The following is a 56809-nucleotide window of genomic DNA, read 5'->3' on the forward strand; positions in this document are numbered from 1 at the left end:
CATTCCTTCCGGCATCCACGGGACTTCCGGCAGGGTCTTGGGGTGCGCGGTGCGGGCGACCGTCACCGTCACCTTTGCCGCCGCAAAACTGGGGCACGTCCTGTATCCGGGTGCCGACCACACCGGCCGCCTGGTGGTAGCCGACATCGGCATCCCGGCCGAACTCGTGGAGAACGCCTCCGGTTGCGAATTCCTCACCGCCGAAAGCATCGCCCTCCTGCTGCGCCGCCGCGACCGTCAGGCCCACAAGGGACATTTCGGCCACAGCCTGATCGTCGCCGGGTCCCGCGGCAAGACCGGCGCCGCCGCGCTCTCCGCCAACAGCGCCGTGCGGGCCGGGTCCGGTCTGGTGACCCTGGCGGTCCCGGAAAGCCTCAACCCTATTCTGGAGGTAAAGACCACCGAGGCCATGACCGTCCCCTTGGCTGATTCCGGTAGCGGCTACCTGACCGACAGCGCATTTCCCGCCATCGAAGGACTGCTCCCCGGCAAGGATGCCCTGGCCATCGGCCCCGGCCTGGGCCTGCACCCCGCCACCGTTGCCCTGGTACGCGCCCTGTTGAAAACAGCCGACCTCCCCCTGGTGATCGACGCCGACGGCCTGAATGCCGTGGCCCAGGACGCGAACTGCCTGCTGGATAAGAAAAGCACTCATGTCGTGTTGACCCCCCACCCGGGAGAGATGGCCCGCCTGATGGGGGCCACCATCGCAGATGTGGAAAACGACCGCATCGCCACGGCCCGAAAGTTTGCCGCCGCCTTCGGCGTTCACCTGATCCTCAAGGGTTCCCGCACCATCATCGTCGCACCGGACGGTAGCACGGCCATCAACGGCAGCGGCAATCCGGGCATGGCCAGCGGCGGCATGGGGGACGTGCTGACCGGCATCATCGTCTCACTCTTGGGCCAAGGGTACAACTGCCATGATGCCTGCCGCCTGGGGGTCTTCATCCACGGCTACGCCGCCGATCTGGTGGCCCAGGACAAAGGGGAGATCGGCATGAACGCCGGCGACGTGCTGGAAAAGCTCCCCTACGCCTACCACAATCTACTACCGTTACCCAAGGAGAACAGCGTATGCAGACCGTAGCCGACATCATGACCAAAGACGTCGTCACCGTGAAAAAAGAGACCAACCTGCGAGAATTGTCGGGGATATTCGAGACCCGTCGCTTCGGCAGCCTGCCGGTGGTGGACGAAGCCGGCAACCTGACCGGTATCGTGACCTCCTCCGATCTGATCGAACAGGGGCGCAACCTGCATATCCCCACGGTCATCTCCATCTTCGATTGGGTGATCCCCCTGCAGGGGGAACGGACCCTAGAGCGCGAGGTGCAGAAGATGACCGCCCAGACCGTGGGGGAGATCTGCTCCGGCGACGTGGTGACGATCGCCCCCACTGACCCGGTCAGCACGGCCGCCGACATCATGAGCGACCGCAAACTGCATGCGCTGCCGGTGGTTGAGGGGCACAAGCTGGTGGGGATCGTCTCCCGCATCGACATCATCCGCAATCTGGTCCCGAAGTGATCGAAGAGACCTTCCACACCAACTCGCCCGGCGAAACCGAGGAGTTGGGACGGCAGGTGGGGGCGCTGCTGGAACAGGGCGCTTTCCTGGCGCTGCGGGGGGAACTGGGAGGGGGCAAGACCTGCTTCACCCGCGGCGTGGTCCAGGCGGCGGCCCCGGAGAGTGCCCACCTGGTGGCCAGCCCCACCTTTGCCATCATGAATCAGTACCCCGGCCGCGTACCGATCTATCACTTCGACTTCTACCGCATGGCAGGAGAGGCAGATATCGACGACCTGGGCTTCACGGAGTACCTCCAGGGCGAAGGTGTCTGTATTGTGGAATGGTCCGAACGCCTGAAAGACCTGCTCCCCGCCGATCACCTGTGTATTACGTTCCGCTATGACGGCGATGACCGGCGCAGAATCACCCTGGAAGCGAGGGGAGCATCCTCGGAGATTCTGCTGTCACGCTTGCTAAAGCGTATACAAGGCGATAAAATTTCTTTGACCTGAGAGTTGATAATCTGTTATAGAGCTTTACCTTCGGGCAGTCTGTCCCACCACCTATTTGTGAAGGAGCGATGTATGGCACTGGTAGTCCAGAAATACGGCGGCACGTCGGTTGGCACCGCCGACCGCATCAAAAACGTCGCCAAGCGGATCATCAAGACCTATGAAGCGGGTAATGACGTGATCGTCGTCGTGTCCGCCATGTCAGGAGAGACCAATAAACTGGTCGCCCTTGCCAACGAGATGAGCGAAATTCCCGACGGGCGTGAATATGACGTGGTGGTCGCCACCGGCGAGCAGGTCACCATCGGCCTCCTGGCCATGCACCTCAAGTCCCTGGGGTACAAGGCCAAGTCCTACCAGGGGTGGCAGGTGCCAATCATTACCGACAGCGTCGCCAGCAAGGCTCGCATAGAAAGCATCGACGACAAGAACATCCGTGCCGACCTCAAAGATGGCGCCATCGTGATCGTGGCCGGTTTCCAGGGGATCGACGCGGCCGGCAACGTCACCACCCTGGGGCGCGGCGGTTCCGACACCTCGGCCGTGGCCATTGCGGCGGCCCTCACGGCAGACGTCTGCGAGATATACACCGACGTGGACGGCGTCTACACCACCGATCCCAACATCTGCAAGGAAGCCCGCAAGGTTGAGAAGATCTCCTACGACGAGATGCTCGAGCTGGCCAGCCTGGGCGCCAAGGTGCTGCAGATTCGTTCGGTGGAATTCGCCAAGAAATACAATGTGGACGTTCACGTCCGTTCGAGTCTTAATGAAAACACCGGTACCATGGTTACCAGGGAGGATAAGGAAATGGAAGGTATTCTCGTATCAGGGGTGGCGTACGACAAGAATGAAGCCAAGATTGCCGTCATGGGAGTACCGGACAAGCCGGGCATCGCCGCCAAGATTCTCACGCCGCTCTCCGACGCGGCCATCTCGGTGGACATGATCGTCCAGAACGTCAGCCAAGCCGGCATGACCGACTTCACCTTCACCGTGACCAAGGCCGACCTGAAGCAGGCCCTTTTAATCACCAATGAGGTTGCCAAAGCTACCCAGGCCAAAGAGGTCCTTTCCGACGAAAACATCAGCAAGGTATCCATCGTCGGCCTCGGCATGCGCAGTCACGCCGGCGTCGCCACCCAGATGTTTGTCGCCCTTGCCGCCAACGGGATCAATATCCAGATGATTTCCACCTCGGAGATCAAAATCTCGGTCGTGGTCGACGAGAAATACACCGAACTGGCCGTACGCGTACTGCACGATACCTTTGGGCTGAAGGACTGACCTCCCTTCCCGCGTCCCAACGAAAACGCCCCGCCGGATTTCCCGGCGGGGCGTTTTCGTTGACGATCCGGCTCTTCTGCCTATTTCGACAGTTTGAACAGATCTCTGAACTGTTACCGTTACGTATGGCTCCCGACCGGGCGCCTAGTAGCCGCTGCCTCAACAGTTGGCGATTGTGTTGATTTGATAACCGTTGGCCTGAAAAGCAAGCTTGAGCGCACTGCGCTGCTCCGGCGTCATGTCTTCAAGAGTGGCCAACAGTCGTTCCTTAACCTTGTTAGACGAACATATTCCCTCATAAAGGTCCTTCTGCGTCGCCTCCGGAAGGCGAGAGTCAGTCAGAATCCGGTTTATATCGCCGGATTCGCAAAGCACTTTTTTCAGGGTCGCGCCATTACTGGTGACGTAAAAATGCTTGGCGTCCTTGTAAACCAGGAAATTGGAGCTTCCGCATCCCGCCGTAAGAGTAGTCAGAACCGCAAAGATACCAATCAGGATGTGCTTGTTCATCATGGCTACCTTCCCTTCAAGAGTTTTTGCACCTTGCCCTTGATCTGGGCCGAATTCCAATCCAGTTGCCCGATAAGTTTGTCCCGGACTATGCCGGAACGATCGATCAGTATGCTGACAGGCTGCCCGAAAAGCCCAAATGTATCGAAATAGACATTTTTTTCACTATCCAGCAGAACGGGATACTCTATCTTCAACCGGTTTGCCTGTTCACGAACAGGCTTTTCCGAAGAATCAATGGCAATGCCGAGCACAATCAGGCCCTTTGCCCTCATGTCGCGGTAAAGCGTATTCAAGCCGGGTATCTCGGCTATGCACGGGGGGCATGTGGTAGACCAAAAGTTCAAAATGACAGCGTTGCCTTTTAGCTCATCCAGGGTTACTTTGTGGCCATTCAGGTCCTTCAGGTTGAAATTGGGAGCCTTGTCATTAACCCTTGCAGCCTGCGCAGCAGTACCTGCAAATAGGCAAAAACTTACAACAAGCCCCAGGCTGAATGTTTTCAAAGGCAAGCCGATATTCATTTGCACCCCTCACAACAAATAATATAGCAAAATATAAATACACATATACTTCAATTTAACATCGAACGCCAGAAATTTATGAGCGGGGGAATCAGGAAACAGGGAGGCTGCGCCGGCGGCGGCGCAGTTCGGCAAAAAAGGTGCTCAGCAGCGATGAGCATTCCTGTTCCAGAATACGGGGGACAAGATCCACCCGGTGATTGAGGCGGGGATCGTTGGAGAGGTCGTACAGGGTGCCGGCTGCGCCCCCCTTGGGGTCGTGGCAGCCAAAGACCACGGTAGGTATGCGGGCCAGGATGATGGCCCCCATGCACATGATGCACGGTTCGAGGGTGACGTAAAGTGTCGTATCCAGGAGCCGCCAGGAGTTAAGCTTCCGCGCGGCCTTTCTGATGGCGATCAGCTCGGCATGGGCTGCGGGGTCTTGGGCTGTTTCGCGCAGATTGTGGCCGCGTGCGATGATCTTGCCATCCCGGACAATGACGCAGCCGATGGGAACTTCGTCCTTGGCCCGGGCCTTGGCCGCTTCGGCGATGGCCTTGGCCATCCAGTAGTCGTGGTCGTTCTTCAAAACGGTCTCACATCCTGTCCGGGGTTTCATATGATCGTTCACCAGGGAAACATAGCGAAAAGGAGGCGGGGTTGTCTACCTAATTCCACGAGTATGAACTGGCTGCCCCCACCCCCTCGAAAAAGCCGTTGTCTTTGAAATACTTGCAATTTATAGCTTGACCACGGGGTGTATTCATATTAGCTTTTACCGATGGACCGGATTGTCCCTGTCATGAACGGCGCGAGAATGGGGATATAAGTGAAGCAGCCGGACTCAGTTCTGGACCATTCGCTACAACAGGATAGACCGGGAGTAAGAGGCAGTTGCATTACGCATGACGTTCCCAGAATTTTCCAATCAATAAACACCAGGTGGTGCCATATGTTCATGAAATCAAGCGACAAAGTTGTTAATGAATTGCGCAAGGAACTGCGGGCGGCCATGGGAGACCACGGCAAGTTGAGCAAGCTGCACTCCCTTGTCACGGAAAAGATCAACCATGTGGAAACGTTCGGCGAAGAGAAGGAAAACCTCACCAGATTCAGGAAGGAAGTCAGGGACGCCCTTAACTGCTGTACCTCGCGGCCGGGGTTTTAGCACGCCTTGACGGCGCCACCACGCCTGTTTCAACAATCCCCCTACCCGGTTACCCTTTTCCCATCATACCGCGAACGGCTGCCGGCAGGTCGGCCGGCAGGACCACCATCTTGGCGTTGGGTGAGGCGGCCAGCTTCTGCAGCATGTTGACGTAGCGATCCCCCAGCAGGAACATGGCGGGCAGGTCACGGTCCTTGATGGCCTCACCGATATCGGTAATGGCCTTGGCCGACGCCTCGGCCAGCCTAACCTGGGCCTCTGCCTCGCGCTTGGCGGCTTCCAGTCGTCCCTCAGCCTCTCGAATGGTGGCTTCCCGCTTGCCCTCTGCCTCCAGAATGGTGGCCTGCTTGAAGCGGTCGGCGCTGGCCTGCTGCTCCATGGCCCGCTGCATGGACTCGGACGGCTTGATGTCCTGGATCTCCACCGATTGGACATAGATCCCCCAGGTCGCCACCTCCTTGGAGATGGCATCCTGAAGTCTGGCCTTGATATGTTCCCGCTCCGACAGGGCGCTGTTCAGGTCCATCTGACCGATGATGGCCCGCAGGGAGGTCATGACCAGGTTCTGGATGGCATATTCGTAGTTCTGGATTTCGTACACGGCACGGGTAGGATCGGTAACCTTGATGAAGGCGATGGCATTGGTGATGATGACCGCGTTGTCCCTGGTAATCACCTCCTGTGCGCCCACGGAGAGCACGTCCCCCTTGGTCGAGACCCGGTAGGCCACGGTATCGATGTAGGGGATGATAAAGTTGAGTCCCGGCTTGAGGGTCGAATGATATTTGCCCAGCCGCTCCACGACCCACTCCTGCCCCTGGGGAACGGTTTTGACCCCGGCGAACAGCGTTGCAGCGACCACCACCAGAAGAACGCCAAAAACAACAACTCCAGCCATCTTTCCCCCCCTAGATTTTAGTTACCTTAAGAACCTGCCCTTCAATATCCACGACGCGGACCGAATCTCCCACCTGCAGCACCTCATCGGCATAACAGCCCCACTCGTCGGCGCCCAGCACGGCAATGCGGAATCGTACCGTCCCCCGGCCGTAGCTATCCTCCGTCCCCCGGATGATGATGCCGGCCTCCCCCACAATCCCTTCCTTCGATTGGCCGGAATGGGTTCTACTGACCTTGGGCTTGAGATATTTGAACCACATCACGGTGAAACCGATGGACGACACGGTCCAGAGAAACAACTGCCCGGCCAAGGGAAATCCCGACCAGAGCACCTTCAGCAGGCCGACCACCAGGGCCCCCAGGCCGAACCAGATGATCGTGAACGACGGTACGGCCAGTTCCAGGCCGATCAGGCAAAATCCAGCGATTATCCAGTACCACCATTCGAACTGCATCATGCGACCTCTTTCGTCAATATCATCGTCAAACTCTAGGCAATCATCCCTCAAAAGTATAGCAAAAATATCACGCCAAATTGACCTTTTTCCTTTTTTGTTGCACTTTTGATATGCATATTGCAATAATAACGACCAAGGAGATTTATTATGGATATCAGCACGATTGCCGGGGCCGCACTGTCGGTAAAAGCCGGGCAGACTCAACAGACGCTGTCGATGGCCATGGTGAAACAGGCAGCCAACCAGCAGAGTCAGATGGCCGACCTCCTGGCCCAGAACGTTCAGCAGGCTCCCCAAGCGGACGGTTCCTACAACTTTTCGACCTACGCCTGACGCGTTACCCCAGGGAGGTTTTCCCGCAACGGAAGGCGAAATCCCCCCCCGATAACGTCCCCCCAAGAAAAGGGCCCTTCCCCCGCCTGGGAGCGCAAAATTTCTCGGCTCATAATCATCCGGTTTATTTGCAATCATCCGGCAGTGAAACAACCCTCAAAACAGGAATCAAAGACGGATCCAGCGACGCCATACGCTCTTTGCCTAACTGTATCAGCGCCTCCCGCACCCTGTCGGCAGCTGCGATGAAAGCGGCCACATCCACCCACTGGCAAACCGCCGGCACGCGCCTCAGGTACGCCGCCCCACCCTCCAAGAGAGTGACCGCCCCGCCGAAATTGCCGTTTCTCCAATGGTGCAGGGCCACCGACACCTGGAGAACCCCCTGGTAGAAGTAGCGCGCCTCGCCCTCCTCCCCCACCCAGAGGTCTTCAAGGGTCTCGTGGCATTCATACCAGTCACGGGTATTGAATTGCCGCACGGCCTCAAGCAATTGTCGCGACGGAGAGTCTTTACAACATCGCATAAACAGTACCTCATTCTTGGCCAGCAAAGCTTGACGCCATGCGATTCTAAACGATCCTGCACGGGATGCATTCATCCTCGTCAAACGAATAGACTGCACACAACCGATGGTAACCGTCGACAATGATTACCTTGCCATTGCGTTCGTCACGTAGCAGCAGAATGGGCGAAAGCTGTTTTCCGTCCTCGATTTTCTTCCGGTCTTTTTCCACATGATAATTGCTGACCCCCAACAGCGACAGCCCCGACGCTCTGAATATGTCCTTAGCCTTGAATTGCGTCAATTGGCAGCTTCTTAGCTTGGTTATGATCGTCTTGACCGTCGTCTCCCCATATATCAGGCTCAGGTATGATTCCGCCGCCGGATAATCCTTTTCTTCGGGTTCTGGCAACCATTTGATGCTGACGTTTTTACCCATGGCGATGCCCTCCTCTCATCTTTGCTGGTGACCGTCGTCGTGCCGACTCTAAGAAAGAAAGCGACTGCCCCACCATCTCTGCCGCCCGCTAATGATCAAGTTCCATAATATCCCGGTAGGTCACGACCCCCCTGATGATATCGTCCGGGGTTGTGACCGGCAAGGCATCAAAATGATACCGGGAGAACTTCTCTTTTGCGGCCTCAATGGTATCGGTTTCCTCAAGGCTAATGACCTGGGTAACCATGATATCCTGAAGGTGTGACTCCGGTTTTGCCATGAGCAGTTCGGGGAGGCTTACGACACCCTCGAGTTTTTCGTCGTGATCGACGACATAGATATAATCCACCACATCCGCCTCTTCGGCGAATTTGCGGAATGCGGAGATGACCAGATCGGTTGTCATGCCCGGCAGCATCCTGATGAAGTGCTTGGTGGCCAGGTTGATGATGGTTTCATCCTGGTTTTCAAGGAGCGACTCGATTTTTCCCGTCTCGGTATGCTCCATCAAGGCCAGAATATGATCGGCTTCATCCGTTGGCAGGGCCGACAGGACATCGGCCGCCTGGCCCGGCGTCATCTCGTCGATCAAATCGGCGACCCGTTCCTTGTCCATTGACGATATCAGGCTGCGCTGCACGCGCGGCTCGATCTCTTCCAGGGTGTCGGAAGCCTGTTCAGTGCCCAATTCATTGAAGATGGCCAGCCGTTGTTCCTCAGAGAGTTCTTCCAGAATATCGGCCAAGTCAACGGGATGGATTTCAGGCAGCGCCTCCTTAAGGATGTTCAGCTTCACATTGCCCTTGAAGCTCCCGATCCTCTCGGGCAATGGTTGGACATAGGCCCAGGAGATGGTCTCCTTTTTGAACACCTCGGCCAGGTGATAGACGAACTTGGCAACGTAGCGCAGCCCCAGACGTTTCAGCAGCCCATACTTGCTGAAGTCCACATCGGTGGCATAGAGCTTCCTGTTGCGCAACACCAGCTTGACATCGTAAACGATGTCGATCTCGTTGCCGTCCAGGTCAATGACCTTCTTATCCAGGATATGATCCTTGAGAAGCACCTGGGTCTCTTCCGGCTCTCCTTCGAAGGGTGTGATGTCCGGAATATCGAGAACGACCTTGTCCTGTCCCAGGGTATCAACCTTCTCGAACGGGACCAGGAGCGATTTGTGGCCGAAAGGCCGGGTGACGATGAGGTGGGTCACCTCGGGGATCTTTTCGTGTTCCCTGATGAGCAGGTCATCCAGCTTGCCGACCTTCTTGCCCCGGACCAAGACCTTTGCTCCGATCAGGTCGCTCAGAAAACAACTCGATTCCGTAGCTTTATTGATAAAGGTATTCATGGTGAACCTCGCTTCACAGGAGAGTAATGAACTTGTACAAAAGCAGCCCGACCAGCAGAACCAGGTACAGACGCAGGAACAGCAGGGAACCTTTCACCCAGCCGGACATCTCCACATTCGGCTTGGCATACTTTTTATTGATCTCCCGGATCTTGGCGAAGTTATGTGAAAAAAAATCTCTGAGCATGGTCCATTCCTCCTATTTGAACATGGTCGGGAACAGGGTGCTGATCCCGTAGAGGGTTGAGAGAATGACGATTACCACCACGATGGTGCAGGTGATGATATTCTGCCACAGGGTGTTGGTATACTCGCCCATGGTCTTCTTGTTGTTCAGGAGCAGGACCAGGAAGACCAGCGCCGCCGGCAACAGGGTCACCGCCACCACCTGCACGAAGAGGGTAATCAGCACCAGCGGCGCCTTGGGGATCAGCACGACCGCACCCGCGGTGATGAGCGTCAGGAAATAGTTGGCATAGAACCAGGGGGCCTCGCGAACCTTGTTGTTGAGCGAATGCGCCCAGCCGAACACCTCGCCAAAAGCCCAGGAGCTGGCCAGCGAGATGCAGATCGCCCCCAGCAGGCCGGCGTCGAACAGGCCGATGGCCATGAAGGTGCCGGCGTAGCTCTGGGTTTTCATCAGCATGATTGAAGCCTGGGCGGCGTCGTCGATGTCGACGCCCGGCAGGATGGTTCCCGTGACGATCACGATGAAGATCGCCACCACCACGGTCAGGATCGAGCCGACCAGGGTATCCAGCTTCCCCCAGGGGATGTCTTTTTCCTTTGTCCCCTTGTCCACTACGGCGCTCTGCTGGAAGAAGAGCATCCAGGGGGCAATGGTGGTGCCGATGTTGGCCATCAGAAAAAAGAAGAGCGTGTTGTTGAAGCCTCCCGGCGGCATATGGGGCACGAATCCGGTATGGATGACATCGTGCACCGACGGATGGATCATGAAGGCGCCGGGGATATAAATCAGGTTCACCGCGCAGAAGACGAGGGCGATCTTCTCCCAGGTCCAGTAGCGGCCGTTCAAGACCATAATCCCCATCAGGACGCAGACGCCGAGCACGGTCAGCCAGGGAGGGATGCCGAAGATTCTGAGCGACGATGTCATGCCGATGAACTCGGTGACCAAGGTCAGCCAGTTGACAATCATCAGGTCGAGGAGGGAAAACCAACCCCAGAACGCACCGAAACCGGCAAAGATGGCCTCGCCGTGGCCACGCTTGGTTACGGCCCCCAGACGGACGGTCATCTCCTGGACGTAATAGGCGACCGGCACCAGGATGACCAGGAACCAAATCAGATGATAGCCGTATTTTGCGCCGGTGGCGGCATAGGTCGTGATACCGCCGGCGTCGTTATCGGCCACCATGACGACAATCCCCGGACCGGAGATGATGAAGAAGAGCTTGATCGCCTTCCAGATACGGCGAAATTCGTAATACATATTTGACAAGGTAAACATTCCTGAATCTCCTTCCTTAGATACTACATATTCGAGCTATAGTGCCGATGTGTGCAGGTATTCCCGTATGTCAGGCTCAAGACGCACCAAGCTGAACACGGTTATACCGCAGGTGAACAAGCGCAAGCTTGCTACTGAAATGCAAGGAAGAAAGAAATCCGCAGAGGGATTTCCTGCTTTACTGTTGTCCCCGCTCCACACAAACGGAGCGGTCAAAGCAGGAAGGGAATGGGGAGGGCTTTAACGTAATTTCCGCTGAGGGAACGGGATGGGTAAGGGATATTCGCAACTATGACTGTCCAATGTGTAAAACCACCACCCTTCATCTTCGGATACCACACAACAAAAAAGGCCATGGGGGAACCATGGCCTAATCAAATAGTAGACTCTGATTCCCCACTCGTAGGTTTTCAGCAGTGCACAACGTAGGTTCAAGAACCAGCTACCTTAAGTCAAGCCTTAATCCGGCAAGACCTGGTCTACCCATTGGCGTCTTTCGACGTTTCCGGGCAGTAGCCTGTGTTTGTGCAAACGCCTCATGCTAACGAGGAACGTAAACTTTTCGCTAAATACACCATTCTAACTAATTATGTCAAGGCTTTTGTGGCGCACTTCCGGGATATTCATCATGAACAGGGTAAAATCTTTCTTCGGGGACCCGGAGGCCCCCGAAGTTTGAGAGACCGAGGGTAAAATCCCTACATCATCATACCCATGCCCCCCACAATGACTGTGACGGTCGCGAATTTAGTTGTATCAGCAACACTGGTTGCCCTCACAAGGAACATTCCCTGGAAAGCCGGAGCCGTATAGAGCCCACCAGATGTTATGCTTCCGCCGTTCGAGCTTACGCTCCAGGTAACCGGTATGTTCGCGCGGAGTTGAAGGGTGCCGTTTACCTGCAACGAGGCATTAGCAGGGGTAACGGTTATGCCGCTGGCGTTCTGAGTGGCACTCGGCTGCATGATATTTCCAGACATCATCGTGCCGCCCGCCATGTTCCCCATGAGGCCGGTATATATTGGTGCACCGCTCATGTTCGTCATCATAACGTTGCCGTTCTGATCTATCGTCATGTTCACGTTATCGAACATCCGGTCCAACCCCTGGCCTATCACGTAAGGAGACGTAATCGGATCAACATTGGGAACCCCGTAGGCACTCAGCAGCGGCCCCATCGTTTGCCACATATGAGCCCTTGCGGTACTCATGTTGCTAAACATGGTCTGCAGCGTGGTGCCGTTTGGATTCTTATAGAAAGAGTTCATTGTGGACATATTGTTGAAACCCGCCATATTGGCCACCATGAGGTTCGATAGTGGATTGATATTGGCTGTGCCTGAAGCGCCGCTCATAGTGTAGAGTGACCCCGTCCTGATCATGAATGGCGGTGTCTTGCCGCTGACATTGAACGCAAACGCGCCAGTTTGCGGGTTGATCGTCGTGCTCATCTCAGGGTTGTTGGCGGAGTCCTTCAGGTAAACGGTGCCGCTCATCGGAGCACCTGTTGCTGCGACCCCCGATACGGTGGAGCCCGGGGTTGCGGCTGAGGTGCCGCCTCCGCTGCCGCACCCGGCGATAAGGCCGGCAGTAATCATCGCTGCTGCTAGTATAGTTTTTTTCATCATGATAGTTTCTCCTTCAATCGCATCTGCACGCGAAGTCTAGAATTCGTAAAAGACGGCGAGTCCCATGCCGTACTCGGGACTGGCGGTCGTGATCCCCTTGGCCAGATAGCCATCGATGCCAGTGTGTTTCGCAAACTGGTACTTGACTCTGAGCCGCGCCTCCAACTGGGACGCTGCTCCGTTGACGGTAGGAGTGGTCCCTTTGAGCAACACCATGGGGCGCAGCCGCTCGGTGAGTTGATAACCGGCTCCGGCGTAGTAGTTGAGATAATTTTTGACGGCAATGACCGATGATTTTCCCTGGATGACGTACCCCGCCTCGCCGTCCGCAAACCAACTGCCGAACCACTTGGTTAATTCCACGGCAAAGCCTTCATCAAACTCCCCGGTCCCAAGGAATTTGTTCTTGTCGGCGGTGGGAATTTTCACGTAGACGTTGGGGCGGATGGCCGGCACATACTTTTCCTCGGTGTACAGGACATACCCGGCCTTTAGTTTGATATCGCCGAGCCCGGAATGGGAATTATTGACACTCCCCGCCGACGCGGAAGTCATCGAGCCGGAGGAACCCATGCCATTCATTGCTGCCACAACCGACTGCATGCCGGATTGCCCTTGCATTCCCATGTATTGCCCCGCCACCACCGCACTGCTGCTCTGGTAGACAAAAGGAATTTCCAGCGAGAAATCAAGTCGCTCGGTCGGGTATACCGTCGCCGTGAACGGCATGTATATGGAGTCGGTCCTGATTCCGGTTCCGTATTTACCCGACGCGAACTCAAAGCCAAGGCCGACGGAATATGCGGGTTCGTCGGCACAAGCCCATGCCGGAAGAATGAAGAGGGTCATGACGGCAAGAAGGAAGGAAAACCTTCCCGATCCGATCAAGTGTTGCATTGTTAGCTCCTCCTTTAAGGTAACCGGTTTTGTGGGCAACAAGACGGCAAACATCAGCGCCTCATCATCCCGCCACCACTGCGCATCATACCACCGCCCTGCATCATGCCGCCCGCATTCCACCCGGACCAGGCGGCCCTCCCTTGATCATTCCGCAATGCTGCTTGAGAACCGGTGGTCTTGTTTGTGAGCTTCTGCACCATCAGATAGGTTTTCCCATCCTTACCCTGGGCCTTGGAGCCCTTGGCGCTGATGTCGTCGTTGGGATGGAGCGGAATTTCCTTTTTCTCCCAGAACGACTTGGGCCCAAGGTTGAGACTGATGATCTCCCCCCCGGCTCTTACGTCCACAAAAATATGCTCTTTTTCACCGGTCTGGGGAGAAGATGCCACGCGACCCGTTACGGTCGTCACCGTGTTCACATCATACCCCTTGGCGAAGTCCAGACCGCTCTTCCCTACGACATCGCTGCCGAAGCCGAAACCGGCAAACGCGGAGCCGATCAGCAGGCTATTCAAAACGATTGCCAACGTCGCGATGGAGAAAAAACGGTCTTTGGTCATACAGGACTACTCCCGATTCGTGCTATTTGGTGGTTGTGGCTGCGGGCGTTTTCGTGGCGGTCATACCGTTGCCGCCCCCGGTTATCTGCCCGGACGGTATGGTGGCGGTAGTGCCGACGCCTCCCTGCGTCATCCCCTGCGCCCCTGTTCCATTCATTGCCATATGCTGCGGACCCGTGCCATTCATCGCCCCCTGATGCATGCCCGCCCCGCTGGTCCCCTGCATGCCGGAAGACATCTGATGCCCCCCGCCCATGCTTCCCCCCGTTTGGCCGCCCCCCATCCCGCCGCCGAAAGCGAATGCCTGGACGGCAAGCATGAGAGCGGCGCTTGCCGCCACTGTTGAGATTGTTCCGATCCTTTTCATGTGTGGATACCTCCGTGGAATGTGATGATTCTGCTCTGGGATATTTCACGGTGTATGCCAAAACGAACAATCTTAGTAACACATCAATATCATTAATTTTATCATTTATTCATACACACGAAATAAGGATAAAATGTGCAAGCAATTGCACCACGTGAGAAGGATATTGCACACCTCCAATGTCCCGTGCGGCTAGTCGAGCAGGCCAAACTCCTTCAGCTTGTATTGGAGGGTCCGGCGCGACATTCCTAACTCCTCGGCAGCCAGGCGACGGTTGCCGCCATGTTGTTCCAGGGCCTTGACGATCAGATCGCGCTCCACCATCTTCAATTTGTCCCTGCCGGCAGTGGCCGGCGGGGAGGAAACCGCGAGAGCATCGGGGAGATTGGCAGCCCGGACCATATCCTGGGCAAGGATGACGGCCCGCTCCACGACGTTCTGCAACTCGCGGATATTGCCCGGCCAGGCATACGCCTTCATGGCCTTGAGCGCCTCCGGTTCGATGCCCTTGAGCTTCTTGCCGACCTGACGGCAGAAACGCTGGATAAAGTACTCGGTCAGCAGCGGGATGATATCCCGCCGTTCCCGAAGCGGCGGCAAATTGACCGGAAAGACGTTGAGGCGGTAGAAGAGGTCCTCGCGGAAACGCTTCTCCACGACCTCTTCCGCAAGGTCGCGGTTGGTTGCCGCAATCACCCGCACATCGGCCTTGATCTCCTTGCCGCCCCCGACCCGTTCGAACACCCGTTCCTGAAGAACTCGCAGCAGCTTGGCCTGGAGGCTCACCGGCATTTCTCCGATTTCGTCCAGAAAAATGGTCCCCCCCTTGGCTAATTCAAACTTGCCCAGTCGGGCCTGGATAGCCCCCGTAAAGGCCCCCTTTTCGTGGCCGAAAAGCTCACTCTCCAGCAGATTCTCCGGGATGGCCGCGCAGTTGAGCGGGACAAAACCGCCGTTACCCCGGGGGCTAAGCAGATGGATGATCCTGGCCACCAACTCCTTGCCGGTACCGCTTTCGCCGTAGATAAGCACATTGGCCGTGGTACCTGCCACGTTGTGGACCAGTTTCCGTATCGATTGCATGGCCGATCCCGCAAAGATGAGCTCTTCCGGCGGTAACCCAACCGTTTCGGATTCCTTGAGCGCATGGTAGTCCCGCGAGTGTTGCAGGCCTTCAAGCGCCCTGTTCACAATCCTCAACAGGGTATCCGGATCTTCCAGCGGTTTGGTGAGAAAATCGAAGGCACCATCCTTCATGGCGCCGACCGCCTCCTCCACCGTTCCGAATGCGGTCAGAAAGATAAACCGGGGAGGATTGGCATCCTGTATGGTGTCCCGGAACAGCTCAAGACCGCTTTTGCCGGGCATCTTCAGATCCGAGATCACCAGGTCGAACTGTTTGGTCCTTATTAATTGCGCCCCGGACAGCCCATCGCCGGCGGTGAGCACATCATGCCCCTCGTCCTCCAAAACGGTCTGCAAAAAGCTCCTGAAGGTTTCGTCGTCCTCAACCAGCAGAATGCGCCCTTTCATGACTTCTCCCCTACCCGTGCCCCTGGCAGCGTTATGGTTACCGCCGTCCCGTGGCCTGAACTTTCAAGTGCAATCGAACCGTGGTGTTCTTCGATGATCTTCTTGCTGAGCGCCAGCCCCAACCCCGTGCCCCTGGCCTTGGTGGTAAAAAAAGGTGTGAATATCCTGGCAAGGTTTTCCGGGCTGATACCGTGCCCGGTGTCGCTGATGGTGACGATTGCCTGGGGGCCGGCCGCGTGCGCCGTTACGCGAAGCTCTCCCCCGTCGGGCATCGCCTGCACACCGTTTTTGACGATATTGAGCAGCACCTGTCCGAGCCGGCCCCGCTTGCCGGTAACCACCAGATCGTGAGGGCAGTCAACGACGAGGACGACCCGGGCCTGTTCGGCTTCTGACCGTACCAGATCAACGCAATGTTCGACAAGCTGGGCAAGGACACAAGGCTCCGCCTCATCCCCGTCGTTCCTGGCAAAGGCGAGCAGGTCCGTCACCAGGGACTCGAGGCGCCGGGCCTCCGCCACGATCCGGTGGGCGGATTCCTTCGTCCGGGGGTCGTCGGGCCTTTTTTCAATGAGCTGGGCAAACCCTTTGATCCCTGCCAGGGGATTGCGGATCTCATGAGCCAGCATGGCCCCCATCTCCCCCATTTGGGCCAGGCTTTCGCGCTGCGCCATTTTCTGCCGGTGCAGCTCTTCCCGCAGGGAATAGCGATAGATGACAAAGGTCAGGAACCACCCGACCGCAACAAGGGCGAACAGTACGGCCATGGTCAGCCGGGCATGCCTGACGACCGCGTCGGCCCGATAGGTGTGGAGCACCAGACGCAGCCCCAGGGTCTCACGGGGCGTGTGGATGTGACCGTACAACTCGTACGCGGTTTCACCCGTAGCAAGCTTTACGCGAGCCCCCGACATGGTCTCGGCGAACAACCGCCGCAACGTGTCGCTATTGTTTAAACGGGTACCGATCAACTCCTGGTTGGAGTGGAATCGGTAAACGCCATCCCTGTCGACAAGAGCGAAATAGGCCAGGTCCTGGGCATGAAACGTCGCCAGGGATTGGAGGGATGGGTCGTGAACCACACTGTTTTCAATGGCCGCATGAAGTGAATGGGCCAGCCCGAAAAGATTATCCTCCGCGATGGGGCGCGCATCGCGATAATTGCTCATGGCGAACCAGAGGATGAACAGGGAGATCCCGGCCCCGCAGACCAATCGAATCAGTTTGAGCATAACGCGGCTTTCGTTACCAGGAGATTGCGGGGGGAACGGCATTTTGCAAGTCTAACACAATTTTTCCCGATCGTATCCGCGGATAACTACATTTTTTCGACCAAGGGCAGATCCTGTTTGCGCAGCGCACTTGGGCTCAATGCTTCCACATATTGAGCATCGCCACAATCGGCAGCATGGCGTATGCCCCCCGTACGACCGCTTCAAGCGGGTTGGCCACCGGCATGACCGTAATCCCGGTTGCCGCCTGAATCCTTTCCCGCATGCCGGCCAGCAGGGCGCCTCCCCCCGTCAGGGTGATGCCGTTTTCGATGATCTCGCTTCCCGTTGAGTGCGGCACCTCCCGGAGAAATTCCGTTATCAAGCCCAGGATCGCCTCCACCACCGGCTCGCACGCCTCCCGCGCTTCAACAAGGCTGATCGGCGGTAGTGCGGGACCATCGTCTCCCTGTGCATCTTGTGTCTGCACGGCAACAGCAGCCGAACCGCAGAGCGCCGCGCGAACCAGCGTCTCTGCCTGACGAGTGGAGATTCGCAAGTTCCACCTCCTCAGCGCCCCCTCCCTGACCGCGTTCCGTAGCGCACAGCACCCTCCCCGCAGGGCTGCCGTGTCCACGACCTTGCCGGACGTGATGACGGCGCAGTCCGTTACCCCTTCACCGATATCGACGACCATCCGGGCATAGGGCGATACGATATCGACCCCTGCCCCGACGGCTGCGGCGAGGGGTTCCGGGACAACGACGACGGCGCATGCGCCGCCCCGGGAAACCCCCACGACAAGAGCATTGCGCTCATCGGCGTTCGCATCGGTGGGGGCACACGCCACGGCGCGTGGACGGATCATGCCGAATATCCTCATTTTTGAAATGAGCGGTTCAAGAAGCGCCACCACGGCGTCCGGATTCGCCACCACGCCGGAAGACAATGCCGGGACGTTTCCAGCCATGGAAATATGGGTTATAACCCCATGCCCTTTGCTGACGACACGGGTCGTTGCAGTACCCAGGTCTATGGCGATATCCGGACGCCACGGGGAGAGACCTTCCCAATGTTTGGCCATGATGCTTCCCCTGCTGAAAAATCTTTTCACGATCCCTGGAGCTGTGCCTCTTGTTGTTTGGCCCTTACCGACCTGCGCTCCAGTTCCAGCACTATCGGACTTGCGATAAATATGGATGAGTAGGTTGCGATGACGACGCCGGTTACCAGGGCGAGGGCAAAATCGTGGATCACCTCGCCGCCGAAAAGAAACAGCGAAAGTGCCGCCAGAAACGTGGTCAACGAGGTGATCACGGTTCGGGACAGAACTTCGTTGATGCTTCTGTTGAATATGCTTTCCATAGACTCGGACAGGTTCCTGTTGAGATTTTCCCTGATCCTGTCGAACACCACCACTGTATCGGTCAGGGAGTACCCTGCAATCGTAAGGACCGCGGTAATGAACAGAAGGTTGATCTCCTTGTCCAAGACGTAAAACAGGGCAACCATCGCCAGCACATCATGGAGCGTGGAGACTACGGCGCCAAAACCGAACTTGAAATCAAAACGCCAGGCTATGTACATGATAATGCCGAGCATGGACACTCCCACCGCTATCAGGGTATCCTTCTTGAGCTTGTCGCCGATGGACGGACCTATCTCCGTGGAGCTCTCCACCACGAAATCGTTTCCCGGAAATCCCTTTTTGAAGACCTCCTTGATGGTATCGGCGTTGTTCCCGGCCATCAGGCTGGCTTTTCCGACCTTGATAAGGAGTTTGTTCCCCTCCTGGATTTCCTGCAGGTTGGCCTCGCCGAGGTTGTTCCGGGCAAGGAGGTCACGGGCCTTTTCCAGGAGAACCGGCTGGGTGAAATTGAGCTGCACCGATGTCCCCCCGGAAAAGTCGATGCCCATATTGGCGGCGTTTCTGGCGATCTGGACAATGCCGATCAAGCCTATAATAACGATGATACCCGATATGATGAAGGTGATGTTTCTCTTGCCGATAAAATCGATGGCGGTTTTATTGATAAGTTGCACCGTTTCCTCCTGGAAGCGTGTTTTTGAGATTGGAAAGCGACAGGACGTTCCGCAGACGGCACAAACGCAGACGAGGGCCGGCGCAGGACGCTGTCCTGACGACAGGGGCACGCAGAAACCGTTCGCGGAGAGACCTCTCCCGGCGCACATGGCTTGCGATGGTAAACTAAGGGTAGTGCAGGGGGACGAAGCTGTTACGCGGGCGGTGCCCTGGCTGGGACGGCCGGGACTGCGGCCGAGATGGGAACATAGGGGTCACAGGGGTAAGACGAAATGTGGGCGACACGATTTCCGAACCGGGAGGCCGTGCCCGAAAAATCCAGAAACTGGGCATTTTTTGCAATCTTGCCGTGGGAGGATTGCAGCAGATTTTTGACAACAAGGTGGACGGATGGCTTGACTTTTTGCGGGCTTGAGAGCTTCGGTTCCCGTGGATTGGCAAGGTGGGGTACGCTTATCCCTTGGAGAATAAAGAAAACCGCGGCCACCATGACAAGCGGCAGCAGGCATTTCCTGTGGATAGAATATGTCTCCAATAAACGCATGGATAAAGCCTATACGAAACCGGTATCGGGCGCAAGTGATATCGGTCGCACCGTGCCGTACCGGCGAGTTGCCATGCCGCGTACGGCCGCGATCATTTTTTCAACTTGCCCCGGCAGAGCGAGAGGATTTCCGCCTGCTGCTGCGGGGTCATCACATCGAAGCGAACGCCGACACCGGGAATCTCGCTGGTCATCCCCCACTCCCGTTTCCAGCAGATGGTGGACGCAATAGGCGTCGGGTCGCTCAGGGCAACCAGCCGTATCCATACGGTCGATTGCAGGGCAATCTCGTCGTTGACGCAGAACAGGAAGCAACCGCCCGCTGAAAAATCGATACAGACCGTACGTTCGGCATCCGTCATATCCGGGGAGCATGACAACACGGCATTCAGATTAAGCGGCACCCTGTTGCAAATGGGAGCGACCTTCGGGGGTTGTTCGCAGCAGTATCGGAGGTGCTCCTCGGGGGTACGAGCCCCATCCTGATCGTCCCATGAGATCAGCATGCGAATCTTTTGGGTTTTGGCGGCAATGTTGAGGCGAGCGTTGGGCATGGCATGCAGGGCATCCTCCACCAGGCTCTTTTCGTACCGGGACGCCTTTACCATCAGGGGCATGTCGAGAAAGATGGCGTTATAAGGCTGCCGGGCGGCCTGATTCGCCACATCGCGCAGAGATGACACCGTATGGCAGATCACCCGCTCATTTTTGATAAACGTTTCATATATGAGGCGCCGTTCTTCGTCGGCAACGGCCAGAAGTATTTGGGGCTGCATCTATGTCATCTCCTCGTGGCGTTCGTCTTGGGTATCCGTCAGGTACTGGCCTGCATGGTAGGAACTGCGCACGTAGGGACCGCTCTCCACATGGCTGAATCCCATGCCCAGGGCGTTTTCCCGCAACTCATCGAAGACCTCGGGCCGGACATACTCCTGCACCGGGTAATGGTTGCGGCTGGGGGCCAGGTACTGGCCGATGCTGAGATAGACGCATCCCGCCCCACGCAGGTCGCCCAACACCTGCAGCACCTCCTCCCGCGTTTCCCCCATCCCCAGCATGATGCCCGACTTGGCCGGGGTTTCCGGCGCCAACTCCCGGCAGGTGTGGAGCAGATCCAGGGAGCGGCCATAGTTGGCACCGCTGCGGATGTGATACAACCGTGGCACCGTTTCCACGTTGTGGGCGATAATATCCGGCCCCGCGGCCATGACGGTTGCCAGGCTCTGACGGTCCCCCTGAAAATCAGGGATGAGCGGTTCGATGCGCGTTGTGGGCGATGCGGCGCGGATGGCAGCCACCGTTGCGGCGTACAGGGCTGCCCCGCCGTCCGGCAGGTCATCCCGGGTCGGACTGGTGATCACCACATGGCTCAGCCCCAGCCGGGCGACCGCACTGGCTATCCTGGCCGGTTCCCCGCTATCCGCCGGCTCAGGCTGCGATTTGTCCACGTTACAGAAGGAGCAGTGCCGGGTACAGTGTTTCCCCAGGATCAGGAACGTGGCCTGGCCGCAGCGGAAACATTCGGAGATATTGGGGCAAAGCGCCTGCTGGCAGACCGTGTTCAGGCGCAACTTCCCCAAGAGCGCCCGCATCCCGGCCTGTTCTCCTGGATTAACACGCTTTTGCAACCACTCCGGTTTCCTCACCATCTTCACGCATCCCCCCCTTCCAGGTTCCATCGATCCGTACCGTACCGCCCCACCAACAACTCCCCGGCCAGAGAGCGTTCCTGTTCCGTGAGCGGCTGGGGCGAAAGCTCCACGGTGAAGTTCCTTTGAAAGGCCTCGATCAGCTTGTGCCGCACCAGGTCGTACTCCGGGGGGATGCCGCACTGTTCCAGACTGACGGCGTCCTCCGCCAGACCGGGCGCCCGATCTTTCATGAACGAGAGTCCCAGAGTGGCCCGGTTCACCAGCGGCAGCGAACCGTGCTGAAAGATAAGCCCCTTCTGCCGGCGCTGGGCATTGCCGCCGATCTTTTTCCCCTGCACCAGGATGTCGAAACTCTCCTTGCCCGCAAAACAGAAGGGGGTCCGTTCTCCCAGACGCACATCCGGAGAGACGGTGTCCAGGGCATATGATACCTCAAGTCCCAGGTCTCGGTACAGGGTAATCAGAAAACCGGTCAGTATACGGAATGAGTCCTTGATGGATGAGGCGGGCGGGATCTGGTCCGGCGAACAAACCAGGGCATAGGTCACCTCGTCGGCGTGGTAGATCGTCCCGCCGCCGGTGATGCGGCGCACGATGGGCACCCCACCGGCCCGGCAGCGCTCCAGGTCCAGCACTTGGGCCGCCTTCTGGAAGCGCCCCAGGGAGAGGGCCGGCGGCTGCCAGCCGTACAGACGCAGTACCGGGTGGGACCGGACCGGATCGAAGGAACGCAACAGCGCCTCGTCAATGGCCATGTTCTCCGCTCCGGTGCGCGGTCCGTCCTCGATGAGGCGCCAGGTTGACGCGGTATCAGTCATCAGTCGACATACCCTTCCCGATCACCCCAGGCAGCAGACATGCTGCTCCCTGGCCGCCTTGGTCTCGTCCAGCCGCGAGACCGGCATGGTCAGCGGCGCGTCCAACAGAGCCTGGGGGTCGCTCCCGGCGGTCCGGGCGGCCTCGATCATCACGTCGATAAAGGCGTCCATGGCTGCCTTGCTCTCGGTCTCGGTCGGCTCGATCATGATCGCTTCCTTGACGATGAGCGGGAAGTAGACCGTGGGAGGGTGATACCCCCGGTCGATCAGGAACTTGGCGATATCGATGGCGTGCACGCCGTGGGCCAGTTGCCGGGCGGCCGAGAAGACGCACTCGTGCATGCAGGTCTGGTCGTAGGGAAGATCGTAGTAGGGCTTCAGGCGTTCCTTGATGTAGTTGGCGTTGAGCACCGCCTGCTCGGACACCTGGATCAACCCCTCGCGTCCCAGCATGATGATGTAGGCGTAGGCCCTGACCATGATGCCGAAGTTGCCGAAAAAATTGGCCGCGCGGCCGATGGAGTCGGGCCGGGAGGTCTGGAGCACAAAGGTTCCCTCGTCGTCCATGTCGATACGCGGCTGGGGCAGGAACGGGATCAGGGCCTTCTTGACCCCCACCGGGCCGGCACCGGGACCGCCGCCGCCGTGGGGCGTTCCGAAGGTCTTGTGCAGGTTGACGTGCACCACGTCGAATCCCACGTCCCCCGGTTTGACCTTGCCCATGATGGCGTTCAGGTTGGCGCCGTCGTAGTACATCAGGGCACCGAACGAATGGGCGATGTCGCAGATCTCCTTGATGTGCGGGTTGAACAACCCAAGGGTGTTGGGGCAGGTCATCATCACTGCCGCCACCTCGTCGCTCATGGCCTGCCTGAACAGTTCCAGGTCCATGTCGCCGTAGGGCGCGGTCGGCACGGTGACGATCTCGTAGCCGGCGATGGTGGCCGAGGCCGGGTTGGTGCCGTGGGACGAGTCGGGGACCACGACGTATTTCTTTTTGTTCCCCCTTGCACGATGGTAGGCGGAGATCAGCAGGATGCCGGTCATCTCGCCGTGGGCGCCCGCCAAGGGCTGGGTGGTGACCTCGTCCATGCCGGTGATGTCGGCCAGCATCTGCCCCAGGTCGTAGAGCATTCCCAGGCTCCCCTGGCAGTGCTCCCCGCCCCCCGGCAGAAGCGCCGTCATGGGGTGGAAGGGGGCAAACAGGGTCGCGGCATTCTCCAGCACCTTGGCGTTGTACTTCATGGTGCAGGAGCCCAGTGGGTAGAAGTTGGTGTCCACCGAGAAGTTCAGCCGGGACAGGTTGGTGAAGTGCCGCACCAGATCCAGTTCGGATACCTCGGCCAAGCCGGCCGGTTCCGTGCGCAGCAGCCCTTCCGGCAGGGGGGGAGCGGGAGGCACGTCCGAGGCCGGCAGCTTTACGCCCCTGCGGCCGGGAACGGATTTTTCATAGATAAGTTCCATACGATAGTCTCTCCAAGATCAGTAAAAGACGTGAATTGTGAATCGTGAAACGTGAATAGCAAAAAACCATTCACCATTCACCATTCACCATTCACGCCTTTGTGATTACAACCCGGCCTGCAACGCCTCGGCCAGCCGGTCGATCTCTTTCTTCGTCCGCTTCTCGGTGACCGTCACCACCAGGGCGTTGGCCGAATCCTCGTAGTAATCCCCCAGCGGCACGCCGGGGGCAATACCCTGCTTGAGCAGTTCCGCCACGACCGGTGCGGCCGGTTTGGGCAGGAACACCGTGAACTCGTTGAAGGTCGGCGCCGATTGCACCACGGTCACGCCGGGAATTCCGGCCAAGCGGGCCTTGGCGTATTCGGCCTTGTCGCGGTTGAGGCGGGCCAGCTCCGCAACCCCTTCCCTCCCCACGGCCGAGAGGAAGATCAGGCCCCGCAGGGCGCACAGCCCCTGGTTGCTGCAGATGTTGGAGGTGGCCTTGTGGCGCTTGATGTGCTGTTCCCGTGCCTGGAGGGTCAAGACGAAGCCGCGTTTGCCGTTCTTGTCCACGGTTTCTCCGACGATGCGCCCCGGCATATTGCGGATAAAGGCCTTTTTTGCGGCGATGAAGCCGAAGGAGGGGCCGCCGAAGGAGAGCGGGTTACCCAGGCTTTGGCCGTCCCCCACGGCGATATCCACCCCCATCTCACCCGGGGACGTTATGAGGCCCAGGGAAACCGGATAGACGGAAGCCACCAGCAGGGCGCCGGCGGCATGTACCTGTTCCGCCAGGGGGCTCAGATCCTTGATGCAGCCGAAAAAATTGGGGTTCTGCACCAGCACCGCCGCAACGTGCTCATCCAGGCAGGCGGCCAGGGCGGCGCGGTTCAGCAGGCCGTCCAGGGGAGCGATCTCCACGACCTCCACCGCCTGGTTGTAAAGATAGGTCCTGAGCACCTGCCGGGAGAAGGGGTTGACGCAGCCGTCCACCACGATCCGGGTGCGGCCGGTCACCCGCAGGGCCATCATGGCCGCCTCGGCGCAGGCCGTGGCGCCGTCGTAGAGCGAGGCGTTGGACACCTCCAGACCGGTCAGGCGGCAGATGGCGGTCTGGTATTCGAACAGGGCCTGCAGGGTCCCTTGGGAACACTCCGGCTGGTAGGGGGTATAGGCGGTGTAGAATTCGGCCCGGCCGGAGAGGTGATCGACCACGGCGGGAATGATATGGTCGTAAAAACCGCCCCCGATGAAATTGACCATAGCGGCGCTGTTGTCGGCGGCAATGGCCTGCATCCGGGCAAAGGTCTCGAATTCGGACATGCCGGGGGGGATATTGAAGGTCTTGGCCCGCAATTCGGGCGGGATCGGGGCAAACAGCTCCTCGACGCTGGAGGCGCCGACAACCGAGAGCATCTCTCTGATCTCTTCCGGCGTATGGGGGCAATAATGACTGTCGTTCATGCATGCTCTCCTGAGAGGTTGTTGAAAAACAGCCATCTCGCCGCCATCCTCAAAAGCCCCCTTGTGCGGCGTAGCGCTGCTACGCCTCCGCAGGGCTTTCTGCGGGTGCGACGATCTGACTATTTTTGAACAACCAGGGTGTTTCAACAGCCTGCTGGCAAAGGCGGAATTCGCCCCTAAATGGTTTTCAGATACTCGTCGTACTGTTCCCTGGTCATCAGATTCTTCAGCTCCGCCTCGTCGGCAATCTCGATCCAGGCCAGCCAACCGGCGTCTTCCGCGCTTTCGTTGACGATCTCCGGGGCGTCGTTTAAGGCCTCGTTGATCCTGACCACCTTGCCGGAAACCGGCGAAAAGATGTCGCTGGCGGCCTTGACCGACTCGATGGCCCCCAGCATGTCGAACTGTTTGACCACCTTGCCCATGGCGGGAAGCTCCACGAAGGTGATGTCCCCCAGTTCATGGGCGGCATGTTCGCTGATGCCGACCGCACCGATCCCTTCCTTGACCTTGACCCACTCGTGTTCCTTGGTGAAATAGATGCTCATGTCGGCATATCCTCCTTTTAAGATAAAAAAACTGTAAAATCTGCCACAGAGGCAGATTGCGTTTTATGACCTGAGCGACCCGCCGCGGTAGAAAGGGAGTTCGCAGACCGTGGCCTCCATGCTGACCCGTTCATGGATGATGGTGAGCGGCGTACCAATCGACGCCAGGTCCGGCCTGACGAATCCCAGACCGATGCCGCGGCCGAGCATGGGTGAAAACACGCCGCTGGTCACCGTGCCGACCCCCTCGCCGCTGAAACAGAGTTCGTAGTGGTGGCGCGGCGAGCGGCGGCTGTTCACCTCGAAGGCCACCTTTCTGCGGGCTACGCCCTGTTCCTTCTGGCGCAGCAACGCCTCCTTACCCACAAAGTTCTTGGACAGGTCCACAAACCCCTCCAGACCGGCCTCCAACGGAGTGGTCGCCTCGTCGATATCGCTGCCGTAGAGCGAGTACCCCACCTCAAGGCGCAACACGTCCCGCGCCCCCAGCCCAGCCGGTTTGACCCGCTCGTCCAGCAGCAGCTGATCCCACAGCTCGACGACCTTGTCCGAGGGGATGAAGATCTCGTAGCCGAGTTCCCCGGTATAGCCGGTGCGGCTGACGATGGCCTCCACACCCAAAATGTTCATGGTGGTGAATCGGAAATAGGGTATGGCGGCAATTTCCGCGCCGAAAGCCGCCACCATGACGTCCCGGGAGAGCGGCCCCTGGATGTCCAGCTTGCCGGTCTGAGCCGAGATGTCGGTAAAGGCGCCACCCTTCAGCCTGGTACTGATGACGGCTAAATCCCTGGGGGCCGTGGCCGCATTGACCACGATCATGGCCTTGTCTGGTGCCAGACGGAAGACGATCAGGTCGTCGATGATGCCGCCGCTTTCGTTGAGCAGGAAACCGTAGCGCGAACGCCCGACCGGGATCGTTGCGACGGAAAAGGTGAAGACATCCTCCAGCCCACCGGCCGCAAAATCCCCCTCGAAGAGGAATTCCCCCATGTGGCAGATATCGAAGAGCGACGCCTTGGCGCGGCACCAGGCGTGTTCGGCGATGATCCCTTCGTACTGGATCGGCATGTTCCAGCCACCGAAGGGGGCCATCAATGCCTTGAGCGCCTCATGCCGCCCGCAGAGCGGCGTTTGTTTAAGCTGTTCATCCATGACTCGGCCCCCCGGTTTCGTTACCTGCGCGCTTTCAGCCCGGCCGCGCAAAAAACGGGGCATGGAGCGCCATCGCCCCCTCCCTGTTTTTTCTCCGCATGGTAGTGGAATTATGATGTATACGCAACTCGAAAAAAGAGGGAAATATGATACCTTTTGTAACTGTTTAACTTGTGAAAAAACAAAATTGTGCATAGAATCAGCCGGTACAACGGCATCCCCACTCAAAAGCCCCGGAGTCTGCACGGTGAAGGCTTTTTCCGGATGGTCCATTCGCACCCACCTCATCCTGTTGGTCGCATTCGCGGTCACCCCCGCCCTGGCGATCATCCTCTACACCGGTCTCGAACAGAAGCAAAATTCCCTGAACGAGGCCCACAGCCGGTGCTCCGCCCTCGTCAGGGCACTGGCCGGCGATATGACCAATACGGTCAGCAGCACGCGCCAGCTCCTGACAACCCTGGCCGTGCTGCCCCAGGTGCGCAACATGGATGCACCGGCCTGCGACGGACTGTTCCGGGAAATCCTGCGCAGCGACGACCGCTATCTGAACCTCCAACTCTTTCGCCCCACCGGCGAATCGGTCGCCTCGGTCGTCCCCCCTCCCCCCGGGCTCAACGTAAGCGACCGGAAATACTTTCGCGATGCGGTACGCCGGCGGACCTTTTCCGCCGGGGAGTACATCGTCGGGCGCACGGTCAACAAACCGACCTTCAACTTTGCCCTGCCGGTCACCGGCGACCGGGGAGAACTGCTGGGCGTGGTCCAGGCGGCCGTCAGCCTGGAACGGGTCAATGCAATCTTCGACAGATCCCACTTTCCGGCCGGCTCCGCCCTGGTTTTACTCGATGGCACGGGCACGATCCTGTTTCACAGCGCCGATGCCCGCTACCAGATCGGCACCAAAGACGATCGGGGCATCTTCAACGACATGCGCGCTGCCCGGGGTGGCGAGAAGATCACCCTGCGCTCTTCGGGGGGATCGTCCCGCATCATGGCCTACCGCTCCCTGCAACTGACCGGCGATCCAACCCCCTATCTCCACATCAGGCTGGAAGTGCCCGAGGAAGCGATCCTCACCGACGCCAACCGCATCCTCATCCGCAACCTGTGGTTTCTGACGTTCGCCGTCGTTCTTGCGGCCGTGGTGGTGTTTGCCTATGCCAACCGCGTCATCATCAACCGGGCCAGGCGCTTGGTGCGTTCATCCATGCTGCTGGCTGCGGGCGGACAGGATGTACAGGTCGGCATCCCCTACTCCCAGGGTGAGTTCGGCCTGATCGCCCAGGCCTTCGACGACATGGCAAGGACCCTGGCGTTGCGCGAGGAGGAACGCGCCACATTCGTCCGGGAACTCCAGACGGCAACCCGCCAGGCCCACGACGAACGGGCCAAGACCGATGCCATCCTTGCCAGCATCGGCGACGGCATCAGCATCCAGGATCGGGAGTACCGCATCCTCTATCAGAACGGCACCAGCAGAGGGTGGATGAACGACCAGTCCGGGCGTTTCTGCTATGAGGCCTACGAGCAGCGGCCCCATGTGTGCGACAACTGCCCCGTCAGGCAGACGTTTGAGGACGGTCAGGTGCATACGGTGGAACGCAGGCTGACGATAAACGGCCGGGATATGTGTCTGCTGGTTACGGCTTCGCCGCTCAGGAATTCGGCCGGCGACATCATCGGCGGCATCGAGCTCGTCAAGGACATCACCGACCGAAAGATGGTCGAGATCGCCCAGAAGGAACTGACGGGCAAACTGGCGGAGTCAAACCAGCAACTCCAGCATTTTGCCTACATCGCCTCCCACGACCTCCAGGAACCCTTGCGCACCATAAGCAGTTTCATACAGCTTCTGGCCCGGCGGTACCAAGGCAAGCTGGACAAGGACGCAGGGGAATTCATCGCCTTCATAATCGATGGAGCCCAGCGCATGCAAAGGCTCATCAACGACCTTCTGGAGTATTCCCGCGTCGAATCCCAGGGCGCCCCGTTCGTTGTTTTTGAAGCCGGGGACGCGCTCAGGGCCGCAACGATGAACCTGAAGAGGCGTATCGAGGAAAGCGGCGCTGAAATCACCCATGACCCGCTCCCGGCCATAACGGGTGATGAAACCCAGATCATGCAACTGTTCCAGAACCTGCTCGGCAACGCCATCAAATTCCGGGGCGACGAGCCGCCCCGTATCCATGTTGCCTGCGCCGAGACCCCCACGGAATGGGAATTTCGCGTCACGGACAACGGCATCGGCATCGATGACCAATTTTTCGAGCGGATCTTCGAGATCTTCCAGCGGCTGCATGGGAGAGACGCCTACTCCGGCACCGGCATCGGGCTGGCCGTCTGCAAAAAGATCATCGAACGCCACGGCGGCCGTATTGGGGTGACGTCAGAACCGGGCCGGGGCAGTTGCTTCTCGTTCACCATCAAAAAGGACCTTTCCGAAAAGGGGGATGCGGCATGAGGCGTCTGCACGCGGCGCACGCGGCATACCTTGCCGTCCTGTTCATGGCACTGACGCTGACGATAGCCGGTCCGGCCCACGCCGCCGATGCCGGGGGGCAAAAGACGCGTATCCTGATCCTCAACTCCTACCACCCCTACTACACCTGGTCGGACAACGAACTTATCGGCATCGTCGAGACGCTGCACCGGTCGCGGCCGGAGATAGAACCGACCGTGGAGTACCTGGACTGCAAGTACTTCCCAAAGATGGAACATTTCGGCAAGATCAGGGACCTGTTCATCCAGAAATACCGGAACGTGACGATCCCCCTGATCATCGCCGTGGATAATCCGGCCCTCGAATTTGCCCTGAAATACCGCGACGCCATATTTCCCGGCACCCCGATCGTCTTCTGCGGCATCAACGGCTTTGAACCGGCGATGATCAAGGGGCAGCGCAACGTGACCGGCGTTGCCGAACGGCTCGATGTCAGGGGCACCGTGGAGTTGATGCTCAAGGTGCACCCCGCAACGCGGCAGATTTTCGTTATCCACGATTACACCTCCACCGGGCTGGCGACCCGCAGGCAGGCTGAGGAAGATCTGAAGGGGTTCAAGAGTCCGGTCGCGATCCGCTATATGGGCAACCTGACAACCGACGGCATGCTGCGACAATTATCGTCACTTTCAACGGACAGCCTCGTCCTGGCGCTCTCCTACAGTCGGGACCGGGACGGGCGGGTATTCGATCACACCAAGATAGCGCAGCTTTTGGGGGAACGATCTCCCGTGCCGGTGTACGGCGGTCATGAGGAACGCATCGGCCATGGCATCATCGGCGGGAGCCTGCTGGGGGGGCGACAGCATGGGGCGCAAGCCGCAGGAATGGCCCTGGAGGTGCTCAATGGACGGGACATCGCCACCCTGCCGGTCTATACCGGCCAAACGGGACGGGTGATGTTTGACTACACCCAGCTCACCCGTTTCCATATCCCCATGTCCCGGCTTCCCTACGGCTGCACCCTTGTCAACAAGCCCGTGTCATTCTACGAGAGGTACACCAGACTGGTCTGGACGACAATTTTTGTCATGGCCAGCCTGGGCATGATCATAACCCTGCTCATTCTGAACATCAGCCAGAGCCGCCGGGCGGCGCAGGAGTTGGCCCACAAGGCGCAGGAGCTGGAAAAAAGCAACGCCGAGTTGAAGGAATTCAACATGCTGGCCTACCATGACCTTCAGGAGCCTCTGCGGGTCATCGGCGGGTTCGTGCAACTCCTGGAAAAACGCTACAGGGGAAAACTCGACCGTGAGGCCGATGAATTCATCGCCATCATCGTCGCCAACGTATCCCACCTCAAGCACCTGTTCAACGACCTGCTGACCTATCTCAATCTCGGCCGGCAGCCGGTCAGACACGTCCCTCTGGACGGCGCGGAGATCGTAACGAGCGCCCTTGCTGGTCTGGAGGAGATGATTGCCCGGCGCGGTGCCGTCGTCACCCATGCCCCTTTCCCGGAGCTCACCGGCGACGGGCAGCTTCTGGTCATGCTGCTGAGAAACCTTCTGGAGAATGCGCTAAAATTCTCCCGGAAAACACCAGTGATATCCATTGATTGCCGCAGCGCGGAAGATCGACATATCATTTCGGTGCAGGATAACGGCTTCGGCATCGCCCCCGAATACCAGGAAAAAATATTTCTGCTCTTCAAAAAGCTGCACAATCGGGACGAATATCCCGGCACCGGCATTGGTCTTGCAATTTGCAAACGAATTGTGGAATTGCACGGGGGAAAGATTTGGCTTGAATCGGAGCCGGATAAAGGTTCTACCTTCTTTTTCAGCCTGCCGGCCAGATAAAGCAGGACAAGCATTTTACGTCATTTGACGCAGTTGGAGGCCCACACCATGACGCCACCGTACCTCAAACCGGCAGAAATCCTGCTAGTTGAAGACAATCCCGCCGATGTCAGACTGACAATGGAAGTGTTAAAAGACGTAAAACTCTGTAATAATATCAGCGTCGTCAACGACGGTGTCCAAGCCCTTGACTTCCTGTATCGCCGGGGGGAATATGGTTCCGCAGCCCGCCCCGATATCATCCTGCTCGACCTCAACCTTCCCCGGCTGGACGGGCGCGAGGTGCTGGAGCGGATCAAGAGTGACGATAGCCTGAAGCATATCCCGGTAGTGGTCCTGACAACCTCCAGCGCCGAACAGGACATACTCAAAAGCTACGCTCTGCACGCCAACTGCTACATCACTAAACCGGTAGACCTGGAGCAGTTCACCAAGGTGGTGACATCCATCGAGGAGTTCTGGTTTTCCATTGTGAAGCTTCCCGGAATGTGAGTGCGCCGCCATGCCCTACGCCGAAATAATCAGAGTCCTGTTGATCGAAGACAATCCCGCCGACGTCCGGCTGCTGCGAGAGTGTTTCTCGGAACTCTCCGATGTGCTTTTTTTGGTCCACGATGCCAACTGCATCGCCTCCTCGATACAACTCGTTTCGGAGAAACATTTCGACGTCATCCTCCTCGACCTCTCGCTCCCCGACAGCATCGGGCTGGAGACGCTGCACCGCATGCACACCCAGGCCCCCGACATTCCGATCATCGTCCTGACCGGCATGTCAGACGACGCCCTGGCCCTCACCGCCATGCGGCACGGCGCCCAGGACTATCTGCTCAAGGGACAGTTCGACATCAATCTGCTGAGCCGAGCCATCCGTTACACCATCGAACGCAAACGGGCCGAGGCGGAGATCAAGAAGCTGGCCTACTACGATACCCTGACCGGGCTCCCCAACCGGGTACTGTTCAGCGACCGCCTCAAGCAGGCCATCGTCATGGCTGAACGGGACAAGAAGAGCCTGGCGCTCCTGTACCTCGACCTTGACCAGTTTAAATACGTTAATGACACCTTGGGGCACGCCTACGGCGACCGCCTGCTGAAGATCAGCGCCGACCGCATCCAGGGATGCCTGCGCAGTTCCGACACCGTGGCCCGCATCGGCGGCGACGAGTTCGTCATCATCCTCTCCCTCCTTTCCGGGGGAGACGACGTACCAAAGGTGGCGGACAAGATTCTCGAAGCCCTCAGAAAACCGGTTCAATTCGAAAACCATACCATCCACACCAGCGCCAGCATCGGTATCGCACTGTACCCGGAAAATGGCACAACGGTCGACGAACTGCTGAAAAACGCCGACATTTCCATGTATCAGGCCAAGGAAAAGGGGCGCAACAACTACCAATTTTTCTCCGAAGAGATGAACCGGCTGGCGCTCGCGCGGCAGGTGATCGAGTCGAACCTGCGCCAGGCCATGGTACGGAACGAATTTTTCCTGGTATACCAGCCGCTGTTCGACATCGCGAGCCGGACGATCATCGGGTTCGAGGCGCTGATCCGTTGGCACCACCCCCAGCATGGGGACATGCTCCCGCCTCAATTCATCAACATTGCCGAAGAGACCGGCATGATCGTCGCCATCGGCGAGTGGGTCCTGCGGACGGCGTGCCGGCAGGCCCGGCAATGGCATAATAACGGCGGTTCAGACGGCTTGCGCATCTCCGTCAACGTCTCGGCCAGCCAGTTAAAACATGACAGCTTCCTCGACATTGTCGCATCGGCCCTGGAGGAATCGGACCTCCCGCCCGGCTGCCTTGAATTGGAGGTGAACGAAAGCACCATCATTGAACAGGGAGAGAAAAGCATCCCCATTCTGAAAAAACTGAAGAAACTGGGAGTTTCCCTGGCCGTCGATGACTTTGGCACCGGTTATTCCTCCCTCTCATACCTCAAGCACTTCCCCATCGACCGGGTCAAGATCGACGGCACCTTTGTGCGCGATATCACCCCCGGCGGGGATAATGCGGCCATCGCCGAGGCGATCATCTTCATGGCCCACTCACTCAGGCTCAACGTGGTGGCCGAAGGGGTCGAACAGGAGAAGCAGTATTCCTTCCTTCACAACAGCAAATGCGATGAGTTGCAGGGATTTTTCATGTGTCACCCCCTGCTGCCGGAAGACATTATCCCGCTTCTGCGTACCTACACTACGTTAACACACTAGCCACGCCATTGTGGCGTCCTGTGCGGTTCGTGTGCCGCACAGGACGCCACCAGCTCTACAGAGTTCTTCCCGCCGCCTCGGCGAACAAGCGCAGCTTGTCCATCATCGCCTGGAATTTTGCCGGCTTCAACGATTGCGGCCCGTCGCTGGAGGCATGCTCCGGATCGGGATGGACCTCGACAATCAGGCCGTCGGCTCCGCACGCCACGGCGGCATAGCACATGGGGGCGACATAGTGATGGTTGCCGGTGCCGTGGGAAGGATCTACCACCACCGGTAAATGGGTCTTTTCCTTGAGCACCGGCACGGCCGAAAGGTCGAGGGTGTTGCGGGTGGCGGTCTCGAAGGTGCGGATGCCGCGCTCGCAGAGGATCACCGACTGGTTCCCCTCGCTCATGACATACTCGGCGCTCATGAGAAACTCCTGGATCGTCATGGACATGCCCCGTTTCAGCAAAACCGGCCTGCCGAGTTGGCCGACCTTTTTCAGGAGCGCGAAATTCTGTGCGTTGCGGGCGCCGATCTGGAGGATGTCGGAGTATTCCGCCACCAGTTCGGCGGTTTCGGGATTGATCACCTCGGTTACGAACGGCAGGCCGGTCACCTCCCGGGCCTTGGCCAACAGCTTGAGCCCCTCCTCCTCCAACCCCTGGAACGAATAGGGCGACGTGCGCGGTTTGAATGCTCCGCCCCGCAAAATGGAGGCCCCCGCTTTTTTCACCGCCTCGGCCGTTTCAACGATCTGCCGTTCATTTTCAACGGAACAGGGACCGGCCATCATGATCACCCGTTCCCCACCGATAGACACCTCATCGTTGATGCGCACGACACTCGACTCCTTTTTGATCTCCTTGGAGGCCAACTTGTACGGTTGCAGGATAGGCACCACGTTTTCAACGCCGTGCAGCGACTCAAGGGAGTGCAACACCATCTTGCCCCGCTCGTCCCCCACTGCACCGATGACATCCCGGGTCGAGCCGTGGATCACATGGGGCATGTAGCCCAATTCCTTGATGCGCTTCAACACCTCATCCATGTCCTTCTTTGCCGCGCCTGCCTTCATTACGATGATCATCCCCTGTTCCTTTCCCACAAGCAAAAGGGCCGAAGGTTTCCCCCCGGCCCTGTCCGCATCTGCTGCGGTAAACAAAAAAGCCGGGGGACTGTCTGTCCACCCGGCTTGTGGTGTGTAATGGTTTCGCTTCCTTGCGCTTACACCTTTGCCCGGGCAGACGGCCTGAAATAAAAGCCGTACCAAAAGAAAAAGTAAAAGGCGCTAAAGAAACGATTCGAATTCATGGTTGGTACTAAATCACAGCCGCTGAGAATTTGTCAAGGGTAATTTTTTCAGCTTTGCCGACAACGGTTTCCCAAGGCCCCGACAGGGCACCCCCGTCGCCTCACACCCCGTACACCACATAGCCCCGCGGCGGCGCCTCGACCTGACACCATCCGTCACTGTCGGTGGTGGTCGCTGCCGGCTGGGGGATAGCACCCTTGCCGCCCCAGGCCAGGGGCTTCAGCGTCGTGTTTCCGAAACCGGACTGCACCCGTCTGCCGAGGGAGCCCCCGGAATTGTTCAGGACAAAGAGCAACCCCGGCTGACTGGCAATGCCGGTGCGTTCCATGACGTACAGCAGGTCGTCCACGTAGCGGATGGCCGTGCCGCCCCCGGCATGGCTCTCGTGCACCTTGACCAGCCGCTCGATCCCGTCCGGCTCTCCGGGCCGGGCCAGACCGTAGTTGAAATAGTCTTTCCAGAAGACGCATGGGTATCCCTCGTGGGTGAGGATATAGGCGTAGGCCAGCATCTTGTCGTTCACCACGCAGTCGTTGCCGCTGAAATCGTGGTTATCTACAAAGCTCACCGCCTCGTGGGGACGATCCTTTATCAGCACGCCGCCGTCCGCCAGGGTCCGCAGACTGAAGCCGTAGGTGTCGCACAGATCCTTCAACCGGTAGCGCAGCGGGAAATCAAAGGCTCCAACCCGGTGTACGGCCCAGTTGTTGACCGAATCCAGCCAACTGTCGATGAAATCGTCTCCGGCCCAGCACTCCCCCACCCCGAAGAGAGATACCGGCTGCCCTCCTCGGGTGTACTGGCGGTCGTGAATCGCCCGTACGATCCAGGCGCCGAACCCCTTGACAAAGTCGTAGCGGAAGCCGTCAAAACCGATCTCTTCGATCATCCACTTGGCGTGGTTGAGGATACCGGTGGAGACGCGGGGATTGATGTGGCACAGGTCCGGCATCCCGCCAAAGGCGGCGGGGTCGTTCTCGGTGTAGGGAGAGGGGTTGAAGCAGGTCCAGTCGCGGGTGAAGCGATTGCTTTGGGGGGTGAATTTCGTCCAGCGGTAATTTTGCAGGATCGGGTTGAATTCCTGCTGGTCGGCGCCGTTGTTGTGGTTGAGAACCAGGTCGGCATAGACCTTCAGGCTGCAGCCGTGCGCGGCCCTGATCAGGGCGCGCAACTCCTCTTCCGAACCGAACCAGGTTTTTACCTCATCAACGCCGTTGACCTTGCGCAGCGCCTTTTGCGGGTATTTTCCCAGGTCGTAATAGTCATAGACATCATACCCCATGGACATGCCGCCGATGTTGGCGGCCTTACCGGCAGGCGGGAGCCAGAGGGCGGTGAAGCCGGCCTGTTCAAGCCCGCCGAGCTTTGTGGCAAGGAATTTCCACCACGTATATTCCTGGGCCTCCTCCCGGGGGCAATCCCAGTAAAACGCCTGCATCAGAACACCCATGATGTCCCTCCCCATGTCTGCGATAGCCCTTGGGCTGTTCTGAAATACTACCACAACACGGCGGCGTGGCCACAAAGGCACGGAGGAAATCCCACTTTTTCAAGTAGTTTTCGAACGGCAACTCATGGCGTTATTCGGGGAGACCAAGGGGGCGGAGGGGACTGTTAATTTTTTTAACACTATTTCAAAACAGTGTAGCAACATGGCGAATTGACTAAAAAATATCGATAAACACAAAGTGTAAATTTTTTAACACTCCATAAAAATAATATTCATTTCATAGCGTTACGTCCATCAAGAGAATGTTAACAAAATTAACAACGCCGCTATGCCAGGATCTGCCCATGGCCAGATCCTGGCGAACGAGCTGTTCCAAGGCGGCATCCAGGTAGGCGCGACGGCAATCGACACCATCAATGGCGCCGGTGCGCAGCAGGCTCAGGAAACGGCAACCGCCGAAACAGATGGGCAGGTATGCGCACTCCAGGCATTCGTCGTTTTTCCACACATCCAGGTTGTGGGACACGGCATAAGCGTCGATCCCTTCGGCCAGGGAACCGATCCGCAACTCCTCCCGCCCCATGATGTAGGCCACCACCAGATCGTGAAGGCCATCAAAAATCACGGGAGAAACGGACGCTGGTGCGGTCAAGAATCCCTTTCAAATACCCGTTCCTTTTCCAGAGACAGGCAAGGAGCAATCCATGAACAAATATCAAAACACACAAAGGGTTTCCAACGTGCTGGACATCCAGTCTTTGTTTCTGGTAGTATCCCGCGCACAGAATCCTATCATGGCACTCTACAAACCTCAACATACCATCAGCACCATTTTGGTGGCCCTTTGCCTGGCTCTCGGCACCCTCCCCTGCCTGGCATGGGGGGAAGAGGTCGACGAGACCCTGGATCTCTTCAGCGCCTGGCAGGAGGAGGCATCCACCGCCTCCCGCGCACCCAAGCCGCTCTCCCAGACCGCCGAGAATGTTACCGTCGTTACCGCTGCAGATATCGAGGCCCTCAACGCCCACACCCTGGCCGACGTCCTGGCCACCATTCCCGGCATTCAGACACAGCAACGGGGCGGCCCTGGCGGCCAGTCCTTCACATTCATTCAAAGCTCCGACTACAACCACGTGCTGGTGCTGGTGGATGGCGTAGCGATCAACACCAGCGGCAACTTTGCCGACACGGCCCTGATCCCGGCGCGGGTTATCGAGCGGATCGAGATCGTCAAGGGGGCTGGCTCATCTTCCTGGGGGCAGGCTCTGGGCGGGGTGATCAGCGTCACCACCCATTCCCCGGAACAGGGGCGCAAACTGGGTGGGACCGCAGACGCCTCCCAAGGGGAACGGGGTACTACCGATGCCGGCCTTTCCCTCTCGGGCACTGACGGCAGATTGGGTTATTACCTGTCCGGCGGCTACCTCGGCTCCGGCGGCCTCCTCCCCTACCACACCATCTATAGCCGGAATATCTTTGGCCGTCTTGCCTGGGACCTTCCGGGCCAGGGGCAGGTGTGGGGGAATATCGGCTACACCAAGGCTGACAACCGGGGCGACAGCTATGTGTCCGAGATAAACTCCCAGGAAAAGGAAGACGCCAAACAACTCACCGCTTCTGTCGGGCTGCGCAACCCCCTGACCGGCGCCATTGACATTGAGGCTATTGTCCGCCATTTGAACCATGGTTCCGACTACTTTTCCAGCGCCATCAGTACCGGCGCAGCGGACCCTCAGAGAAGCTTCCGCGACCGAGTCTATGGCGCCGACGTCAAACTCACCTGGCGCGAAGAGAACAACCTTCTGGTGTTGGGAGGGGTCTACGAACAGACCGAGGCGAATCTAGTCTACGGTAGCGACGCTACCTTTGTCAAAATCAAACACTTCGGACTCTACCTCAACGACACCCTCAACATAGGGGCGATTTCAATCATCCCCGGCGCCCGCTTTGACAATACCTCTGGCCGTACGGACACCTTCAGCCCCTCATTGGGAGTGGTCTGGCGGCTCACGGATGAGACCCTCCTGCGGGGCTACACCGGGCTGGGTTACAGCCTGCGGGACATCGCCAACACAAATATTGAGAGGATATGGACCTCCCAAATCGGCATGGAGAGCCAAGCGGTTCCGTATCTTTGGTTGAAGGGAACCTTGTTTCGCAACCAGAAATGGGACATCCAGACATACAACTTCGACACGCAGACCTATTACCCGGAAAAGCAGATCGCCTTGGGAGCCGAACTTGAGGCTCGCACCGTTCCTGTCTGGAATACGTCGCTGGCGACCGGCTACACCTTCACCGACACCACCCGCAGTATCGACGGTTCCCAGGTATATGGCCTCCCGCGCCATACCGTGCAGGCATCCGTACACTACGACGACAAAACATTCCGCGGAGTACTGACCGGCCGCCATATCTGGTGGAACCAGGACCCCTCGTACCTGGCCCGCTATTATGGCCTGGTGTGGGATCTGCACTTGGGGGCAACAGTCCTCAAACGGGAAAAAACCACACTGGAGGTATTTTTCTCGGGCCATAACCTGTTCAACGGCGCCCAATTCAGCGATAGCTATACGCCCAACCCTTCCCGCTGGTTCGAGGGTGGTATGAGGGTGCGCTTTTGAGGATACTGACCGCCTTCATAGTCTCACTTGCCCTGTTGCTCCCCCTTGCGGCCGATGCCTACGATGTGCTGGTGCTCCAGAGCCGCCGCGACCCGGCCTTCGAAGAGGCCCTTGCCGGGTTCCGCGCCAACCGCAGATTTTCGGAGCGGGTGGTCGTGCTCGCCGACTACGCCGATGTGGACATTAGCCGCATCGTCCGCGAAGATCGGCCCGCCCTGGTCCTGGCCCTGGGAGACCGGGCCCTGGAAGCGGCCAACAAGCTGCGGCAAACCCCGGTCATCGCCCTGATCTCCCTCGGCATCCATAGCCGTCACGCCACCCACTCCAACCTGACCGGCATCGACATGTTCGCGCCGCCGGAACGCTACCTTTCCCTGTTTCATGGGATGAAAAAGCGCCGCGTGGGGCTGATCTACCATCCCGCCAAGAGCGGCTGGTACGTGCAACTGGCCCGCCAGGCGGCCCAGCGGATGGGGATAGAGCTGGTGGTGCGCGAGGTTTCGACCCCGCGGGATACCCTGACCCAACTTGCGACCTTGGCCGGCAAAGTCGATGCACTGTGGATGCTTCCCGACGCCACGGCCGTCGCCCGGGAAACGGTGGAAGCCTATTTCCGTTTTTCCCAGGAGCACAACGTACCGGTGGTGTCCTTTGCCAACGCCTATCTGGGCCTGGGGGCGGCGGCGGTCCTGGAGATCGACCGCGCCGAACTGGGCAGGCAGGCGAGCGATATGGGTTCGGCTATCCTCAAGGGGACCGAGGCGTCGGACATACCCCTCGCCTACCCGCGCAGAATCCAGCTCAAAACCAATCCGAGCGTCATGAAACACCTGGGCATAGCAGCCGAGCGTGTTGCTCTGCACCCAAGAGAATAATCGTGTCGCCCCGCACCCAATTCATAAATTTCCGCGCCAGCTTCCAATTCAAGCTTTTCCTCATATTTACCCTACTGACCGCCCTCATGGCCGTCCTGTTCGGTTCCGCCTATATCGTCACCGAGATCCGCGAGCAAAGCATCTATGCCGGCGACAGGTGCCAACTGATAGCGGCGCACCTGGCCGATACCGTCCGCCTGCCCCTGTTCGCCGAAAACCGCACCGTGCTCATGCAGATTGCCCAGGACATCGCCCGTACCCCCGATTTCCACAGCCTGACGGTCCGCACCAATGACGGCAGGGTCCTGGCCGAGATGCGCAAACCGATTTCACGCAGTCCCAGCGAGTTGCTGAGCAGGACCGTGGAGGTACGCAGCACTCCCCTTGGTTCCTCCCCGGAATCCGCCATTATCGGCAGCAAAGAACCAGTGGGCGCCTTGATCGGCACCGTCCGCCTGGATCTGGACACGACCGAGCTCAAGGCGCGGACCCAGCGCCTGATCATGATGGCATGTGCTACGGCCTTCCTTTTCTGGCTCTCGGTCTCGTCCCTCTGCTATCTCGCGCTCCGCCAGGTGACCCGTTCCTTCAATGCCCTCATGCGCGGTCTGGAGTCCATGCAGACAGGGAACTACGCAGTCAGGATCGCTCCCGTCAGCAACGATGAACCGGGCCGGGCCGCCGGCGCCATCAGCCTGCTGGCTGCCTCGCTGCAAGAACGGGAAGAGGAAAACCGCCGTTTGCAACAACAGTTGGTCGACGCCATGCGCCTCGAAGTCCAGAAGGAAAAACAGCAGATCATGGCCAAGCTGATCCAGACCAACCGCATGACCTCCCTGGGGCTCTTGGCCTCCAGCATGGCCCATGAGATCAACACGCCCAACGGCGCCATCAAGCTTGCGGGGCAGCAGATGGCCAAGACCTGGAAAAGTGCGCTCCCCATATTGGAGCGAGTTGCCGAGGAGGAAGGGGATTTCGTACTGGGAGGGGCGGTATTCAGCCTGGTGCGGGGCGAAGTCACTAAGGCCACAGAGGTCATCGCGCGCTGTTCCGAACGCATCGAAAAGGTCGTGCAGGATATGAGAGCTTACAACGTCGGCGGTCATAGCGATGCAAAGGGCCGGGTGAACCTCAATCAGGTGGTCGTTGACGCACTTACCATTATCCGCGCCCATGGGCGCCACGGCAATATCGTCATCCAGACCGAACCGTACCCGGAACTGCCCGCGGTGACCGGCAACCGTTACCAATTGGAACAGGTAGTTATCAATCTGATCCTGAACAGCATACAGGCCATTCCGGAATCACGGAACGGGGTCATAACGATCATCTCGGGCTATGACAGCCTGCATGGGGAGGTGTCCCTCGTCGTAAGGGATGACGGGAAGGGCATCCGACCGGATATAATGAGCCGCCTCATGGAACCGTTTTTCTCCACCCGCATGGAAAGCGGCGGCAGCGGCCTTGGCCTGTATATATCGAACTTCATCGTGACCGAACATCGCGGGCGGTTGGTAGTTGAATCGGAACCGGACAAGGGCACGACCGCCACGATCAGCATACCCGCTGCCGGCGACGCCGGCACTCCCGGCCCCGATGCCCCACCCGCCCCAGAGGTCTAGGCCCAGTCTTCAGTTCATCTTTTCCAATTCGCTCAGTTTTTTCTGCACAGTCTGACGGCATACGCCGAGAAGGTCGGCGGCCGGCCCCTTTTTGCCTCCCGTAACCTTCAGAGCCTCTTCGAACATCAATTTCTCGATTTGCCCCATGGAGGGAAATGTGGGGAAGACCACATGCAGGCTGAACTGGCTGTTGGCGACCTTGGTTCCGGCATCGATCATGGTTCTGGACCTGACCGCCAGATCCGGGAAGTCGCTTTGCACCAGCAGGCCGGTCTTGTTGACGACCACCGCGCTGCCGACCTTGTTGATGAGCTCCCTGACATTGCCGGGATACTCATACTCTTCCAGCAGCCAGCGCAACTCCGCGGCAATCCTGGGCGCCCTTTTACCCATGGCCTTTGCCGCCATGTTGATATAATGGTTAACCAAGGGCATGATATCCTCGCGCCGCTCCCGCAAGGGGGGTATGTGCAGTTTGTGGTAACAGATCCGATGATAGAGATCTTCCCTGAACGTACCCTCGGCGACCAGTTTTTTGAAGTCCCGGTTGGAGGCAACGATAATCCGCGCGTCGCTTTTCAGGAGGACATCCGAGCCCAGGCGGTAATACTCGTTTTCCTGCAGGAGCCGCAGCAGCTTGATCTGGGATTCGGGCGCCAGATCGCCGATCTCGTCGAGAAACAGGGTCCCGCCCTGCGCCTTGGCGATCAATCCCTGGCGAAGTTCGTTCGCACCGGTGAACGCACCTTTCTTGTGGCCGAAGAGCGTATCCTCGAACATGTGGGCATCGAGCCCGGCCACATTCAGGGGGGTGAAACTGCCCTGCTGGCCGCTTGCCTTGTGAATGGCGCGGGCGATCAGTTCCTTACCGACCCCGGTTTCGCCGGTGATGAGCACCGGGTAGCGGGAGGGGGCGATGGTCTCCACCAGCTTGAAAATGGACTGCATCTTGTCGCTGCGGGTGAGGATGTCCTTGAAGGTATCCGGCTGGGCAAGGGGATCGCCCAGGAGATAGTTCTGGAGTTGCTGGTTCTGGTTTGAAAGCTCGAGGATCTTGAATGCGTTGTTGATGCTGGATATGAGCCGTGATGAATCGAGGGGTTTGGTGATGTAGTCCATGGCCCCCTGCTTCATGCAGCTTACCACCGTATCGACATCGCTTACCCCGGTCATGATGATGACCGGGATGGTCGGATATTTCTGGGCAATGACCGGCAGAAGGTCGGCACCAGAAACGCCCGGCATGATCCAGTCCAGGAAAAGGGCAGAATAGATGCCCTTGTCCAGTTCGGCCAGTACCTGGCTGCTGTCGGTAAGCGTCACCATTTCGCAGATCGAGTTGGAAAGAAGCACAAACCGAATCTCTTCCAGAAAATCGGCATTATCATCGACAAACAGGACAAGGGGCACCTTGCCGTTTTTTTGTGCTTTTTGCGTATCGGTCATGGGTCTTCCCTCCTGCTGCGGAATAATGCAAAATTATTGCCCAAAAGACTTGTGGCAACAAAAAAAGCAGCTCGATCTGCCGGCACTGGGGAAAAAGAGTTTGTTACAAGAGTGGCATTCTCTCCGAGCTCGGCACTTCGGCCCGGAGAACGGCGAACGGGGAGGCCCCGCGCCGCCGGCCGCCCGGCCTGAAACGGGGAAACCGAACGGCACGCGAGAGGCAAAAGGTGATGAAAAAGACGAGGCCTAGTGGGCACAAGGCTCGGTCGGCAGGACGCTACAGGGTCAGTTCGTCCGCCACCCTGACAAGGTTGGGCAGATCGGGTTTGGTCAGGATGTGGTTGGCCCCCAGTCCGATCCACTTGCGCTTGTTATCCTCGGAGGCAAGGGAGGAGAAGATCACAACCGGCAAACTCTTCAGCGTCTCTTCCTTGCGCACGAGCGAGGTCAGGTGCAGGCCGTCCATCTGCGGCATCTCCACGTCGGTGATCATCATGCTGATGTGGGACCTGAAGTCGCTGCCATCCTGGGTGCAGTGGGTGATTTTATCCTGAATGATGCCCCATGCCTCGGCGCCGTTTTCCGCTTCGGTAACGGCATAGCCGGCCGAACGCAGGGTCTGGCACAGGGTATTGCGAATGAACAGGGAGTCGTCGGCGACCAGTATCGTTTTGTGGGAGCGGTCCACGACGCCACCTTCGGATGACAACAGGGCACCCTCTGCAAGCGGCCTCAAGGCACTCTCCGAGCAGAGCTCACCCACGATCTTCTCGAAGTCCAGCACCAGGATGATACGGTCATCCATCTTCACCAGCCCGGTGACCTGCTCGCTGTGCACCGAGTGGGACGGCGGCTCGACGTTTTTCCACGAGATCCGGTAGATGCGGGAAACGGAGTGGACCAGCACCCCGACCATCAGGTTATTGAACTCGAGGACCACCACCCGGTCCGCCACCAGGTCTCCCGTATCCTTGCCGAGCACCTTGGCGAGGTTGATAACGGTAATGACCTTGTCCCGCAGCTTGATCATCCCCTCCACGCCCGGCTTGGCATTGACGACCCGGGACATCTGGGGCAACCGGATAATCTCCCGGACCTTGGCCACATTGACGCCGTAGTGGCAGGGCACGAGATTATTGCGGGCATCCATCTCGTCGATCCTGAACTCGACGATTTCAAGCTCGTTGGTATCGCTCTCCAGCAGTATGTTAGTCTGTTTCATATCCGGACCCTTTGCGGTAATTTTCGCAGCAGTATATCAATGAATATCTATGAAGGGAAGAGTTTATAAATATCAAACATGACGACCGGGGCACCCCGCTGAACTTGACTCTCCCGGGCGGTATGTGCTAGTTTTTCCAATCATCCTGACAGATTTTCGGAGCCACGCACATGTTTTTTCCCCCCATTGACACCTTTCGCACCCTGTCCAGGAGCGGCAACCTGATCCCGGTCTACCGGGAAATCATGGCCGACATGGATACGCCGGTCACCGCCTTTAAAAAACTCGACGACGGGCGTTTCTCCTTTTTGCTCGAAAGTATTGAGGGTGGCGAAAAGTGGGGGCGCTACTCCTTTCTCGGCTCCAGTCCCTCATGCGTCATCCGCTCCAAAGGGCACACCGTCGAGATCATCGAGAACAACGTCACGACCACGGTAACCACCGATGATCCGCTCGGCGCCATCCGCACCCTGCTGGCCCGCTTCACCCCGGTGGAGGTCGAGGGCCTGCCCCGCTTCTTCGGCGGCGCCGTCGGCTACCTGGGGTACGACATGGTACGCCACTTCGAGCACCTGCCCACGGAGAAACCGGCTGTACTTGACGCCTACGAAGCCTATTTCCTGGTGACCGACACCATCGTCATCTTCGACACCATGGCCCAGAAGATCAAAGTAGTCTCCAATGCCCACCTGGATGGCGCCATTACCCCGGAAGAAGCCTATCGGCAGGCTACGGAGAAGATCGAAACCATCATCAGCAAACTGCGCGCCCCGCTACCGCCGGCCGCGCCCCCGTCTTCGGGAGGCCCGGTGGAGATGCGCTCCAATGTCACCCGCGAGGCGTACGAGGCGGCCGTGGAAAAGGCCAAGGAGTATGTCCGGGCCGGGGACATCATCCAGGTGGTCCCCTCCCAACGTTTCAGCGGGCGGCTCTCGGCCGATCCGTTTGACGTCTACCGCGTGCTGCGCACCCTGAACCCCTCCCCCTACATGTTCTTCCTGAAACTGGACGGCACGGTCATCGCCGGGGCTTCGCCCGAGGTCATGGTGCGCAAGGAGGGGGACCGGGTCGAACTCCGTCCCATCGCCGGCACCCGCCCCCGGGGCGCCACGCCCCAGGAGGATGCCCGACTGGCCGAGGAGTTGTTGGGCGACCCCAAGGAACGGGCCGAACACGTCATGCTGGTGGACCTGGGGCGAAACGATCTGGGGCGGGTCTGTACCACGGGATCGGTCACGGTATCGGAGCTGATGGTCATCGAACGCTACTCCCACGTGATGCATATCGTGTCCAACGTGCAGGGGCGGCTGAGGGGCGACCACGACGCCTTCGACGTCGTGCGGGCGACCTTTCCGGCTGGCACCCTCTCCGGTGCGCCCAAGATCAGGGCCATGGAGATCATCGACGAACTGGAGCCAGTGCGCCGCGAGATTTATGGCGGCGCTGTGGGTTATTTTTCCTTTTCCGGCAACATGGACCTGGCCATCACCATCCGCACCCTGGTAATCAAGGACGGCATGGTGCACATCCAGGCCGGGGGCGGCGTTGTTGCCGATTCCGACCCGGCGGCCGAGTGGCAGGAGACCGTCAACAAGGCCATGGCCGCGCGGCGGGCGCTGGAGATTGCCGAGAAAGGGCTTGAATAACATGCTGCTGATGATCGACAACTACGATTCCTTCACCTTCAATATCGTCCAATACTTCGGCCAGCTGGGCGAAGACGTGCGTGTCTACCGTAACGACAAGATCACCGTGGAAGAGATCGAGGCCCTGCAGCCGGAGCGGTTGGTGATCTCCCCCGGTCCCTGCTCCCCCGGCGAGGCGGGCATATCGGTGCAGGCGATCAAACATTTCGCCGGCAGGGTTCCGATCCTGGGGGTCTGCCTCGGCCATCAGGCCATCGGGGAGGCATTCGGGGGAAAGGTCGTCAGGAGCGTTTCCCTGATGCACGGCAAGACCTCGCCGATCATCCACGATGACCGGGAACTTTTTGCCGGGCTTCCGAACCCGTTCCAGGCCACCCGCTACCACTCCCTGGTGGTGGAGCGGAGCAGCCTGCCGGATTGCCTGGAGGTCACGGCATGGGTCGAGAACGGGGAGATCATGGGTATGCGCCACAAAACGCTGCCCATCTGGGGGGTCCAGTTCCATCCCGAGTCGATCCTCACCGAGGGTGGGATGAGCCTGCTGGAGAACTTCCTGAAGATAAGCAGATAACAAATGAACATCTGCCACGGAGACACAGAGACGCAGAGAAAAACAAGAGATTACAGCAGGCCGTAAAGACAGGATTCCTGATTTCCCTGAAGCCGTTACACCTTTCTTTTCTCTGTGTACCTCTGTGTCTCAGTGTCTCTGTGGCGGATTTTGATGCTCTTATCACAAAAAAGCCCACCGGAAAGAATCCGGCGGGCTTTTGCTGTTTCTGCTATGAATCCAGAGATCAGGCGGCCTTGATGGTCACCTTGAGGGTTGCGACAACTTCGGGATGAATCTTGACCGGAACGCTCGTCTCGCCCAGCTGCTTGATCGGCTCGGCAAGAACGATCTTCTTGCGGTCGATGTCAAAGCCCTTTTCGGTGAGGAACGCGGCGATCTCCATATTGGTGACGGAACCGAAGAGTTTTCCTTCTTCGCCGGCCTGGTGGATCAACTCGATGGCAAGCCCTTCCAGTTTGGCGGCCAGGCTGCGGGCGGCCTCCAGGGTCTTGTTCTTCTTGTAGGTCAACTGGCGTTTGGCGTGTTCAAGCGCCTTGGCGTTCTTCTCGGTCGCCTCAATGGCAAACCCTTTGGGGACCAGATAATTGCGGGCATAGCCGGGAGCAACCTTGACGATGTCACCGATGTGGCCGAGGGTTTCGATGTTTTCCTTCAGAATGACCTTCATACTTCTCTCCTTTCGAGCCTGATTATTACAGGTTTTCCTGTTTTTTGGGGGTACGGAAGTCTCCCCACAGATCAAATATGCCGATGGCGGCAACAATGGCCGCGAGATACGGTTGTACCAACAGCATCACCCAGAGAAACACGCGTATGATGCTGTAAAAAGCCTGGCGGGCGGTGAGGGTCAGAATAACCGCCAGCCCCTGCAAAAAATAAAGCGTTGTCGTTACGACCAGTACGTTGAGGGCCGGCATCGTGACGAACTGGCTGGGCGCCAGCATGGCGAATCCGGCTGCAATCAGGATCCAGACCAAAGGTTCCGGCAGCCGGAGATCCTTGAAATCGCCCAGGGGAAAGCGGTATCCCATCAGGAATGCCGGTCTGCGTATGAGCGCCAGATTGCATCCCGCCATAATCCCGAGCAGGATGGTCACCAATGACGGGTAAACTCTGATCAACAGCGCGGCAGCCATGTCCATGGACTTTTTGACCATGGACAACTCGTCGCCTTTGACGCCGCTCTTTTCATACAGGGCGAGCGCCCGGGAGATACTGGTGGAAATCTCGCCGGAAAAGGCTTGCTGCAGATCCTGGTTGCTGACCAGCGTCAGAATAACGGCGACCATGGCCACAAGGGCCGCGCTAACGCCCGTGGTCCAGGCGATAGTCCGGGCCGCGCCATACCCACGCAGCAGCAGTTCCGGCATCAGCAGGGCGATAACCCCGCATTGCAACAGATAGATAGCGCCCACATTCGGGCTGTATACCGCCGTCAATGCGATACCGGCCAACGCAAGGATGACAACCGATGTGCCGCGCCCCTGACGCAAGCGATAATACACCACCGGGAAGGGGGCCAGAAGCCCCGTAAAAAAACCGAGCGGCGGTAGTACAAAGGACACCGCAAACAACGCGAACGTGCCTGCGGTGCCCACGAGAACTGCGGTAAGCCGCGCCTTAATGGAATCGGCCGGTGTGTTCGGGTTCATTCAGACCCTAGGACAGCGAGTGGTTCGCGGCGATCGGCAAGAGCGCCAGATTGCGGGCGCGCTTGATCGCCTCGGTGATTTCCCGCTGGTGTTTCGCACAGTTGCCGGAGATGCGGCGGGGAACGATCTTGCCGCGCTCCGAGATGAAGTAGCGCAGGGTACGGGGTTCTTTGTAATCAATGGTCAGGTTCTTTTCGGCGCAAAAACGGCATACCTTCCTGCGCTGGAACGGACGGCGCTTGCGGGGGCCACCGGGGCCGCCTGCGGGACGCTGGCCGGGACCGCCTGCCGGACGTTGATATGGGGTGCTGGGTCTTTCGTCGCTCATGATAGTATATCCTCCAGGAAATTATTCGTTTGCCGCTTCAACGGCAGGGACTGCTTCTTCAACAGCCTCGACCGCTTCCGCTTCGACTACGGGAGCTTTTTTCTCAACAGCCTTCTCGGGCTCTCCGGTAATGTTGACGCTCTGGTACCGGAGCACCTTTTCGTTAAGTCTGAGGCGCCGTTCCAACTCGGCGATCAGCTCCGCCCCGCCATCAAAACGAAGATAGTAGTAGCGTCCTCTGGCAAACTTCCTGATGGGGTATGCCAGCTTCCTGACACCCCAGTCGTCCAGCCTGAAGCACTCGCCATTGTACGACGAGATGACCTCCTGAACCTTGGCGCCGATGCTTTTGATCTCGTCTTCGCCAAGTTCCGGCTGGAGGATGAAAATTGTTTCATACTTCCTCATGTGATGTTTCCTCCTCACGGTTTTCGAGCCCCGGTCCTGCCCGGAGCAAGGAGATACGGCACGGATGCCGTCTTTAAAAGAATGGGTTATGTACAATATTTTTCCAGCGATTGCAAACTATTTATCGTTTTCCCCTCACCTCCGGGGAGGATCAACCACCCCCTGCCCCCCTCCTAGTTTAGGAGGGGTCGGGGGTGGTAGCCTTTCTCCGTTTATGCGAAAGATCCGTGACAATCAATGATTGGCTATAAATAGCTTGTGGTTATGGCGTCCGGCGAATGCGGAACTTTTTGATTAACTCGGCCGGATGGTAGGAAAGTTTGGCACTGCGCAAGCCTCCATCCCCCAGGTCCTGCTCCCGGTTCACAAATTTGCAGTCATTGAACAAAATGCGGCTGTACTCGCGGTTAATGAGCTGGGAGAGCCCTTCCATGAAAGGGTCGGTCTTTTCGAAATGGCATACCGTGGTCTCGACGTTGAGCCGCTCCCCCAGGCTGAAGGCCTTGACCTCTCCGGAAACCGTCACCACAACCCCTTCCAGCCCCAAAAGTTCCGTTTTTTCCACCGCCTCGGCGGTGGCCTCGACCTCCAGCCCGAAGGACGGCTTCTCCTCAGCAGCCATGCCCCTCCAGACCTCCAGCAGCTTACGGCACCCCGCCCGGTACTGTTCCGAGAAAAGCTCCACCCGGTACTCGTGGCGGGCGGCAAAATAGCTGATACGGTTCTTTTTCTTGTGAAAATGGTTGCCCGGCAGGGTAGCAAGTTCCTCCCGCAGGTAGAGATAGTCGAAGGAGTCCCGGTCTTCCACCGCGGCCACCCCTCCCCGCTTCAGACAACGTTCCACAAACGCCTCATCGGCGCCGTAGAGTTCCAGCCCGTCGCCCCATACCCTGTCCAGCGCCGTTTCCACGGCCCCACCCAGGGGCGGCATGCAGTAACGCTCCCCCGAATACCCGCGCCCCAGGACCACCAACGAGTCCCCCACCATGGTCAATCGATAGTCGTGGGCGGTGCGAAACAGGTACAGGCCGGCAAAGGTCATTTCGGAGATACGCGGTTGCAAAACGGAAAAACGCACATCCAGCAAAGGCTTATCGACAAGATCGAGAGGACGCGAGTCAGGGTAGGATGGAATTTCCATTGAGTTCTCCGGAATGGTTGTAGTAATAAAGAAGTGTTATCTTATCAGAAAAGGCACCAGGGAGGAACAGCCATGGCCATCGCTACCAAAATTGCCGGATTCATCTCACGATCATCCTGGATTCGCAAGATGTTCGAGGAGGGAGAGATTCTGCGCCGGGAATTCGGTGCCGACAATGTCTATGACTTCACCCTGGGAAACCCCAATGTGGAACCACCCGAAGCCTTCTACCGCGAGCTTCTGTCCTTGGCCCAACATCCCCTGCCCGGCATGCACAGTTATATGAACAATGCGGGCTACACCGAAACCCGGGCCGCCGTGGCGGCCAAACTGGCCAAGGATTCCGGGCTGCCGGTCACCTTCGAACACGTGGTCATGACCTGCGGGGCGGGAGGGGCACTCAACGTGGTGCTCAAGACCATCCTCAATCCGGGTGATGAGGTTATCGTCCTGGCCCCTTATTTTGTAGAATACACATCGTACATCGACAACCACGGCGGCGTTCCGGTGCCGGTCTGGACCGACCGCGACACCTTCCAGCTCGACGTGGACGCCATCGAACGGGCGCTCACACCGAAGACGCGGGCCATCATCGTCTGCTCTCCCAACAACCCTACCGGAGTGATTTATCCTGCGGAAAGCCTGCGTAAACTCGGCGATCTCCTGGAGAAGACGCAGCAGAAGACCAGCCGCCATATTTACGTCATCTCCGATGAACCCTACGCCCGCATTACCTATGACGGCAAGCACGTCCCCAACATCTTCCCGCTGATAGAAAATTCCGTCATCGTTACCTCCCACAGCAAAGACCTGGCCCTGCCGGGCGAGCGGATCGGATACCTGGCCATCAACCCACGGATGCCCACCGCCATGCAGTTCATGGGGGGCGCCATCTACTGCAACCGGGTTCTGGGTTTCGTCAATGCGCCGGCCCTCATGCAGCGTCTGGTGGCCAACCTGCAGGACGAGTCGGTGGATATCGAACCGTATCGGTCGAAACGCGATCTTCTGCTACGGGAGTTGACCGCCATGGGGTTCAAGGTGGTTAAGCCGGACGGCGCCTTTTACCTCTTCCCCGCCTCCCCCCTGGCCGACGACGTGGCATTCATCAAGCTGGCCCAGAAACACCGCATCCTCCTGGTGCCGGGAAGCGGATTCGGGGCGCCCGGCTTTTTCAGGATCGCCTACTGCGTGGACATGGGCATGATCGAGCGGAGCCTGCCGGCCTGGCGCGCATTGGCCCAGGAAACCGGGCTCAAAGGATAAGTCGCTTTACCGACCGTTCCCGCAACATACCGAACATGAAACGGCAGAGGCCTCCAAAGGATTTTTCAACCTTTTGGGGGCCTCTGCCGTTTGGCTCGGCACAACTAACCACCCTGAAAACGTCTGCCACAGAGACGCAGAGACACGGAGAAAACCGGGAGCAAAACAAATAAACAACGGATTCAGATGTTGTTTTCCCCAAATAGATACTGCGTTTTTCTCTCTGTACCTCTGTACCTCTGTGTCTCCGTGGCAGATGTCGATCTTAAATTTGGATCTGCCGCATCAATCCCGGTAACGCTTCACCATATCCCCGTACGCGTCGATACGCCGGTCACGGAGAAACGGCCAGATGCGCCGCACGGTTTCGCTCCGCGCCAGATCCAGGTCCACCAGCAGGATTTCCTCATCATCCCGCGAGGCCTCCGCCAGCAGTTCCCCTTGGGGCCCGGCCGCAAAACTGCTTCCCCAGAACCGGATTCCGGTTTCGGGATGGAGGGGGGACGGCTCGAAACCGACCCGGTTGACGGCCAGAAGCGGCAGGCCATTGGCCACGGCATGGCCGCGCTGAACGGTGATCCAGGCGTCGCGCTGGCGCTCCTGCTCAGCCGTGCCGTCGGCCGGGTCCCAACCGATGGCGGTGGGGTAGATGAGAAGGTCGGCCCCGGCCAGGGCCATCATGCGGGCCGCCTCGGGATACCACTGGTCCCAGCAGACCAGGACCCCGAGGGTGCCGACCGAGGTCTTGATCGGATTGAACCCCAGATCCCCCGGCGTAAAATAGAATTTCTCGTAAAAGCCCGGGTCGTCGGGGATGTGCATCTTGCGGTAGATGCCGGCGGTGGAACCATCTTTTTCGAAGACCACTGCGGTGTTGTGGTACAGGCCGGGGGCACGGCGCTCGAAGAGCGAGGCCACAACGACCACTCCCAACTCGCCGGCCAGGCCGGCAATGGCGCGGCTGGCGGCACCCGGGATCGGCTCGGCCATATCGAACAGGGCGGGGTCCTCCACCTGACAGAAGTAGGGGCCGGCGTGCAATTCCTGCAGGACCACCAGCGCAGCCCCATCGGCCGCGGCGCGCCTGATCATGGCGCAACTCCTCTCCAGGTTTGCGCCTTTATCGTTGCCGCAACGCTGCTGAATCAATGCCGTTCTGAGGAGTCGCGTCATGGCAGAACCCCTTGGGGCAACTGCATGGTCACGCAGTGCAGGGAGCCGTGCTGCTCCAGAAGCGGCAGGCAGTCAATGCCGATGATCTCCCGGCCGGGAAAGGCCTGACCGATGCACGTCATGGCCGGTTCGTCCTTTTCCGGGTCCCGGTAGGTGGGGACCAGCACGGCGCCGTTGATCACCAGAAAATTGGCGTAGGTGGCCGGCAGACGGTGGGCCTGGTCATCGAAACGGGCCTTGGGCCAGGGAAGCGGGAGCAGGCGGTAGGGTGAACCGTCCGGAGCCCGGAAGGCCTTCAGTTCCTCCTCCATCAGTTTCAACTCCTGATAGTGTTCGTCCCGGGGGTCGTCGCAGGCCGTATAGACGATGGTATTGTCCGGGCAGATGCGCGCCAGTGTGTCGATATGGGAATCGGTGTCGTCCCCGGCCAGGAAACCGTGATGGAGCCACAGCACGCGGCCGGCCCCTAGAAGGGAGGCCAGGGCCAGTTCGATCTCCCCCTTGTCCAGTTGCGGGTTGCGATTGGGCGATAGCAGGCATTCGGCGGTGGTCAGGATGGTGCCGAGCCCGTCGCTCTCGACGCTGCCCCCTTCCAGGACCAGGCCGACGGTCTTGAGGTTGGGGACCAACGCCCCCAGTTCCTTGAGCCGTTTGGAGATCAGATTATCATGGTTGGCGGCGAACTTGAGTCCCCAGCCGTTGAAGCCGAAGTCCAGCAGCACCGGCCGGTCGTTGAAGATTACCGTAAGGGGGCCAAAGTCCCGGGCCCAGGTATCATTGCTGGGCACCTCGCAGACAACGACCCTGCCCAGGTCGATGCCGGCGGCGGCCAGGCACTCCCGGGCCGAGGCGGCGCTGGGCGCGGTCAACACCACTCGTTCAAACCGGGTGATCCGGCGGATAATCTCGACAAAGGCCGGATGGACATCGTCCAGCATAGAGGACCAATCGGTGCCCTCGTGGGGCCAGGCCAGCAGGACGCCGTCCTGCGCCTCCCATTCGGCGGGAAATCTCGGATTCACGGTCACATCTCCTTTTGAACGAATCTCACCCCTGTCGTCAGGGGCGGTGACCAGTATAGTATGGTGAAACCTCACCGCGCAAGCCCGCTTTTTATCGTCAAACGAAAAACCGCCGGCCCATCCCCCCCTGTTGCAGGCAACCGGGACGATGCCCGGCACCGGATAAACTCGCCGATGAGTTTTTGACCACCATGCCCGTGGACACTTTGGGCTTGCCTTTAAGGGGCTCTTGCGTTAAGTAAATATTCCCGATTTCAACCCACATCACTGCGGGGTGCGCCCCGCAACCATGGAGTGTGTGTGAAGAGCCTGACGTTACAAGCCCCTGCCAAGGTCAACTACCGCCTGGACGTGATCCGGCGGCGCCCCGACGGCTATCACGATCTGCGCATGGTCATGCAGCGGGTCAACCTGTGTGATATGATTACCATTACCCTGACCGAGACCCCCGGCATCACCGTTACCTGCGGCAAAAACGGCGTGCCCGACGGGCCGGGAAACATCGCCTGGAAGGCTGCCAAAGCCTTGCTCGACCTGGCGGACCAGGGGGTGGGGGCGGTCATCGACATCGCCAAGAACATCCCTGTTGCGGCCGGGTTGGGCGGGGGGAGCAGCGATGCCGCCACGGTGCTGATGGGCATGAATGAGCTGTTGGGCCTTCAGCTCTCGGAACAGCGCCTCATGGAGATCGGCCTTACCCTGGGGGCCGATGTGCCCTTCTTCGTCTTTCAAAAACCGGCCCTGGCGGAGGGCGTCGGCGAACAGCTCGCCCCCATGCCCGCCATGCCGCCCGTCTGGGTGTTGCTGGTCAACCCCGGTGTGCATGTTTCCACGGCCTGGGTTTATCGAAGTTTACAGTTGACAAACCGGGACGGTCTGGCTAAACTCCCCGAGCTTTTTCGGAGTATTGAGGATATCTGTTCGATCTTTTCCAACGACCTGGAATCGGTAACCATCCCCGCTTTTCCCGTAATTGCCGAGATCAAGGAAATCATGCTTCGCGAGGGTGCGGCAGGCGCCATGATGTCCGGCAGCGGCCCCACCGTCTTCGGTCTCTTCCGGGACCGGGAAAGCGCCGAACGAGCCCGCGCCGTTCTGACCGCCGACACCGGTTGGTTCGCCGCCGTTGCCGAAACAATCTAGATACGATTTCTTCCTCTTTGTTTATTGGGGCGTCGCCAAGCGGTAAGGCACCGGATTTTGATTCCGGCATTCGCAGGTTCGATCCCTGCCGCCCCAGCCAATAAAACAGCCACTTACGTTAATTCGCAGGTGGCTGTTTTGTTATTTTAAATCATCACAGTTATGCTTTGCAGAAATTAAGTTGAGGCACACGGTAGCTTTTTTCACTATCTCATGACACAGGTGGCAGAGCCGGATGGACAATCCTCCCCTCCCGGACGTTCACCGCTGTTGCCAAGGCTGGCAGCTTGGCAACAGCCCGCTCTACCCCGTGTTCGGCAAGCATCATCACGTAGGGGAGTGTGGCATTGGTCAAGGCCAGGGTGGAGGTTTGCGGGTAGGCCCCAGGCATGTTGGCGACAGCATAGTGGACAATGCCGTCTACAAGGTAGAAGGGATCGCCATGTGTCGTGGGACGGGTCGTCTCGACGCAGCCGCCCTGGTCCACCGCGACGTCGACAATTACCGCCCCCTTCTTCATCTCGCCCACCATCTCCCCCGTTATGAGCAACGGAGTCCTGCCGCCCGGCGTCAAGACCGCGCCGATGACCACATCCGCATCCCTTATCTCGGTGCTGATGGTTTCTCTCACCAACGACCCGGTTCGCACCCGGCCGCCCGTCAACTCGTCGATCCGCCGCAGCCGCTCGATCCCCCGATTCAGCACGACGGTCTCCATGCCGATGCCCGTCGCAACCCGAGCTGCATGGGAACCAACCGTACCAGCCCCCAGGATGAGCGCCTTGGCAGGTCGTACCCCCACCGCACCCGTCGGAAGCAGGCCGCCTCCTCCCATGCACCTTTGCAACAACCAAGCCGCCACCAGGGGGGCCATCCGGCCTGCCACCTCGCTCATGGGGGCCAGTAGCGGGAGGTCGCCGTTGATTTCAAGGGTTTCATAAGCCAGGGCGGTAATCCTCCTTTCCACGAGAAACATAGTCAATTTGCGATTGGGGGCCAGGTGAAGGTAGGCAAAGAGGGTCTGTCCTTCCCGGAATAGATCAAATTCCTCCGGCAGTGGTTCCTTAACCTTGACAATCAGCTCGCCCCGCCGGAACAGCTCTTTGTGAGTAACAATCGTGGCGCCGTTCTGCCGGTAGTGATCGTCATAAAAGCCGCTCCCGCTCCCCGCGCCGCTCTCCACAAGCACCTTGTGACCCGCCTTTGTCAGTTCCGCGGCACCGGCCGGTGTAAGGGCCACCCGGTATTCTTCTCTCTTGATCTCTTTGGGAACGGCTATTATCATGGCATCCTCCATTCTCTGCCGTTCGTTATGATCGCCATGTTGTTGGCTCATGATTCCTCAGTTTGCCATTAAGTTTACCATCTTTCCGCCCTTGCGCCCGAAACGGTCGGACAAGAATTCACGTGTTATACTAAATTTTATAGCAGCCTCCCCCCCCGAGGGTGAGTAGACGCCGGATAACCGGACATGAGGCACGGCTATGAGAGATACAGAGGGGCAGCGGGATAAAATCCGGGCAGCAATGGACTCCCTCCAATCACGCCTAAACCGCTCACCACTCTTTTTGCCCATTTTCCGAAAAAGGTTTATGATGATAATAAAGTAGCACGATAGACGACACGTCCCGAAAGGGGGATCAGGTCATGGCAAGCAAAAGTGCAAAGATATGCGCGGTTACCGATAGCCGACAGCGCGCCCAATTGAGCAGTGAACCCGCATTCTATTGTTCCAGATGCGGGGCGAAAACCCACAGCAGCGCCAGCGTCTGCGAGCCGGTGCCGTTCGAGCCGGATCACTGAATCTCCGAGGATCATCCGACCCGGAGCATAGAGGCAAAGAATCAAAGTAAAGGGGCATCTTCATCGATAGATGGAGGTGCCTCTTTGCTGCGTAAGTCCCCCACCCCAGCGCATAACGCCGACAACGGCACGGGCAACAACAATACCGCCCATAACTACCTGGGCAAAGCCTCTGCGGCCTCCGCTATCAAGGCGAGGCTCATTGCGAAATGTGAAGGAATGCGATTATGAGCGGGTTGGTGCCGTCGCGGTATTTTCAGGCGTCCGAGGTTTTTTTGTCGGCGTTGATGTGGAGCTGGCAATGGAGACATTTGCGCAAATAAAGGAGGGTCATACCATTGACATGGAAAAGATTTCCGCAGCGGGGGCAGACGCACACCGCCGACCAGAACATGGTAATAATGAGAATAACGACCCATATCCCGATGGAGGTGCCCATCGTACGGTAGGTCGGCGAAATTGAATGGATGATCCACATGGCCGGTATGTAGATGGCGACGGTTCCGAAAAAATACCTGCGTCGTTTGCGAATCACGGCAAGCCCGGGACCGAATCCGGCTGCGTCAGGGGTTTGCTTGTCATCCATAGGCTTGCGTCCCTCGCCTGCGGTCATTGGGAAGAGTTTTTTGCGGAGAACTGAAATAAAGGCCGTTTTCTGTGCGAAAACGGCCTTTGCTTGTGTGGCGCCCCGGCCATGCTGGGTTTAAAAAAGCCACCCACTGGTACAGAGCTATTTCTTTTTTGCCTTTTTAGGAGTCGCCTTTTTGGGAGCGGC

General features: G+C 58.6%; 57 protein-coding genes, 1 tRNA gene and 1 riboswitch (2 of these 59 cut by a window edge). Of the genes, 18 read left to right on the top strand and 40 right to left on the bottom strand.

The window, feature by feature from the left end; translation table 11 throughout:
* The 4 genes from ET418_RS02385 to ET418_RS02400 form a co-directional block, all read left to right on the top strand.
* A protein-coding gene (locus ET418_RS02385; RefSeq protein WP_149305969.1) for an NAD(P)H-hydrate dehydratase crosses the window boundary here: on the top strand, positions 1-1090 show its 3' portion. The gene continues 488 nt to the left of window position 1, outside the view; only the last 1090 of its 1578 coding nucleotides appear in the window; the start codon falls outside the window, past its left edge; the stop codon is at positions 1088-1090.
* Entirely contained in the window at positions 1078-1530 is a 453-nt protein-coding gene (locus ET418_RS02390) for a CBS domain-containing protein (protein WP_149305970.1), read from the top strand. Before ET418_RS02385 ends, ET418_RS02390 begins: the two co-directional genes overlap by 13 nt.
* On the top strand, positions 1527-2024 hold the full coding sequence (gene tsaE / locus ET418_RS02395) for a tRNA (adenosine(37)-N6)-threonylcarbamoyltransferase complex ATPase subunit type 1 TsaE (RefSeq protein ID WP_149305971.1): 498 nt from the start codon (positions 1527-1529) through the stop codon (positions 2022-2024). The genes ET418_RS02390 and tsaE overlap by 4 nt, the downstream gene beginning before the upstream one ends.
* 72 nt (positions 2025-2096) lie before the next feature.
* Positions 2097-3311, top strand: coding sequence for an aspartate kinase (locus ET418_RS02400; protein WP_149305972.1), 1215 nt, complete (start codon positions 2097-2099; stop codon positions 3309-3311).
* 159 nt (positions 3312-3470) lie between these two features.
* Here the strand turns inward: ET418_RS02400 and ET418_RS02405 are convergent, their stop codons facing one another.
* The 3 genes from ET418_RS02405 to tadA all read right to left on the bottom strand — a co-directional run bounded on the left by ET418_RS02405 (position 3471) and on the right by tadA (position 4946).
* Positions 3471-3824, bottom strand: coding sequence for a hypothetical protein (locus ET418_RS02405; protein WP_149305973.1), 354 nt, complete (start codon positions 3822-3824; stop codon positions 3471-3473).
* A 2-nt stretch (positions 3825-3826) separates the two neighbouring features.
* A complete protein-coding gene (locus ET418_RS02410; RefSeq protein WP_149305974.1) occupies positions 3827-4345 on the bottom strand; it encodes a TlpA family protein disulfide reductase in 519 nt (172 codons plus the stop codon).
* 91 nt (positions 4346-4436) lie between these two features.
* Positions 4437-4946, bottom strand: a complete 510-nt coding sequence (gene tadA / locus ET418_RS02415) for a tRNA adenosine(34) deaminase TadA (RefSeq protein ID WP_149305975.1) — start codon at positions 4944-4946, stop codon at positions 4437-4439.
* 333 nt (positions 4947-5279) lie between these two features.
* Between tadA and ET418_RS02420 the strand changes: the two genes are divergently transcribed.
* Positions 5280-5495, top strand: a complete 216-nt coding sequence (locus ET418_RS02420; protein ID WP_149305976.1) for a hypothetical protein — start codon at positions 5280-5282, stop codon at positions 5493-5495.
* A 49-nt stretch (positions 5496-5544) separates the two neighbouring features.
* Here ET418_RS02420 and ET418_RS02425 read toward each other — a convergent pair whose 3' ends face one another.
* Together ET418_RS02425 and ET418_RS02430 are read right to left on the bottom strand one after the other, a co-directional pair.
* On the bottom strand, positions 5545-6393 hold the full coding sequence (locus ET418_RS02425) for an SPFH domain-containing protein (protein WP_149305977.1): 849 nt from the start codon (positions 6391-6393) through the stop codon (positions 5545-5547).
* A 10-nt stretch (positions 6394-6403) separates the two neighbouring features.
* A complete protein-coding gene (locus tag ET418_RS02430; protein ID WP_338045065.1) occupies positions 6404-6853 on the bottom strand; it encodes an NfeD family protein in 450 nt (149 codons plus the stop codon).
* Positions 6854-7000: 147 nt separating this feature from the next.
* Here ET418_RS02430 and ET418_RS02435 point away from each other — a divergent pair, with 147 nt between their 5' ends.
* Complete coding sequence (locus ET418_RS02435; RefSeq protein WP_149305978.1) at positions 7001-7186, top strand: hypothetical protein; 186 nt, start codon at positions 7001-7003, stop codon at positions 7184-7186.
* 124 nt (positions 7187-7310) lie between these two features.
* Here ET418_RS02435 and ET418_RS02440 read toward each other — a convergent pair whose 3' ends face one another.
* The 20 genes from ET418_RS02440 to gcvT form a co-directional block, all read right to left on the bottom strand.
* Entirely contained in the window at positions 7311-7712 is a 402-nt protein-coding gene (locus ET418_RS02440; RefSeq protein WP_149305979.1) for a DUF309 domain-containing protein, read from the bottom strand.
* A 46-nt stretch (positions 7713-7758) separates the two neighbouring features.
* Positions 7759-8130, bottom strand: coding sequence for a ParB N-terminal domain-containing protein (locus tag ET418_RS02445; RefSeq protein ID WP_149305980.1), 372 nt, complete (start codon positions 8128-8130; stop codon positions 7759-7761).
* An 88-nt stretch (positions 8131-8218) separates the two neighbouring features.
* Positions 8219-9478 (bottom strand): magnesium transporter MgtE N-terminal domain-containing protein, encoded by a 1260-nt coding sequence (locus tag ET418_RS02450; RefSeq protein ID WP_149305981.1) that lies wholly within the window; start codon positions 9476-9478, stop codon positions 8219-8221.
* A gap of 13 nt (positions 9479-9491) precedes the next feature.
* Positions 9492-9665, bottom strand: coding sequence for a hypothetical protein (locus tag ET418_RS18065; protein ID WP_188055230.1), 174 nt, complete (start codon positions 9663-9665; stop codon positions 9492-9494).
* Between the two features lie 12 nt (positions 9666-9677).
* Entirely contained in the window at positions 9678-10949 is a 1272-nt protein-coding gene (locus ET418_RS02455) for an NRAMP family divalent metal transporter (RefSeq protein WP_149305982.1), read from the bottom strand.
* A gap of 388 nt (positions 10950-11337) precedes the next feature.
* Positions 11338-11505, bottom strand: a riboswitch (M-box (ykoK) riboswitch).
* 142 nt (positions 11506-11647) lie between these two features.
* On the bottom strand, positions 11648-12577 hold the full coding sequence (locus ET418_RS02460) for a hypothetical protein (protein WP_149305983.1): 930 nt from the start codon (positions 12575-12577) through the stop codon (positions 11648-11650).
* A gap of 36 nt (positions 12578-12613) precedes the next feature.
* Complete coding sequence (locus tag ET418_RS02465) at positions 12614-13474, bottom strand: transporter (RefSeq protein WP_149305984.1); 861 nt, start codon at positions 13472-13474, stop codon at positions 12614-12616.
* A gap of 53 nt (positions 13475-13527) precedes the next feature.
* On the bottom strand, positions 13528-14037 hold the full coding sequence (locus ET418_RS02470) for a MamS/MamX family magnetosome protein (protein WP_149305985.1): 510 nt from the start codon (positions 14035-14037) through the stop codon (positions 13528-13530).
* A gap of 22 nt (positions 14038-14059) precedes the next feature.
* Positions 14060-14404 (bottom strand): hypothetical protein, encoded by a 345-nt coding sequence (locus tag ET418_RS02475; RefSeq protein ID WP_149305986.1) that lies wholly within the window; start codon positions 14402-14404, stop codon positions 14060-14062.
* A gap of 192 nt (positions 14405-14596) precedes the next feature.
* Positions 14597-15937, bottom strand: coding sequence for a sigma-54-dependent transcriptional regulator (locus ET418_RS02480; RefSeq protein WP_149305987.1), 1341 nt, complete (start codon positions 15935-15937; stop codon positions 14597-14599).
* Complete coding sequence (locus ET418_RS02485) at positions 15934-17169, bottom strand: two-component system sensor histidine kinase NtrB (protein WP_149305988.1); 1236 nt, start codon at positions 17167-17169, stop codon at positions 15934-15936. The genes ET418_RS02480 and ET418_RS02485 overlap by 4 nt, the downstream gene beginning before the upstream one ends.
* A 136-nt stretch (positions 17170-17305) precedes the next feature.
* A complete protein-coding gene (locus ET418_RS02490; RefSeq protein ID WP_149305989.1) occupies positions 17306-18232 on the bottom strand; it encodes a rod shape-determining protein in 927 nt (308 codons plus the stop codon).
* 26 nt (positions 18233-18258) lie between these two features.
* Positions 18259-19191, bottom strand: coding sequence for a protein translocase subunit SecF (secF, locus tag ET418_RS02495; protein WP_149305990.1), 933 nt, complete (start codon positions 19189-19191; stop codon positions 18259-18261).
* Between the two features lie 637 nt (positions 19192-19828).
* On the bottom strand, positions 19829-20512 hold the full coding sequence (locus ET418_RS02500; protein ID WP_149305991.1) for a PilZ domain-containing protein: 684 nt from the start codon (positions 20510-20512) through the stop codon (positions 19829-19831).
* Positions 20513-21391: a lipoyl synthase gene (gene lipA / locus ET418_RS02505; RefSeq protein WP_149305992.1), complete on the bottom strand. Its 879-nt coding sequence runs from the start codon at positions 21389-21391 to the stop codon at positions 20513-20515.
* Complete coding sequence (locus ET418_RS02510) at positions 21388-22206, bottom strand: lipoate--protein ligase family protein (RefSeq protein WP_149305993.1); 819 nt, start codon at positions 22204-22206, stop codon at positions 21388-21390. The genes lipA and ET418_RS02510 overlap by 4 nt, the downstream gene beginning before the upstream one ends.
* Positions 22207-22227: 21 nt before the next feature.
* Complete coding sequence (gcvPB, locus tag ET418_RS02515; protein WP_149305994.1) at positions 22228-23670, bottom strand: aminomethyl-transferring glycine dehydrogenase subunit GcvPB; 1443 nt, start codon at positions 23668-23670, stop codon at positions 22228-22230.
* 105 nt (positions 23671-23775) lie between these two features.
* Positions 23776-25116, bottom strand: a complete 1341-nt coding sequence (gcvPA, locus tag ET418_RS02520; protein WP_149305995.1) for an aminomethyl-transferring glycine dehydrogenase subunit GcvPA — start codon at positions 25114-25116, stop codon at positions 23776-23778.
* A 176-nt stretch (positions 25117-25292) separates the two neighbouring features.
* Positions 25293-25664, bottom strand: a complete 372-nt coding sequence (gcvH, locus tag ET418_RS02525) for a glycine cleavage system protein GcvH (protein ID WP_149305996.1) — start codon at positions 25662-25664, stop codon at positions 25293-25295.
* A gap of 63 nt (positions 25665-25727) precedes the next feature.
* Positions 25728-26819 (bottom strand): glycine cleavage system aminomethyltransferase GcvT, encoded by a 1092-nt coding sequence (gene gcvT, locus ET418_RS02530; protein WP_149305997.1) that lies wholly within the window; start codon positions 26817-26819, stop codon positions 25728-25730.
* A gap of 247 nt (positions 26820-27066) precedes the next feature.
* Here gcvT and ET418_RS02535 point away from each other — a divergent pair, with 247 nt between their 5' ends.
* The 4 genes from ET418_RS02535 to ET418_RS02550 are packed head-to-tail and all read left to right on the top strand — an operon-like array spanning position 27067 to position 33339.
* Entirely contained in the window at positions 27067-29283 is a 2217-nt protein-coding gene (locus ET418_RS02535) for a sensor histidine kinase (protein ID WP_188055232.1), read from the top strand.
* Positions 29280-31124 carry a sensor histidine kinase gene (locus ET418_RS02540; RefSeq protein ID WP_149305999.1) on the top strand — a complete coding sequence of 615 codons (1845 nt, stop codon included), beginning with the start codon at positions 29280-29282 and terminating at the stop codon, positions 31122-31124. The genes ET418_RS02535 and ET418_RS02540 overlap by 4 nt, the downstream gene beginning before the upstream one ends.
* A gap of 48 nt (positions 31125-31172) precedes the next feature.
* Positions 31173-31616, top strand: a complete 444-nt coding sequence (locus tag ET418_RS02545; RefSeq protein WP_149306000.1) for a response regulator — start codon at positions 31173-31175, stop codon at positions 31614-31616.
* Between the two features lie 10 nt (positions 31617-31626).
* Positions 31627-33339 carry a putative bifunctional diguanylate cyclase/phosphodiesterase gene (locus tag ET418_RS02550; protein ID WP_149306001.1) on the top strand — a complete coding sequence of 571 codons (1713 nt, stop codon included), beginning with the start codon at positions 31627-31629 and terminating at the stop codon, positions 33337-33339.
* 55 nt (positions 33340-33394) lie between these two features.
* Here ET418_RS02550 and aroF read toward each other — a convergent pair whose 3' ends face one another.
* The 3 genes from aroF to ET418_RS02565 all read right to left on the bottom strand — a co-directional run bounded on the left by aroF (position 33395) and on the right by ET418_RS02565 (position 36714).
* Positions 33395-34414 (bottom strand): 3-deoxy-7-phosphoheptulonate synthase, encoded by a 1020-nt coding sequence (aroF, locus tag ET418_RS02555; protein WP_149306002.1) that lies wholly within the window; start codon positions 34412-34414, stop codon positions 33395-33397.
* A 325-nt stretch (positions 34415-34739) separates the two neighbouring features.
* A complete protein-coding gene (locus ET418_RS02560) occupies positions 34740-36089 on the bottom strand; it encodes an alpha-amylase domain-containing protein (RefSeq protein WP_149306003.1) in 1350 nt (449 codons plus the stop codon).
* A gap of 277 nt (positions 36090-36366) precedes the next feature.
* Positions 36367-36714, bottom strand: a complete 348-nt coding sequence (locus ET418_RS02565; protein WP_246152908.1) for an SPASM domain-containing protein — start codon at positions 36712-36714, stop codon at positions 36367-36369.
* Between the two features lie 79 nt (positions 36715-36793).
* Between ET418_RS02565 and ET418_RS02570 the strand changes: the two genes are divergently transcribed.
* The 3 genes from ET418_RS02570 to ET418_RS02580 are packed head-to-tail and all read left to right on the top strand — an operon-like array spanning position 36794 to position 41210.
* Positions 36794-38713: a TonB-dependent receptor plug domain-containing protein gene (locus ET418_RS02570; protein ID WP_149306004.1), complete on the top strand. Its 1920-nt coding sequence runs from the start codon at positions 36794-36796 to the stop codon at positions 38711-38713.
* On the top strand, positions 38710-39588 hold the full coding sequence (locus ET418_RS02575; RefSeq protein WP_149306005.1) for an ABC transporter substrate-binding protein: 879 nt from the start codon (positions 38710-38712) through the stop codon (positions 39586-39588). Before ET418_RS02570 ends, ET418_RS02575 begins: the two co-directional genes overlap by 4 nt.
* Before the next feature lie 2 nt (positions 39589-39590).
* Entirely contained in the window at positions 39591-41210 is a 1620-nt protein-coding gene (locus ET418_RS02580; RefSeq protein ID WP_246152909.1) for a sensor histidine kinase, read from the top strand.
* A 9-nt stretch (positions 41211-41219) separates the two neighbouring features.
* Here the strand turns inward: ET418_RS02580 and ET418_RS02585 are convergent, their stop codons facing one another.
* Complete coding sequence (locus ET418_RS02585; protein WP_149306006.1) at positions 41220-42656, bottom strand: sigma-54-dependent transcriptional regulator; 1437 nt, start codon at positions 42654-42656, stop codon at positions 41220-41222.
* Between the two features lie 277 nt (positions 42657-42933).
* On the bottom strand, positions 42934-43878 hold the full coding sequence (locus tag ET418_RS02590; RefSeq protein WP_149306007.1) for a chemotaxis protein: 945 nt from the start codon (positions 43876-43878) through the stop codon (positions 42934-42936).
* 170 nt (positions 43879-44048) lie between these two features.
* Here ET418_RS02590 and trpE point away from each other — a divergent pair, with 170 nt between their 5' ends.
* The gene (gene trpE / locus ET418_RS02595) at positions 44049-45524 is read left to right on the top strand and encodes an anthranilate synthase component I (protein ID WP_149306008.1); all 1476 of its coding nucleotides are present in this window, start codon (positions 44049-44051) and stop codon (positions 45522-45524) included.
* A 1-nt stretch (position 45525) separates the two neighbouring features.
* Positions 45526-46095, top strand: coding sequence for an anthranilate synthase component II (locus tag ET418_RS02600; protein ID WP_149306080.1), 570 nt, complete (start codon positions 45526-45528; stop codon positions 46093-46095).
* A gap of 226 nt (positions 46096-46321) precedes the next feature.
* Here the strand turns inward: ET418_RS02600 and rplI are convergent, their stop codons facing one another.
* The 5 genes from rplI to ET418_RS02625 form a co-directional block, all read right to left on the bottom strand.
* Positions 46322-46765 (bottom strand): 50S ribosomal protein L9, encoded by a 444-nt coding sequence (rplI, locus tag ET418_RS02605; RefSeq protein WP_149306009.1) that lies wholly within the window; start codon positions 46763-46765, stop codon positions 46322-46324.
* A gap of 25 nt (positions 46766-46790) precedes the next feature.
* Positions 46791-47750 carry a YybS family protein gene (locus tag ET418_RS02610; RefSeq protein WP_149306010.1) on the bottom strand — a complete coding sequence of 320 codons (960 nt, stop codon included), beginning with the start codon at positions 47748-47750 and terminating at the stop codon, positions 46791-46793.
* A gap of 7 nt (positions 47751-47757) precedes the next feature.
* Entirely contained in the window at positions 47758-48078 is a 321-nt protein-coding gene (gene rpsR, locus ET418_RS02615) for a 30S ribosomal protein S18 (RefSeq protein WP_149306011.1), read from the bottom strand.
* Between the two features lie 21 nt (positions 48079-48099).
* A complete protein-coding gene (rpsF, locus tag ET418_RS02620; protein WP_149306012.1) occupies positions 48100-48486 on the bottom strand; it encodes a 30S ribosomal protein S6 in 387 nt (128 codons plus the stop codon).
* 262 nt (positions 48487-48748) lie between these two features.
* Positions 48749-49627, bottom strand: coding sequence for a DUF2156 domain-containing protein (locus ET418_RS02625; protein ID WP_149306013.1), 879 nt, complete (start codon positions 49625-49627; stop codon positions 48749-48751).
* A 72-nt stretch (positions 49628-49699) separates the two neighbouring features.
* Between ET418_RS02625 and ET418_RS02630 the strand changes: the two genes are divergently transcribed.
* A complete protein-coding gene (locus tag ET418_RS02630) occupies positions 49700-50893 on the top strand; it encodes a pyridoxal phosphate-dependent aminotransferase (protein ID WP_149306014.1) in 1194 nt (397 codons plus the stop codon).
* A 285-nt stretch (positions 50894-51178) separates the two neighbouring features.
* Here the strand turns inward: ET418_RS02630 and ET418_RS02635 are convergent, their stop codons facing one another.
* Both ET418_RS02635 and ET418_RS02640 read right to left on the bottom strand, forming a co-directional pair.
* On the bottom strand, positions 51179-52066 hold the full coding sequence (locus ET418_RS02635; protein WP_149306015.1) for a carbon-nitrogen hydrolase: 888 nt from the start codon (positions 52064-52066) through the stop codon (positions 51179-51181).
* Positions 52063-53088, bottom strand: a complete 1026-nt coding sequence (locus ET418_RS02640; protein WP_149306016.1) for an agmatine deiminase family protein — start codon at positions 53086-53088, stop codon at positions 52063-52065. Before ET418_RS02640 ends, ET418_RS02635 begins: the two co-directional genes overlap by 4 nt.
* A gap of 300 nt (positions 53089-53388) precedes the next feature.
* Between ET418_RS02640 and ispE the strand changes: the two genes are divergently transcribed.
* Together ispE and ET418_RS02650 are read left to right on the top strand one after the other, a co-directional pair.
* Entirely contained in the window at positions 53389-54231 is an 843-nt protein-coding gene (ispE, locus tag ET418_RS02645; RefSeq protein WP_149306017.1) for a 4-(cytidine 5'-diphospho)-2-C-methyl-D-erythritol kinase, read from the top strand.
* A 25-nt stretch (positions 54232-54256) separates the two neighbouring features.
* Positions 54257-54331 (top strand) — tRNA-Gln (locus tag ET418_RS02650).
* Positions 54332-54442: 111 nt separating this feature from the next.
* Here ET418_RS02650 and ald read toward each other — a convergent pair.
* From ald to ET418_RS02665, 3 genes are all read right to left on the bottom strand, one after another.
* The gene (gene ald, locus ET418_RS02655; RefSeq protein ID WP_149306018.1) at positions 54443-55516 is read right to left on the bottom strand and encodes an alanine dehydrogenase; all 1074 of its coding nucleotides are present in this window, start codon (positions 55514-55516) and stop codon (positions 54443-54445) included.
* A gap of 774 nt (positions 55517-56290) precedes the next feature.
* A complete protein-coding gene (locus tag ET418_RS02660; RefSeq protein ID WP_149306019.1) occupies positions 56291-56620 on the bottom strand; it encodes a hypothetical protein in 330 nt (109 codons plus the stop codon).
* 144 nt (positions 56621-56764) lie between these two features.
* Positions 56765-56809, bottom strand: the 3' portion of a protein-coding gene (locus ET418_RS02665; RefSeq protein WP_274596124.1) for an HU family DNA-binding protein. 312 nt of this gene lie beyond the right edge of the window; 45 of the gene's 357 nt are visible here — the last part of the coding sequence; the start codon falls outside the window, past its right edge; its stop codon occupies positions 56765-56767.

The sequence above is a fragment of the Oryzomonas rubra genome, from assembly GCF_008369015.1.
Taxonomy (GTDB): Bacteria; Desulfobacterota; Desulfuromonadia; order Geobacterales; family Pseudopelobacteraceae; genus Oryzomonas; species Oryzomonas japonica.

Excerpts from the sequence above, each read along its gene's own strand:
- trpE (WP_149306008.1), top strand. The coding sequence starts at position 44,049 with ATGTTTTTTCCCCCCATTGACACCTTTCGCACCCTGTCCAGGAGCGGC.
- ET418_RS02410 (WP_149305974.1), bottom strand. The coding sequence starts at position 4,345 with ATGAATATCGGCTTGCCTTTGAAAACATTCAGCCTGGGGCTTGTTGTA.
- ET418_RS02590 (WP_149306007.1), bottom strand. The coding sequence starts at position 43,878 with ATGAAACAGACTAACATACTGCTGGAGAGCGATACCAACGAGCTTGAA.
- ET418_RS02440 (WP_149305979.1), bottom strand. The coding sequence starts at position 7,712 with ATGCGATGTTGTAAAGACTCTCCGTCGCGACAATTGCTTGAGGCCGTG.
- ET418_RS18065 (WP_188055230.1), bottom strand. The coding sequence starts at position 9,665 with ATGCTCAGAGATTTTTTTTCACATAACTTCGCCAAGATCCGGGAGATC.
- ET418_RS02545 (WP_149306000.1), top strand. The coding sequence starts at position 31,173 with ATGACGCCACCGTACCTCAAACCGGCAGAAATCCTGCTAGTTGAAGAC.
- gcvH (WP_149305996.1), bottom strand. The coding sequence starts at position 25,664 with ATGAGCATCTATTTCACCAAGGAACACGAGTGGGTCAAGGTCAAGGAA.
- ET418_RS02540 (WP_149305999.1), top strand. The coding sequence starts at position 29,280 with ATGAGGCGTCTGCACGCGGCGCACGCGGCATACCTTGCCGTCCTGTTC.
- ET418_RS02405 (WP_149305973.1), bottom strand. The coding sequence starts at position 3,824 with ATGATGAACAAGCACATCCTGATTGGTATCTTTGCGGTTCTGACTACT.
- ET418_RS02600 (WP_149306080.1), top strand. The coding sequence starts at position 45,526 with ATGCTGCTGATGATCGACAACTACGATTCCTTCACCTTCAATATCGTC.
- ET418_RS02400 (WP_149305972.1), top strand. The coding sequence starts at position 2,097 with ATGGCACTGGTAGTCCAGAAATACGGCGGCACGTCGGTTGGCACCGCC.
- rplI (WP_149306009.1), bottom strand. The coding sequence starts at position 46,765 with ATGAAGGTCATTCTGAAGGAAAACATCGAAACCCTCGGCCACATCGGT.
- ET418_RS02420 (WP_149305976.1), top strand. The coding sequence starts at position 5,280 with ATGTTCATGAAATCAAGCGACAAAGTTGTTAATGAATTGCGCAAGGAA.
- ET418_RS02610 (WP_149306010.1), bottom strand. The coding sequence starts at position 47,750 with ATGAACCCGAACACACCGGCCGATTCCATTAAGGCGCGGCTTACCGCA.
- ET418_RS02630 (WP_149306014.1), top strand. The coding sequence starts at position 49,700 with ATGGCCATCGCTACCAAAATTGCCGGATTCATCTCACGATCATCCTGG.
- ET418_RS02550 (WP_149306001.1), top strand. The coding sequence starts at position 31,627 with ATGCCCTACGCCGAAATAATCAGAGTCCTGTTGATCGAAGACAATCCC.
- ET418_RS02510 (WP_149305993.1), bottom strand. The coding sequence starts at position 22,206 with ATGACTGATACCGCGTCAACCTGGCGCCTCATCGAGGACGGACCGCGC.
- ET418_RS02390 (WP_149305970.1), top strand. The coding sequence starts at position 1,078 with ATGCAGACCGTAGCCGACATCATGACCAAAGACGTCGTCACCGTGAAA.
- ET418_RS02465 (WP_149305984.1), bottom strand. The coding sequence starts at position 13,474 with ATGCAACACTTGATCGGATCGGGAAGGTTTTCCTTCCTTCTTGCCGTC.
- ET418_RS02570 (WP_149306004.1), top strand. The coding sequence starts at position 36,794 with ATGAACAAATATCAAAACACACAAAGGGTTTCCAACGTGCTGGACATC.
- ET418_RS02460 (WP_149305983.1), bottom strand. The coding sequence starts at position 12,577 with ATGATGAAAAAAACTATACTAGCAGCAGCGATGATTACTGCCGGCCTT.
- ET418_RS02430 (WP_338045065.1), bottom strand. The coding sequence starts at position 6,853 with ATGATGCAGTTCGAATGGTGGTACTGGATAATCGCTGGATTTTGCCTG.
- ET418_RS02435 (WP_149305978.1), top strand. The coding sequence starts at position 7,001 with ATGGATATCAGCACGATTGCCGGGGCCGCACTGTCGGTAAAAGCCGGG.
- rpsR (WP_149306011.1), bottom strand. The coding sequence starts at position 48,078 with ATGAGCGACGAAAGACCCAGCACCCCATATCAACGTCCGGCAGGCGGT.
- gcvT (WP_149305997.1), bottom strand. The coding sequence starts at position 26,819 with ATGGATGAACAGCTTAAACAAACGCCGCTCTGCGGGCGGCATGAGGCG.
- ET418_RS02560 (WP_149306003.1), bottom strand. The coding sequence starts at position 36,089 with ATGGGTGTTCTGATGCAGGCGTTTTACTGGGATTGCCCCCGGGAGGAG.
- ET418_RS02500 (WP_149305991.1), bottom strand. The coding sequence starts at position 20,512 with ATGCAGCCCCAAATACTTCTGGCCGTTGCCGACGAAGAACGGCGCCTC.
- ET418_RS02660 (WP_149306019.1), bottom strand. The coding sequence starts at position 56,620 with ATGGATGACAAGCAAACCCCTGACGCAGCCGGATTCGGTCCCGGGCTT.
- ET418_RS02490 (WP_149305989.1), bottom strand. The coding sequence starts at position 18,232 with ATGGCCAAACATTGGGAAGGTCTCTCCCCGTGGCGTCCGGATATCGCC.
- ET418_RS02480 (WP_149305987.1), bottom strand. The coding sequence starts at position 15,937 with ATGAAAGGGCGCATTCTGCTGGTTGAGGACGACGAAACCTTCAGGAGC.
- ald (WP_149306018.1), bottom strand. The coding sequence starts at position 55,516 with ATGATAATAGCCGTTCCCAAAGAGATCAAGAGAGAAGAATACCGGGTG.
- ET418_RS02635 (WP_149306015.1), bottom strand. The coding sequence starts at position 52,066 with ATGACGCGACTCCTCAGAACGGCATTGATTCAGCAGCGTTGCGGCAAC.
- ET418_RS02485 (WP_149305988.1), bottom strand. The coding sequence starts at position 17,169 with ATGCTCAAACTGATTCGATTGGTCTGCGGGGCCGGGATCTCCCTGTTC.
- ET418_RS02425 (WP_149305977.1), bottom strand. The coding sequence starts at position 6,393 with ATGGCTGGAGTTGTTGTTTTTGGCGTTCTTCTGGTGGTGGTCGCTGCA.
- ET418_RS02450 (WP_149305981.1), bottom strand. The coding sequence starts at position 9,478 with ATGAATACCTTTATCAATAAAGCTACGGAATCGAGTTGTTTTCTGAGC.
- ET418_RS02445 (WP_149305980.1), bottom strand. The coding sequence starts at position 8,130 with ATGGGTAAAAACGTCAGCATCAAATGGTTGCCAGAACCCGAAGAAAAG.
- ET418_RS02475 (WP_149305986.1), bottom strand. The coding sequence starts at position 14,404 with ATGAAAAGGATCGGAACAATCTCAACAGTGGCGGCAAGCGCCGCTCTC.
- gcvPA (WP_149305995.1), bottom strand. The coding sequence starts at position 25,116 with ATGAACGACAGTCATTATTGCCCCCATACGCCGGAAGAGATCAGAGAG.
- gcvPB (WP_149305994.1), bottom strand. The coding sequence starts at position 23,670 with ATGGAACTTATCTATGAAAAATCCGTTCCCGGCCGCAGGGGCGTAAAG.
- rpsF (WP_149306012.1), bottom strand. The coding sequence starts at position 48,486 with ATGAGGAAGTATGAAACAATTTTCATCCTCCAGCCGGAACTTGGCGAA.
- aroF (WP_149306002.1), bottom strand. The coding sequence starts at position 34,414 with ATGATCATCGTAATGAAGGCAGGCGCGGCAAAGAAGGACATGGATGAG.
- ET418_RS02625 (WP_149306013.1), bottom strand. The coding sequence starts at position 49,627 with ATGGAAATTCCATCCTACCCTGACTCGCGTCCTCTCGATCTTGTCGAT.
- ET418_RS02585 (WP_149306006.1), bottom strand. The coding sequence starts at position 42,656 with ATGACCGATACGCAAAAAGCACAAAAAAACGGCAAGGTGCCCCTTGTC.
- ET418_RS02470 (WP_149305985.1), bottom strand. The coding sequence starts at position 14,037 with ATGACCAAAGACCGTTTTTTCTCCATCGCGACGTTGGCAATCGTTTTG.
- ET418_RS02455 (WP_149305982.1), bottom strand. The coding sequence starts at position 10,949 with ATGTTTACCTTGTCAAATATGTATTACGAATTTCGCCGTATCTGGAAG.
- tadA (WP_149305975.1), bottom strand. The coding sequence starts at position 4,946 with ATGAAACCCCGGACAGGATGTGAGACCGTTTTGAAGAACGACCACGAC.